Source organism: Methylorubrum aminovorans (assembly GCF_022179725.1).
GTDB lineage: Bacteria > Pseudomonadota > Alphaproteobacteria > Rhizobiales > Beijerinckiaceae > Methylobacterium > Methylobacterium aminovorans.
Genome location: NZ_BPRC01000002.1, coordinates 56,914 through 111,533, shown reverse-complemented (window position 1 = coordinate 111,533; position 54,620 = coordinate 56,914). Strand labels below are relative to the sequence as shown.

The following is a 54,620-nucleotide window of genomic DNA, read 5'->3' as shown; positions in this document are numbered from 1 at the left end:
GGCGGGCAAGACCACCACCTTGCGCATCCTGCTCGGCCTCGACTGCGACTTCGAGGGCAGCGTGACGCCCGAGCCGTCCCGGGCCGGCATGGCCATGGTGTTTCAGGACCCGCGGCTGCTGCCCTGGCGCACCATCGAGCAGAATGTCCGGCTCGGCCTGCCCCGTGAGCGCCGGGCGCGCGACCTCGACGATCTGTTCGAATCGCTCGGGCTCACGCCCTGGCGCGCCCACTATCCCGGCGCGCTGTCGCTCGGAATGCAGCGCCGGGTGGCGCTGGCGCGGGCGCTCGCGCTGGAGCCGCGCATCCTTGTTCTCGACGAGCCCTTCGTCTCGCTCGACGACGCGGCCGCGTCGTCCCTGCGCGCCCTGGTGGTCGCCGCGGTGGGCCGCTCCGGTACGAGCGTCTTGATGGTCACGCACAACGTCGCCGAGGCTATTGAGATCGCGGACCGGCTCCTGCTGGTCTCACCCCGGCCGGCCCATCTCCTGGCGAGCCTGCCCCTCGACCGACCGCGTCCAGAGCGCGACCGCGCCTGGGCTGATGAAACCCGTCGCGGCATGGCCGCCCGCTTTCCCGGCATCGTCGCATCGTAGGAGCAGGTCCAAGGCGGCGGCGCGCCGACGATCCGACTCGCCTCAGGCCCCCGGAGCGGCCCTTGCGCTCTCATTGCGCCGGCTCCGCGCGATCGGGGCCGCTGTCTCTTAAGGATAAGCGGCACGGTCCGGTGCAAAATTTTCCCGGCTGCCGCACGGGTTCTGGGCTGCCGTGGCGCACCGTTCAAACCGCTTTCGTGCGCGCGCCTTTTTGCAGTGCGGCACCGTTCGCCGCCCAGGATCGTGCGGTCAGCAGGAATTAAAGTGCCTTAATCGCATGCCGAATGGGAAAATACCGCTGGTCCATGCGCCTCGCGCATTCCAGCGCCCGATCCGGATCCTTGTAATGTCAAAGCAAAGTTGAGACGTGTGCGCTGCATATCAAATTTTGCACCGCAAAAAACACGCTTTATCGAGAAAATTCCCTGATAAAGGCTGTGTCGTCTGCGACATTCGACGCGCGAAATCGAGTTGACGGCGCCGGAAATTTTCTTAGAGTTCGTTCAAGCTTCGGTTTGAGGGGGCCGCTAAGGGATGCGGAACCAGCCGCGTAAGCTGCCGGGAAAACAGGATTATCCTGAATACCGAGCGGCCATCACGAGCTGCCGGAGCGAATACCATCCCTGTCGCAAACAGCAGGTCAATCCAGGGCGAGCAGCGGGCTGCTGTTCGTCGGCCGATAAGACCTGTCGGAGGAATCCATGAGAGCGGTACATCTTCTCGCCCTCGGTGCGGGTCTCGCTGCTGCGAGCCCGGCCCTGGCCAACGAAAGCGTCATGAAGGGCATCGCCAACCCGGCGGAGCAGGTTCTTCAGACCGTCGATTACGCCAACACCCGCTATTCCAAGCTCGACCAGATCAACGCCAACAACGTCAAGAACCTCCAGGTTGCCTGGACCTTCTCGACCGGCGTGCTGCGCGGCCACGAGGGCTCCCCGCTCGTCGTCGGCAACATCATGTACGTCCACACGCCTTTCCCGAACATCGTCTACGCGCTGGACCTCGACCAGGGCGCCAAGATCGTGTGGAAGTACGAGCCCAAGCAGGATCCGTCCGTGATCCCGGTGATGTGCTGTGACACGGTCAACCGTGGTCTGGCCTATGCCGACGGCACCATCCTCCTGCACCAGGCCGACACCACCCTCGTGTCGCTCGACGCCAAGACCGGCAAGGTCAACTGGTCGGTCAAGAACGGCGACCCGTCCAAGGGTGAGACCAACACCGCCACCGTCCTCCCGGTGAAGGACAAGGTCATCGTCGGCATCTCCGGCGGCGAGTTCGGCGTGAACTGCCACGTCACCGCCTACGACCTGAAGTCGGGCAAGAAGGTGTGGCGCGGCCACTCGCAGGGCCCCGACGCCGACATGATCATGGACCCCGAGAAGACGACCCATCTCGGCAAGCCGGTCGGCAAGGACTCCTCGCTGAAGACCTGGGAAGGCGATCAGTGGAAGACCGGCGGCGGCTGCACCTGGGGCTGGTTCTCCTACGATCCCAAGCTCGACCTCTTCTACTACGGCTCGGGCAACCCCTCGACCTGGAACCCGAAGCAGCGTCCGGGCGACAACAAGTGGTCCATGACGATCTGGGCGCGTAACCCGGACACCGGCATGGCCAAGTGGGTCTACCAGATGACCCCGCACGACGAGTGGGACTACGACGGCATCAACGAGATGATCCTCACGGATCAGAAGTTCGATGGCAAGGATCGCCCGCTCCTGACGCACTTCGACCGTAACGGCTTCGGCTACACGCTCGATCGCGCCACCGGCGAGCTGCTCGTCGCCGAGAAGTTCGATCCGGTCGTGAACTGGGCCACCAAGGTCGACATGGACAAGGGTTCCAAGACCTACGGCCGTCCGCTGGTCGTGTCGAAGTACTCGACCGAGCAGAACGGCGAGGACGTGAACTCGAAGGGCATCTGCCCGGCGGCACTCGGCACCAAGGACCAGCAGCCGGCGGCCTTCTCGCCCAAGACCAACCTGTTCTACGTGCCCACCAACCACGTCTGCATGGACTACGAGCCGTTCCGGGTGACCTACACCCCGGGCCAGCCCTATGTCGGCGCGACGCTGTCGATGTACCCGGCTCCCGGCTCGCACGGCGGCATGGGCAACTTCATCGCCTGGGATGGTATCGCGGGTAAGATCAAGTGGTCCAACCCCGAGCAGTTCTCGGCTTGGGGCGGCGCGCTCGCCACGGCCGGCGACGTGGTCTTCTACGGCACGCTGGAAGGCTACCTGAAGGCCGTGGACTCGAAGACGGGTAAGGAACTCTACAAGTTCAAGACCCCGTCGGGCATCATCGGCAACGTGATGACCTACGAGCACAAGGGCAAGCAGCACATCGCCGTGCTCTCGGGCGTCGGCGGCTGGGCCGGCATCGGCCTTGCGGCCGGCCTGACCGACCCGAACGCCGGCCTCGGCGCGGTGGGCGGCTACGCGGCCCTGTCGAGCTACACCAACCTCGGTGGCCAGCTCACGGTCTTCGCTCTGCCGAACAACTAAGTCGCTTGCGACACTGAGCCTAAGGATGCCGGCGCGGGAAATCGCGCCGGCATCTTTATGATTATATCATTATGCTGTAGGCCCTGCTTGGTAGCCGCACAGTTACGTTGCGGTGCAACATGATGGTCTCGGGAGAAACGTCGTTGTCTTCGATGAAAAGAACCGCTCTTCTTGGTCTCGTCGGTGCAGCCTTGCTCGGAGCGGTTCCGGCCGCCACCGTCGCCCTCGCCCAGGACGCCAAGTCCGACCTCACCAACAAGCTCGATCCGAACGCCAAGGAGCTCGATGAGCCGGTCCTCAAGGCCGCTACGGCGGTGAAGGAAGAGGACGGCAAGTACCTCGACAAGGACGGACACCCGACCTTCCACATCACCAACGATGGCAAGAAGGTCGATTGGTACACCTATTCCGGGTACCGCCGGTATCACGCCGAGTGCCACGTCTGCCACGGTCCGGACGGCATGGGCTCGACCTACGCCCCCGCCCTGAAGGATTCGCTGAAGCGCCTCTCCTACGAGGAGTTCTACGGCATCCTCGCCGGCGGCCGTCAGAACCACACGGCGGGCAACGAGAGCGTCATGCCGGCCTTCGGCGATAACAAGAACGTCATGTGCTACGCCAACGACCTCTACGTGTACCTGCGCGCCCGCGCCTCCGGTGCCTGGGGCCGTGCGCGTCCGGGCGAGAAGGAAGACAAGCCCGAGGCCGCCAAGACGGCCGAGAAGGAGTGCCTCGGCGGTTGATGACCCGCTCGAGCCCCTTCGTTTCGATCGCGGCCGCCGCGCTCCTGCTTTCGGCAGGGGCGCGGCCCGCCCATGCACAGCACCTACCGGATCTGGTCACGCCGGATGTCCTGCGCGTCTGCAGCGACCCCGGCAACATGCCCTTCTCCGAGCGCAAGGGCGGCGGCTTCGAGAACAAGATCGCTCAGATCGTCGCCGACGAACTGAAGGTGAAGCTGCGCTACTACTGGCTCACCCAGGGACCCGGCTTCGTCCGCAATACCCTCGGCACCGGCCTGTGCGACCTGATCATCGGCACGTCGGGCGGCGAGATCGTCCAGCCGACCAATCCTTACTACCGGTCCGCGTATGTCCTGATCGCGCGCCGGGGTGAATTGCCGGACATCAAAAGCCTCGACGATCCCCGGCTGAAGGAGCGGCAGATCGGCATCATCGCCGGCACGCCACCGTCCAATCGTCTGAGCGAGTTGAAGCTCGTCGGCGAGCGGATCCACGCCTACGCGCCCTACGCCTTCGGGGCCGAACGCAAGCATCAAACGGTCGCGGCGGAGGTGATCGCCGATCTCGCCGAGAAGAAGATCGATGTGGCGGTGCTCTGGGGGCCGGCCGCGGGATGGCTGGCCAAGCAGAGCGGAGTGCCGATGGACGTCGTGCCGCTGCTCAATGAGCCGGGACGACCGCCGCTGACCTTCCGCGTCTCGATGGGCGTGCGCCAAGGCGAGAACGACTGGAAGCGCAGCCTCAACACCGTCCTGCGCAAGCGCAAGGCCGATATCGAGAAGGTCCTGCGGGAATACGACGTGCCGCTGCTGGCCGAGGAGGAGAACAAGCCTCTCGGTGCGGCGGAGGAGTAATCCGGCGTTCGGCTCATCGCTTCAAGGGCTCTCGTCATTGCGAGATGAAGCCGAAGCGACGACGGAGTCCGGCGGAATCCGAAGCGATAAACCGGAAACGCGACGAAGGCCCGAACCGCGGTTCGGGCCTTTCTTATTCGGCCCGCTCGATTCCCGTTTGGTCGAGCTTGGACAGCGCCTGCGCCACCGTCTCGCCACCGATGACGAGGTCTGGTGCGATCTCGGCGAGCGGCGCCAGCACGAAGGCCCGCTCGCGCACGAAGCGATGAGGCAGGACCAAGCGCTCGTCCGAGACCTGCGCTCCCTCGTAGGCCAGCACGTCGATATCGATCACCCGCGGACCCCAGCGTCGCTCGCGGACACGCCCGAGCGCCGCCTCGATCGACAGGCAGACTTCCAGCAGCCCGTGCGGGGTCAGATCGGTGTCGATGGCGACCGCCGCGTTGAAGAACCAGTCCTGATCGGTGTCGCCCCAGGGCGGGGTGCGGTAATCGGCGGAGCGTGCCGTGACCCGGATGCCGGGCGCCGCGGCGAGGTGCTCGACGGCCTGGGCCAGCATCGCCGCCTTGTCGCCGATATTGCTGCCGAGCCCGAGATAGGCGCGCGTCATCTTCCCTCCCGTGTCGGGCGGCCCCGCACGATCTCGATCGCTGCGTAGTCGAGCACGGCCGGAATCGGCGCGCTCGGCTTGTCGATCCGCACCGCGATCGTCTCGATCCGGGGGAAGCGCGCGAGGCAGCTCTCGGCGATCGCCTCGGCCAGGGCCTCGATCAGGGCGAAGCGCCGGTTCGTGGCGATGTCGAGGGCGATCTCGGCGAGATCGGCGTAGCTCACGGTGGCCGCGACATCGTCGCTGCGCCCGGCCGGCGCGAGGTCGAGTCGGCATTCGAGCGAGATGTAGAAGCGCTGGCCAAGCCGCTCCTCCTCCGGCAGCACACCGTGGCGGGCGAAGACCGCGAGGCGGTGGACGAGGATGCGGTCAGCCATGAACGGTCCCAGCAGCCGTCGTCGGACGCATCACGGCGTCGAGCACCCGCAGTGCCTCGACATGCGGCGCCACGTCGTGGACGCGCACGATGTCGGCCCCGAGCGAGCCGGCGAGCACATGCGCGGCGAGCGACCCGACGAGGCGGTCGCGCGGGGCCGTGTCGCGGTCGTGCAGGCGCCCGAGCAGGCTCTTGCGCGAGACGCCGACGAGGAGCGGGAAACCCAGCGCCCGGATTTCGGGAAGGCGGCGCAGGGCCTCGAGATGCTGCTCCCAGGTCTTGCCGAAACCGATGCCGGGATCGAGCACGATATCGCTGTCGGGAATGCCGGCGCGGCGGGCGATGGTGAGCGAGCGCTCGAAGAAGCGCAGCATGTCGGCGACGATGTCGAGCGCGCCGTCGATCGTCTCGCGGTTGTGCATAACGATGACCGGTGCGCCGTGCTCGGCAGCGACCCGGGCGATATCCGGCTCGCGCTGCAGGCCCCAGACATCGTTGACGAGGGTGGCGCCCGCCTTCAGGGCGGCTTCCGCGGTGGAGGCCTTGTAGGTGTCGATCGAGATCGGAACGGAGAGGCCGGGCGCCACGGCCTCGATCACCGGCAGGACGCGGGCCTGCTCTTCCGCCGCCGGCACCGGCGTGTGGCCGGGCCGGGTCGACTCGCCGCCGATATCGAGGATGTGTGCGCCGGCTTCCGTCAGCGCCGCAGCCTGGGCACGCGCGGCCTCGACTCCTTCGAAACGGCCGCCGTCCGAGAACGAGTCCGGCGTGACGTTGAGGATGCCCATGACCAGCGTGCGCCGGCCGAGTTCGGGCAGAAGGGTCTGCAGACGCGTCGGAGGGGGTGGGGAGGGCGGCATCGGGTGTCGTGACTCGTCGGGCCAAACCTGCGGAACCAAGCCTTGCGGGCCTAGCCCCTCGCCTCCCGTTTAGCCAGAGACCTGAAGTCTTTTCGAGGGGCCGCCGCGCTGCGGCTCAGGAAGCGCCGCGATAGCAGCGGATCTCGGCCTCGGCCTGGGCCCGGCGCAGATCGGCGACCTTGTCGTCGAACATCTTGGTCGACTTGAAGGCCGTGGTGCGCTGGCCGATGCCCTGGCGCATGGAGAGGATGGTGCTCGCCTGCACGTACTTGTCGTAGGGCAGGATCGAGGCAAGCGCGTCGAGGGAGCAGGAGCACTTCTCCAGCGCCGCGCGGGTCTGGCCGTTGGCCGCCATGCAGCCGAACACGTAATCGGCCCGCGCGTCGGTCGGATAGTCGTTCTCGTCGGCGCGCGCGGGCGCGGCGAGGAGGACGGCCGCAAACGCTGCGGCCAGCGCGACCTCAGGAATCCTTCTGGTCATAATCGAGCCTCTCCTCAAGGAGTTCGCCGCCATCGGGCTTCAGGGTTCGCGCTTCGAGGGAGACGATCTCTCCCGGCACCTCCGGCGCGACCACGAAGGTATAGGTCGTGGCCTCGAATCCGCGCATCCGCTCGGTCAGGGGGTCACCCTCGAAGGGCTTCATCTCGACGCGCCAGCCCTCGACCTTGCGGCCCTTGAAATCGACCTGGACCGGCGTGACCGTCGCCTTCTCGCGCAGACCCTTGCGGATCGCGTTCTTGATGTAACGCGGGTTGGCCTCGAGCAGACCGGCGAGACCTTTCAGGTGGTTTTCCAAGAACAGGCTCAGCACGGGGTTGCCGGCCATATCGACGAAGGGACCGGCCGGGACGCGGTAGCCGCCGGAAAACATCTGCACGCGGATATCTCGGCTCTCGGCGCTTTTGCCGGGCTCGACCGTGAGCTTGATCGCGTCGTTGAGCGGCGGACCGTAGGGACCCTTCACGATCCCGCTGCGGCGCAGGTAATCGTAGGTCAGCGTGCTGCCGGGCGTGGTGTTCTTCATCTGCGGCTGCTCGAAGAGCAGGTCGCCGGCATTCGGCGCCGCGTTCTTGGCAGTTTCCTTGCTTGCCGGCCCGGTGTCGGAGGCCGCCCAGGCGAGGGGCGCGGTTGCGAGAAGCGTCGTCGAGAGAGCCGCCACGACGGCGGCCGCCAGGATAGTCCGTCTCAAAGGGGTGCCTTTTCGCTCAAGGGGTTTTGCACATTCGTCCCGATGCTGCGGTATATATAATCGGGCGGGTTCTCGGCAGCCTCTTCCTTGGCAAGATCCCGCATTTTCGCGTGAAGCGGCGAAAGGGAGCAGGCCGGATCGGTATTGGCGGCATCGCCCGTGAGCGCCAGCGCCTGACAGCGGCAACCGCCCCAATCCTTCTCTCGCCGGTCGCAGGAGCGGCAGGGCTCCTTCATCCAGCTCGTGCCGCGATAGGCGGCAAACGCCGGCGATTGCGTCCAGATGTCGCCGAGCGAGTGGTCGCCAACGTACCAGAATTCGAGGCCGGGGATGGTCTCGGCGGCGTGGCAGGGCAGGACCTTGCCCTGCGGCGTCACGTTCATGAGCTTTCTGCCCCAGCCGCCGGCACAGGCTTTGGGGTACTTGGCGTAGTAGTCCGGCACCACGAGATCGATGACGAGCTGACCCTTGAGGCGCTCACGCGCGGCCTCGACGATGCGGATCGACTCGTCGACCTGGGCCTTGTCGGGCATCAGTGCGGCGCGGTTGACGTAGGCCCAGCCGTAATACTGGGTATGGGCCACCTCCAGCCGCTTGGCCCCGAGCTTGACCGCGAGATCGATAAAGCCCGGCACCTCGTGGATGTTGCCGCGGTGGATCACCGAATTCAGCGTCAGCGGCAGACCGAGCTCGGTGACGCGGGCGGCGAACTGCATCTTTTGGGGCTGCGCGTTCTTGAGGCCGCCGATCTTCTCGGCGTTTGCCGCGTCCACGCCCTGCACTGAAAGCTGCACGTGGTCGAGGCCGGCATCGTAGAGCGCGTCGAGCTTGGCGAGTGCGCCGCCGACGCCGGAGGTGATCAGGTTCGAGTAGAGGCCGAGTTCGGCGCACTTGGCCGTGATCTCGACGATGTCCGGGCGCGCCGTCGGCTCGCCGCCGGAAAGGTGGACGTGCAGCACGCCCAAGCCCGCCGCCTCCGTCAGCACCCGCAGCCACGTTGCCGTATCGAGCTCGGCCGAGCGCCGGTCGAGCTCAAGCGGGTTCGAGCAGTAGGGGCAGCGCAGCGGGCAGCGGTGGGTCAGCTCAGCGAGCAGGCCCACGGGTGCCGGAATCACCTCCGCGGGGGAGGGGGCGGGGGTCGGTGCATTCATCGCTCCAGAACCCTTTTTTGCGCGAGACCGGCCAGCATCGGAAGGATGTCGGCCTCGATGACGGCGGGGTCGGCATCGTAGGTCTGGCCCAGGATCTGGGCGATCTGCGAAACCGAGGTCTTGCCGTCGACGAGCTTGAGAACCGCGACGGCGTTGTCGTCGAGGTCGAAGGTGCGCTCGGGTGCGAGCAGCACGTGCTTGTTGCGGACCTCATCGAAGCGCAGGCGGACGCCGCGGGGCAGGCGGGGCACGTCGCTGCCCGAGAAGGCCGCGGGCTGAGCCGGCGTTGCGGCGGGGCTGGCCTCGGTGGAAATCTCCTCGGTCACGAGGCCCTCGCCCGGCTGCCACGCATCCGGCGGCACCATGCCGGGGGCGACATAGGCGAAGTAGAGCGCGTCGAGCTGCGTCCAGAGTACGTTGCACTTGAAGGTCAGCGCGTCCATCGCGGCCCGCTGCATCTCGGGTGTGGTGGCGTGCCGCTTGACGTAGTCGAGGGCGAAATCGGCATCGCGCGGCGCCTGGGTCAGGCGCTTGTCGAAATAGGCCAGCGTCTCCTTGGTGATGAAGTCGTAGTTCTTCAGCATCCCGGCGACGCGCTCGGAGATGATCGTCGGCGAGAACATCTCGGTGAGCGAGGAGGCGATGGCTTCCAGCAGCGTCCGCTCGGAGACGAAGTGGACATAGGCATCGACCGAGAAGCGGGTCGCCGACAGGATGCCCTGTGTCGAGAGCACGTAGTCGCGCGAGAAGCCAACGCCCTCGGCGAGCTTGAGCCAGCGCTCGATGCCGCCGTCGCCCTCATGGTCGCCGTCGTGATCGACGATGCGCTGGCGCCAGATCCGGCGAAGCTGCGCATCCGGCAGGCGGGCGAGCAGCGCGGCGTCCTTCACCGGGATCATCGCCTGATAATAGTAGCGGTTGAGTGCCCAGGCCCGCACCTGATCCTTCGACAGCTTGCCGTCGTGCAACAGCCGGTGGAACGGATGGAGGTTGTGGTAGCGCCGCGCGCCGATGTCGCGGAGCGCCGCCTCAAGCTCCTCGTGGCTCAGCAGGCGCTGCTCGGATTCCGGGACGGGCGGCGGGAATTGGGCGGTCATGGCGTTCGGTTCCCCGGGCTTCGAGTCGCGTTTCCGATGATGCTCGTTCGAGCTGTTCTAGATGGCGCCCCGCATCGGGAAGGGCAGGGCGACCGCCGCGCGATTGGATCGTGCAAAATATATTCGGTCCGGCACTAAATTTCCAGGCCGGACCCATCGCGCGCTTCTCGTGTCCGATCAGAGATCGAGGGTCAGGCCGTCATGGGCGACGGTCCAGCCGCGCGCCTCGACGCTGGCGCGCTCGGGCGAGTCCTCGACCAGGACCGGATTGGTGTTGTTGATGTGGATCAAAACCCGCCGGCCGATCTCGACATCGGCGAAGGAGGCGATCGAGCCGGTCTCGCCGTTGATCTGGATATGGCCCATGCGCCAGCCGGTCTTGGTGCCGACGCCGGCGCGGATCATGTCGTCGTCCTCCAGCACCGTGCCGTCGAACAGGAGCGCGTCGGCGCCCGCGACGCGGGCTTTCAGCTCCTCCGTCACCCGGGCGCAGCCGGGAATGTAGGCGAGGCGCTTGCCCCCGGCCTCGATCATCGTGCCGACCGTGGTCTCGGTCTCGGCCCCGATCTGCATGGAGGCGTCCTCGAGCCAGAGCGGCACCTTGCCGGGCACGGAGAACAGCGTCACCGAGAGGCCGGGCACCGGCTCGAAGGTCTGGTTGAGGGAAATCGTCTGCCGCTTCACCACATCGGCGGCCATCACGTCGAAGACGCGGTTGTCGGAAACGGAGGCCAGGATGCCGGGCGTGGCGTAGAGCGTGAAGGGCTGGCCCTCGCGCAAGGTCAGCAGGCCGGCGACATGGTCGACATCGCCGTTGGTCAGCAACACCGCGTGGATCGGCGAGTGGCGCAGGCCCTGCCGCGGATGCATCGGCGGGTTGGCCTGGATCTGCTGGCGGATGTCGGGGGAGGCGTTCAGCAGGAGCCAGCGTTCCCCGTCCGGAGAGACCGCGATGCTCGACTGCGTGCGTGGTTTGACTCTGGGATCACCGGCCCAGGCAAGGGAGCAGATGGAGCAGCGGCAGTTCCACTGAGGAACGCCGCCGCCCGCCGCCGAGCCGAGGATCACGACATGCATGGTGAGAACCCGCTGATGCCCGCAACCCTAACCCGGCTAAAATCACCTTAGTTGAAGGTGTCGATCTCGGCCGACTCGTAGCTCGTGACTTCCATGCCGACGCAGATCTCGGAAACGATGGGGGCGGCCCACTTCATGGTGTTTCTCCTCGACTTTATGGAACGCCTGAATCCTCGATCCAACTTGCTTAAGAGGATCGTAAGATACTGGCGACGCACTCGTTTTCGCACGCTGGAGGTATATCGCCAATTCCGGCCCCGCCTGCAAGAGCCAGCTTGCCGTTTCTTCCCATGTTCGCGCCGGAACGGTCCCAACTTCCCGTGACACGGAGGTTAGACTTTGGTGGGGGGAGCGAAATGCCGCGGCGTATCAGTGGCGGAAATCCTGGCCGCGCAGGTCGAGCATGAAGCCCTTGCCCCGCACGGTGACGATGACCGGACCGCCCAGCCGCACGAAATCCGAGAGTTTCGAGCGCAGGTAGCCGACATAGACATCGACCACGTTGAGGGAGAGGCCGCCCTGGCCGGCCCAGAGGCGGTCGAAGATCTCGCCGCGCGAGATCGGCCGGTTCACCTCCTGCATCAGCAGGGCGAGCAGCTCCGCCTCCCGCGGGGTGAGACGGGCCGAGGCCTCGCCGAAGCTGACCTGTCGGATGTTGACGTCGAGCGTCAGGCGGCCGGCGGTGAAGACAGTGCGCGGCGTGTCGGCCTCGCGGCGCCGCAGCAGATGGACTTGGAGCCGGGCCAGCAACTCGTCGAAGACGAACGGCTTGACGATGTAGTCGTCGGCGCCGAGCGCCAGCCCCTCGGCCCGGTCGCGTACCTCGTCGCGGGCGCTCAGGAAGAGGATCGCGCCGGGATAGCCGCCCTCGCGGAGGGAGCGGCAGACATCGTGGCCGGACCCGTCCGGCAGGGTGATGTCGAGAACCACCGCCTCCGGGGCGTCGTCGCGGGCGGCGCTGAGCGCGTCCTCGACCCGGCCGGCGACGCCGACGGAGAAGCCTTCCGCCTCCAAGCCGCGGGCGAGGATGCCGCGGATGTCGATGTCATCCTCAACGATCAATACGCGCGTCGTCATGCGGCGCCGATCCTCTCGTGTCCTGCCCCGTACGATTTTGGTGCGGCGCCCTCGTCAAGCGCGGGCAGGTCGATGACCACCCGGGCGCCGCCGCGTTCGGCTCTGCCGAGGCTGATCGCGCCATCATGGCGTTCAACGACCCATCGCGCCAGAGCTAAACCGATGCCGAATCCCGCTTCTCCCGATCGGGCCTCGCGGCGAAAGCGCTCGAACAAGCCCTCGCCCTGTTCGGGAAAACCGGGCCCATCGTCGTCGATGGTGATGAGAGCCCGGCTTCCCTGCGGACCCTCGCCCCCGTTCAGGGAGACGGTGACGCGGGTCAGGCCGCCGGCATGACGCAGGGCATTGTCGATCAGACTCTCGACAACCTGGCGGAGCCATTCCGGATCGGCGCTGATCTCGATATCGCGGTCGCCCGGCTCCAGCACCAGTTCGACCCGGCGGCGGGCGGCCTCCGAGCCGGCGCTGTCGATGGCGTCGGTCAGCACTTCGACGGCGCTGACGGCGCGCCGGTCGAGTTCGATCTGGCCGGATTCCGAGCGGGCAACGCGCAGGAGATCCTCCACCCGGCGCTTGAGCCGCTGGGCGCGCTTGCGGATGGTGGCGAAGACCGGCCCGTGATCGACCGGCTTGCCGGCGGCGCGCTCGACCGAGCGCTGAGCGAGGTCGCACTCGCCAAGGATCACCGTGAGCGGGGTGCGCAACTCGTGGCTGACATCGGCGAAGAAGCGGCGCCGGGAGCGGTCCACCATCTCCAGCCGCGCGTTGGCCGCACGCAGATCGGCGGTTCGGGCCTCCACCGTGTCCTCCAGGGCGGCCCGGTCGGCGGCGAGCCGACCCTCGCGGCGGGCAAGCCGGGCGGCCATGCGGTTGAAGTTCGCGACGAGCAGACCGAGTTCGTCGCGGGTCTCGACCGAGAGCCGGGTATCGAGCGCGCCGCTGCCGACGGCACCGGCCGCCCGGCGGATCTCCTCGATCCGTGCCAGCGTCGGCCGCGTGACTGAACGATAGAGCACCCCGACGAAGGCGAGGGCCAGCGCCACCGCCGTGAGCGCAGCGATGGTCAGGCGGTTCGACAGGGTGGCAGCGGCCTCCGTCCCCGCATTCATGCTGCGCCGCTCGGCCTCGACCAGCAGCGAGAGCGGCGGTCCGGTCATCGCCCCGAAGGCGTTCAACGTCCCCTGCATCGCAGTCTTGCGCCGGTCGGGATCGCTCTCCCGCCGTACCAGGGTGACCTGCCGGTCGAGCATGGCGCGGGCCGCGCGCACATTGGCGAGCGGCCGGGTCCGCGCGACGTACTGGATCCGGTCCTCCAGGTTGGTGCTCGTCGCCATGCCGTTGCCGAGGGCGTCGTCGACGCGGTTGAGCGCCTCATCGACCCGGTCTCGGGTCACCGACAGGGCCTCGGGCGGCGCCTCCGGGTTGCCGATGCTCTCGATGGCGGCGAAGCCGTACTGCGCCAGCCGCCCGGACAGTTCGGCGAGAAGCTCCAGCCGGTGCTGGGCGGCGAGCGTGCGATCGATGACGTTCTCGGTCAGCCGGATCGACCACAGAACGCCGACCGCCGCCAGCAGGGCGATCAGCGCCATGCCGCCGAGCAAGAGGGCGAACCGGACTTTCAGCGAACGCATGGTCTCCCTCTCTGCCGCGGCGGTGGCGGGCGGACCATGTCACCGCCGTGGCAGGGTCTCAAGCCGGCTCGCATTGCCGGCTTGTCCCGCTCGCCTAGAGGTCGTTCGGCAGGCTGCCCTTGGGCGCGCAGCGCCAGCTCTTCACGTGGTAGTCGGGATGCTCCTCCTGCCACGCCGCCAGGGTGCTCTGCGAGTTGCGCAGGCAGATGAACGTGTTCGGGCTGTCGAAGGAGAGGTTGATCCGCTCCTCGTGGCATTTCGCCGGCTGGGCGATCAGGCAGACGGACAGGAGCAGGAACATGCGCGCGGCCTCGGGCGAGAGGAGGGCGCGGGCGGTATGACGGAATCAGTGCCCCACGCCTTTGGTCCGAGGCAAGGTGGGAGAAACCGGCAGGCCGGCAAGTCATTTTTCTGCGACTTGCCGGCGGCTTTCGGAAAAATCGTGCCGGCCTCAAGCCGTAACCGGCCCGATTGCATCAGGCCGGCGTCTCTCAGTCATTGTTTTACGCGCATTCTTTCGACGATCCGGAGACCACCTCGTCGGAATGCGCTTTAGGCCGTCACGAACAACTCGCCCTTGCCGAGCGTCGCAAGATCGCCCGAGTAGCGGCGCAGCGTTCCGCCAAGCAGCCCGGCCTGGGTCGCGCCGAGGCGCTTGAGGCTCTGGGCCAACAGGCGGACGAAGACCAGATCCGGCGTGCCGGTCTCGACGAAGGTCGGCAGCAAAGCGCCGTGGCTGCCGGCGATCAGCGTGCCGCGGCGCATGCCGTAGCCCGGATGGTCGCCGAGCGCGCCGGAGACGACGATGGTGCCGGCGATCATCCGCGAGCCGGCGAAGGCCCCGGCCGATCCGGCCAGGATCAGGCCCCGGCGCATGCGGTCGCCGAGATGATCGCCCGCTGCACCCTTGATGACGAGCGTCGCGCCGTCGAGCCCGGCCTTGGCGGCGTAGACCGCGCCGCCGGCGTGATCCCCGGCATCGCCTTCGATCGTGATCGTACCGCCGGTGGCACCGGTGGCGGCATAGGGGCCGGACGAGCCCGTGACGGTCAGCGTGCCCGCCGCCATGCCCTCGCCGAGGCACTGGCCGACATCGCCCTCGACGTGGATCGAGCCTTGCGACAGCGCGGCACCCACCCGGTCGAGCCGCGACGAGCCGCCCTCAATCACGAGGCTGTCGGAGCCGTCGAGGCGGATCTCGAACGCGTCGCCGAGCGTCAGGCCACGCCGGCTGGTGCCGATCGCGAGCCGGCCCGCTTCCGCCTCGGACAACCCGCTCAAGGCGAGCGGGGTGATGTTGAGGAGATCGACGCGCTCCGGCAGATCACCGCGCAGTCTCAGCGTGCTCATCGTTGAGTCCTCATGCGGCGGGTTTCTCCAGCAGGTCGCGGAGGTGGTAGTGGTGCCGGCCGAGATTGCCGCCGTAATTGCCGGCGGTGACCGCGACCAAGCCGTACTTGGCGCCGATCTCGGTGGCGGCGTGGAGCGCCGCGCGCATCGACTCGGCGACGCCTTGCGAGGTCAGGGCGTCGATGACGATTTCGAGTACCACGCCGCATTCGGGCGGCAGCGCCGAGCCGGCCCGGCCCTTCAGGGTCGGACAATAGGCGTCGTTGGTGGAGGCCATCATGCCCTTGGTGCGTCCGCCGACCTTCGAGCCCGAGCGGACGATGCCGCCGGGGAAGGGCAGGATCGCGCCGGGGACCGCCTTGGCGGCCTCGACCGCGATCTCGGCGACGATGAGGGTGTCCGCGTGCTTGCGCCCGAGGAACAAGAGGTTGCCGCCGCCGACCGCACCGTCCACGGCGCGGGTCGAATCCTCGCACAGAAACTCGCCGTCCATGACGGGGATGCGCCAGTAGCGGCGCATCTTGCCCTGCGCATCGGGCAGCCGCTTGGCGACGGCGAACCCGTCACCGAAATAGCGGATCGCCCCGCCGAGCTTGATCTTGTGCGGTCCCTCGACGCCGGCAAAGCAGGCGGTGCCGGGGCAGGTGAGGATGCACTGGCCGACGCGCTTGAGGAGTTGCTCCTTCAGCCCGTTCGGCTCGAAGCCGAACAGCAGGATGCGCACGCCGGGGCGCCCGTCCGGCGTCTCGTCGGGCGAGAGCTCGGCGTCGACGCCGGCCTCGGCGCCGCAGCCGATCACCGAGGTGGCGAAGCCCGTCATCACCGTGGCCGCGATCATCGCCCATTTCGGCGTGTCGTTGGTCACGATGATCGCGGTGCCCGCGACGTCGAAGGCCTCGGCGAAGGTGTCCTCGACCTTGATGCCGTTGAGGATGAGGTCGCTCATCGATTTCGTCCCATCACCCTCGCCCATCACGCCCGGCACGCCACGTCTTCGAACGTCCCGGTCTTCTCCGGGAACGCGGCGTCCGGCACCGCGAAGGTGTCGAGCCCGGCGCCGAAGCGGTCCTGCAGGTAGGTCTCGGAGCGCTTCTCCATGCCGGCATCGGCCTCGACGTCGAGCGAGAGTGTTTTTCCGGAGAACCACGCCACGACCTCGCCGTCCTCGACGATGGGCTGGCCGTCCTTCAGCACCAGTTTGGCGCGGGAGAACATCGCCGTGCGGTCCCGGTCGTCGCGGTAGATCGCGACGTCGGCCTTGGCGCCCTCACGCAGATGGCCGCGATCGGTCAGGCCGAGCAGCTTGGCCGGGCCCGAACGGGTGAGCTGGGCGATCTCGCTGAACGTGTACTCGCGCTCGATCTTCGGCAGACCGGAGCGCTCGCCGACCACCGCCGGCAGCGTCGCGATTTCCTTCGCGCGCTCCTCGGCATCCATCAGCAGGTGGATGATGCGCGGGTACTCGGTGAAGACGCCGCCATTGGGATGGTCGGTCGTCAGGATGGTGCGCTCCGGGTTCGAGGAGAGCAGCATCAGCTCCAGTCCGATCGCCCATTGCAGCGAGGAGACGGGTCCGCGTGGCCGGTAGAGGAACGGCACCACGCCGCCGCCCTCGGCATCGCCCGCCGAGAGCGCCCACTTCTTCGGCTTGGCGCCCTTCCGGCCGCCGAACTGGCGCAGGATGTCGAGCGAGATCGTCACCGTCTGGCCGAACACCACCTGACCCACGTCGTAGGTCGCGTTGGGATGGGCCTCCATCGCCGCGTTGATCCGCTCGGCCGCCGAGCGGAAGCCGCCGGTCATCGGATTTTCGGGATCGACCACGCCGTAGGCGTAGAACTGAGCGTGGGCGAAGTGGATGCGCCGGCCTTCCGCCGCCTCCAGCGTGGCGACGAGCGAGTCGTCGGCGCCGGGCAGACCGAGATTGTTGCAGTGGACGTGCAGCGGGTGCGGGACGCCGATCTCTTCCACCGCGTCGAGCAGGGCCGACATGATTGTGCGGGTCGAGAGGCCGTAGCAGGGGATCTCGTCGTCGAGGCTGAGCTTCAAGACGCCGTCCTTGAAGGCCGAGGCGCCGCCCGCATTGATGCACTTGACGCCCAGTCCCCGCGCATGGGCCAGCGTCTGCTGCACGAGGTCGCGGACCGCGTTCTTGCCCTCGCCGTCGCGCAGGATCTGGAGCAGGTGGTCGTCGTTGCCGAGCACCGCCAGCCCGCCGCGGTCGAGCAGCGGAATGTCGGCGAGTTCGAGATGGGTCGCGAGCGCACTTGAAGGCGGCAGGGCCGGCTCGACCGCGGTCGTGTAGCCCATCCGCGCGTAGTTGGCGCCGATCCAGCTTCCCGAGCCGCCGGCATGCGCAAAGGGATGGCCGTTGGGCGCGGATTCGCTGACGTAGAGATCGGGCAGCAGCAGGCGGCTCATCACCACGTTGCCGCCGGCGATGTGCGAGTGGACCTCGACGCCGCCGGCCATCACCACGCAGCCCGTGGCATCGATGATCTGGTCGGGCGCGCGCTCGGAGGGGGCGACGACGCGGCCGTCCTCGATCCAGACGTCGCCGATGGCGTCGCGCCCAGCCGTCGGATCGACCACCCGTCCGCCGTGGATACGGGTCAGCATGAGACACCCTTCTCGATGAGGCGGTCGCGGATGCGGGCGAGCACGTCGGCGGCCGTTTGTGCTTCGGCGGCGGCCTTGGGCTCGGCATAGGCGATGACGCCGCGCCGCTCGTTCCAGAGCGCGCCGCCGACGCTCTGGCCGGGCACGCCCACGGTGATGACGATCTCGGCGGTCTCACCCGCAGCTTCTGGAGAGCCCTCGCCGACGATGGCCACGGTGGGCAGGCTGCCGAGCCAGGCCGGGCGCGGGGCGGGCAGCGAGGCGAGCCACAGAGCGGCGTCGGCCTCGCCGGAAGCGATCTGGCGGGCGCTGTCGAAGCGCCAGGGGTCGTGCTCGGGCCGATGCCGGCCGAAGCCGACGCGGGGCGCCTGCCCCGTGGTCCAGGCGGAGAGCTGCACCGCGGCGCGGCCCTGGAACGGGTCGGCCAGCGTCAGCGCGAAGAAGCGGGTGGATTCGTTGAGGTCACGGATCAGGCCCTGGAGCATCTCCACGCCGAGCTCACCGACCTCTTCCGCGTCGTAGATCACGACGCCGTACTGCGCGGAAAACAGGCGCCGGGCGAGGTCGGCATAGGCCGCTTCCCCGGCGAGATGGCCCTTGGCGAAGGCGCGCAGGTGGCCCAGCGAGAGTGTGAGCCCGCCCGCGTCGGCGGCGTAGGCGACGTGACGGATCGCGCCGTTCTGCGGACCGCCCAGCGACAGCAGGGCGCGCTCGGCGCCCGCCGCGCGCCCGCGGCTCGGGGCTGCGGCGGCGATCTCGCCGATCAGGTCGCCGTCCCAGGGGCGGTTGCCGAGGATCAGGACGACATCCGCCCGGCCGATGGTCTCGGCCCGGGTCGTGGTCATGACGCCGCCGGCGCTGAGCGCGCCGAGTTCGGCGTAGATGCTAGGGCCGGAGACGGGATCGAGCGAGGCGCCCAGCGTCTCGGCCAGCCGGTAGGCGGCGCGCAGCGCCGAGACTTCGGCGCTCAGGCCCGCCAGCACCGGCACGCGCGACGCGGCCAGCAGGTCGGCCGCGGCTTCGACCGCCGCGTCCACATCCGCCGCGCCTCCCTTCACCCAGGCTGCCATGCTTCCTCACCGTCGTTTCTTCGGGCATCCCCGCATCGAGGCGGGGCGAAAGACGGTCATGTCCGAAGGGCGCCCTGGGCGCCCCTGGTGGAGACTCGATGTCCTCGAAATCCCGGCTCGGGTTCAAGGACAGGGGCTCGGACCGGCTCCGCGAATGGGAGCGGGCTGGTTTTGCCTTCCTGAGCCGGAGCCTGCAAGCCCCCGGCGAAGTTTGCATCGGAGATTTCCTGCATCGACCCGCGCCGGGCCAGCGAAGATCCGGCGCGATAACGGGGCTGCCCGCGTCTTCGAGAATGTGTTGAGCGAGGCTGCCTCGAGCGAGGTTGTCGGCGCCGCCGCAGCGTGGGAGAAGCCGCCCGCATCGCCGGGCGCGTGTGTGCCGACCGTGCCGGCAGCTTTAGCGGGAGGGAATGAGAGCGTGGCCGAGGTCCCGGACCAGACGGGTGAGATCCTGAGCGCGCCGCGCTCCGCCGGCCGTGCCGTGAATGCCGTGCGGGTCCGCGCTCCCGCGCGCCTGCATTTCGGCTTCCTCGACCTCAATGGCGGCCTCGGGCGCCGCTTCGGCAGCATCGGCCTCGCCCTCGACGCGCCGGCGGTGCAGCTCGTGGCCCGCCCGGCCAAGCGCGTCTCCGCGATCGGCCCGGAGGCCGAGCGGGTGCGCGCCAACCTGCTCGCGGCCGCCTCCTATCTCGACGTGCCGGAGGCCGTCGCGATCGAGGTCGAGGAAGCCATTCCCGCCCATGCCGGCTTCGGCTCGGGCACTCAGGTCGCGCTCGCGGTGGCCGCCGCTCTGGCGCGCCTCAACGGACGCCCCTTCGTGCCGGCCGACTTCGCCGACGTGCTCGACCGCGGCAACCGTTCCGGCGTCGGGCTCGCCGCCTTCACCGAGGGCGGCCTGATCGTCGATGGCGGGCGCGACGGGTCCGGCGCGCCGCCGCCGGTCATCGCCCGGCTATCCTACCCGGAAGACTGGCGGGTCGTGCTGATCCTCGATGAAGCCATGACCGGTGTGCATGGCTCCCGTGAGACGGAAGCGTTCCGCGATCTGCCGCCGTTCGATCCGGCCCAAGCTGCGGAGATCTGCCGGATCGTGCTGATGCAGGTTCTGCCGGCCGCCGCGACCGCCGAGCCCATGGGCTTCGGCGCCGGCATCACGCAGATCCAGAAGCGGATCGGCGACCATTTCGCCCCCCACCAGGGCGGCCGCTTCGCCAGCCCGGCGGTGGCCGAGGCACTCGCCGCCGTGGCGGCGGCCGGAGTGCCCGGTTACGGTCAGAGTTCCTGGGGGCCGACCGGCTTCGCGCTGATGCCGTCCCAGCGGGAGGCCGAAGCGCTGGTCACGGAGCTGGCGCGGCCCGGCCGTCTCCGCTTCGTCATCGCGCGCGGACGGAATGTCGGCGCCTCGGTGTCCGAAGTTTAGAGCTTTTTCTTTTCCGCGCTTCAAAGAAACCTGCTCTTGACCGGCGCCGGTCGTTCCGGTTTTGCACCTGAAGCGCCTCGCAAAGGCGCGGTCACGAGAGGACGAACACCATGGCCCGCTCGATCCTGCACATGCTGACGCCGCTCAAGCACATGAGCCCGTTCGACGTGAACATGGCGATCGATGCCGGTTTCGAGACGCTGATCCCCTATACGGGCGTCGATCTCACCGATGTCGTCTCGTTGACCCAGGACTCGATCTTCTCCCGCGCACCGCAGGACGGCGTGCGCACCGGCATCTTCATCGGCGGCAAGAACGCCGAGTTAGCGCTCGACATGGTGGACCGGGCGAAGAAGGCCTTCGTGCCCCCCTTCGTCAATCACGTCTTCGCCGACCCGGCCGGCTCCTTCACCACCGGCGCGGCGATGGTCGCCGAGGTGAACCGCGCGCTCAAGGCGAAGTTCTCGACCGACCTCAAGGGCAAGCGCATCGTCATCTTCGGCGGTGCCGGCGTGGTCGCCTACGTCGCGGCGGTGATCGGCGCGCTGGAGGGCGCGCAGACCGTGCTCGTCGGCCATGACGGCGAGGAGCGCGTCTCGAAGATCGCCTTCACCATGAAGTGGCGCTTCGGCATCGAGGTCGGCGCCGTTGACGGCACGGCGCCCGAGGCGCGGCGCGCGGCCATCACCGACGCCGACGTGATCCTCTCGGCAGGCCCCGCCGGCGTCTCGATCCTGACGGCGGAGGATCTCGAATCCGCGCCGAAGCTCCTAGTGGCCTCCGACGTCAACGCGGTCCCGCCCGCCGGCATCGCCGGCATCGACGTCAACGCCGTCGACGTGCCCCTGCCGGTCGGCAAGGGGGTCGGCATCGGCGCGCTCGCGGTCGGCAACGTCAAGTACCAGACCCAGTGCCGGATGTTCCGCAAGATGCTGGAGGCGCAGGAGCCGCTCTGCCTCGATTTCCGCGACGCCTACAAGCTCGCCGTCGAGATCGCCGGCTGAGCGCAGCCCTGATCCCTTCCTCAAACCCGTTTCGTCCTCTTGAGGGCGGCGCAATCCTGATCGCCGCCCAATCCGGCCGGGCGCTGGCGCAGACCGCGCGTCGGGCGGGGCTCCGCCCGTTCGTGCTCGACCTGTTCGGCGACGAGGACACCCTGGCGCTGGCCGAGGCTCACCGCCCGCTGCCCGGCCGCTTCGGTGCCGGAACCCGCGACCGCGCGAGCGTGCTGGCGGGGCTCGATGCGCTTTCGGAGCAGGCGGGCGGTGCCCTCGGTGTCGTCCTCGGCAGCGGCTTCGAGGGCGCGCCGGATCTCATTGCGGAGATCGCCGCGCGCCATCGCCTGCTCGGCGCGGGCGCGGAGACGGTCGCCGCGCTCAAGGACCCGTTCGGCTTCGCCGCGCTGTGCCAGCGCCTTGCGATTCCGCATCCGGCGATCGGCGCCGGCCCGGTAACCGACCGGGGCGCCTGGCTCCTCAAGCGGGCGGGCGGCTGTGGCGGCTCGCATGTCCGCGCGAGTGCGGCCAGCGCCGCCCCGCCTGGCCACTACCTCCAGGCCCGGATGCCCGGCCGCGCCGTCGCCCTGAATTTCTTGGCTGATGGGCACACCATCGAGCCCTTGGCGATCACCGAGCAGTGGCAGGCGCCCTCGCCGCTGCGGCCGTTCCGCTACGCCGGGGCGCTCGCCCGCGGCCGTGACGAGGGGGAACCGGTCCCGGTCCGGATGGCCGCGGAGATCGCCGAGGCCGCGCTTCGGATCGCCCGCGCCACCGGCCTCGCCGGCCTCGCCAGCGCCGACTGCCTCGTCCATGGCGAGAGCTGGTGGCTGCTCGAAATCAATCCGCGCCCCGGCGCCACCCTCGATGTGCTCGACCGCCGCCCGACGCCGCTGCTGATCCAGCATATCGAGGCGGCGCTCGGCCGCATGCCTGCCATCGAGGCAAAGCCGGCGGATGCGACGGGCGCCGAGATCTGTTACGCGGCCCGGACTTGCGCGGCGGTGCCGCCCCTCGACTGGCCGGCTCACGTGCATGACCGGCCGCGGGCCGGCAGCCTCGTGGCGCGCGACGCGCCGCTCTGCACGGTGACGGCCTCCGGGCCGGACGCCGCGGCGGTCAAACAAGAATTGCGGGCGAGGGCCGAGCAGGTCCGCGCGCTGCTGGAGGAAACGGAGAACAGTCATGAGTTCCAACACGAGCGCGCCGAGCCTCAACGCCCTGGCCGGGCCGCTGGTCGAGAGCCTCGTCGCTGACGCGGCCAAGCTCCGTCTCGTCGTCGCCCAGGAGAACGGCGCGCGCACCGTCGATGCCGGCGCCAACGCCCGCGGCTCGATCGAGGCCGGCCGTCGCATCGCCGAGATCTGCCTCGGCGGTCTCGGCACGGTGACGATCGCGCCGACCGGCCCGGTCGCCTCCTGGCCCTACACGGTTGTGGTCCATTCTGCCGATCCGGTTCTGGCCTGCCTCGGCTCGCAATATGCCGGCTGGAGCCTCGCCGACGAGGATGGCGATTCCGGCTTCTTCGCCCTCGGCTCGGGTCCCGGCCGCGCGGTCGCCGTGGTCGAGGAACTCTACAAGGAGCTCGGCTACCGCGACAACGCGACGGCCACCGCCCTGGTGCTCGAATCCGCCAGCGCCCCGCCGGCCTCCGTGGTCGACAAGGTCGCCCGGGCCACCGGCCTCGCCCCCGAGAACGTGACCTTCATCTACGCCCCGACCCAGAGTCTCGCCGGTTCGACCCAGGTCGTCGCCCGCGTGCTGGAGGTGGCCCTGCACAAGGCGCACACCGTCGGCTTCGACCTGCACAAGATCCTCGACGGCATCGGCTCGGCCCCGCTCTCGCCGCCGCATCCGGACTTCATCCAGGCGATGGGCCGCACCAACGACGCCATCATCTACGGCGGCCGGGTCCAACTCTACGTCGATGCCGACGACGCGGACGCCAAGCAGCTCGCCGAGCAGATTCCCTCCACCACCTCGGCCGATCACGGCGCGCCCTTCGCCGAGATCTTTTCGCGGGTGAACGGCGACTTCTACAAGATCGACGGCGCGCTGTTCTCCCCGGCCGAGGCCATTGTCACCTCGGTCAAGACCGGCAAGTCGTTCCGCGGTGGCCGGCTGGAGCCGCAACTCGTGGACGCGTCCTTCGCGTAAGATGCCGACGTGAGACCCTCCCCGCAGCGGGGGAGGGCTGTCGAGAGCCGACTCGACCGGGGTGCTCTGGCGAGCTCCTCGGGGCCTCATGCTGAGGTGCTGCGTCAGCAGCCTCGAAGCACGCCGCGACGCGTACTCCAACGGACCGGTGCCATAGGATCGGTCGTTGAGGCGTGCTTCGAGGCCGAGCTTTCGCTCGGCACCTCAGCATGAGGACCGTCATGAACGCCCGAATGGGTCGGTCAAACTGGCGCTCAGAAGAACGGATAAGTGTGAATGCGCATCGGGCTCGCGGCCGACAACGGCAATTGGCACAAGGCGCGGCTGCGGCAGGCGTTGCGGGATCTCGGTGTCGAGCCGGTGCTGTTCTCGCTCGCTGACGTCGCCGTAATGACGGGCGGGGGCGAGCCGCTGCGCGTCCCTGGCTTTGCGGACGGGCTGCCGGACGGCGTCCTACTGCGCACCATTGCCGGCGGCACCTTCGAGGCCACCACGATGCGGCTCGGCGTGCTCCACGCGCTGGTCGCCTCCGGCGTCGGGGTCTGGAACAGCCCCACCGCCATCGAGCGCTCGGTCGACAAGGCGGCGACCTCGCTGCTGATCGCCCGCGCGGGGCTGCCCACCCCCGACACCTTCGTCGTCTCGAAGCGCGAGGCAGCGGCCGAGATCGTCGCCCGCGAGGCACGGCCCGGAAAGCCGATCGTGCTGAAACCCCTGTTCGGCTCGCAGGGCGAGGGGTTGATGCTCCTCGAAAATCCCGACGATTTGCCGGCGCAAGAAGCCGTCAACGGCGTCTACTACCTCCAGCGCTATGTGCCGCGGGTTGATGGGCTGTGGCGCGACTACCGCGTCTTCGTCTGCGAGGGCCGGGCCATTGCCGGGATGATCCGCGAGGGCGACGGCTGGATCACCAACGTCCACCGCGGCGGACGGCCCTTCGCCTGGGACGTGCCCGCCCGCGCCGCCGAACTCGCCGAGGCGGCGGCGGCGGCGGTCGGTGTCGACTACACCGGGATCGATCTCGTCGAGGACGGGGAGGGCGGTTTCCTCGTCCTGGAGGTGAATTCCATGCCGGCCTGGTCGGGCCTGCAGCAGGTCACCGAGGTCGACATCGCCGGGGCGGTCGCCCGCGGCTTCCTCAACGCGGTGCGCGCCGCTCGCCCGCCGCGTCTCGTCTCGGCGCTCGGATGAGCGGGGCGCCGCAGGACGGTCTGCCCGCTCCGGTGGTGGCCGACCTGTACCGGGCCGCCTGCCTCGCCGAGCTCGACGCGCTGAAACCCGGCAACGTTCACGGCTACGCCCCCGGCCACCGCATGGTCGTGGCCGATTTCGTTACCAGCGCCGATGTCTCGGCGCCGCCGCTCGCCGAGCCGGGCGCGCGGGTGGGCCGCCGGGTGCGCGGCGGGGTCGAGGCCACCTTCGCCGCGGTGGGGCAGAACACCAATCTCGGCATCCTGCTGCTCTGCGCGCCGCTGGCCCGTGCCGCGGAACGGCCCGGCCCCTTGGTCGAGGCCCTGAACGCCGTGCTGGCGACGTTCGACGCGTCGGACGCCCGCGACGTCTTCGCGGCGATCCGCCGGGCCAATCCCGGCGGCCTCGGTCGGGCCGCGCGCCACGACGTCGGCGAAGATCTCGGCGCGGAGGGGACGATCCCGCCGCTCCTCGCGGCGATGGCCGAGGCCGCCCCGCGCGACCGCATCGCCCGCGCCTATACCGACGGTTTTCGCGACCTGTTCGCGATTGGCGTGCCCGCATTGAGCGAGGCGCGGGCGCGGGGCCTTGCACCGCCCTGGACCACCACGGCTGTCCACCTCGCCTATCTAGCAGCGGTGCCGGACAGCCATATCGCCCGCAAGCACGGCCCCGACCGGGCCGAGGCGGTGCGGGCAGATGCGCAAGCACGGCTCGCCGGCATCGACCTCGCCGCCGCGCCGATCGAGCCGCTTCTTGCCTACGACCGGGTGCTGAAGGAGGCCGGCCTCAACCCCGGCACGAGTGCCGACTTCACTGTCGCGACGCTGTTTCTCGATGCGCTTCTCGCCGCCCGCGGCGAGGCCGTCTGACCCCTCGCCCGCGAGGGGATGAATCTTCGCGCGTCAAGGCCCCCAACGACCCAAAAAATCGCCGATTTCAGGGTCTTGCGCGGGTTGTTCGGCGGAAAGGCCCGCTGTAGGGTCCGCCCCGCTATCCGGGCAAACCGGCTCGGCTCTCAGCCGGGCGCCGCAAACAAGGATGGCTTCCAGGCCACGCCTTCTCTCAGGGCGGGCCTTTTTTCAGGAATCCAGGGAGAGACCCCGAATGGCAAAGATCACCAAGGTTCAGGTCGGCGAAGCCCTCGTCGGCGACGGCAACGAGGTCGCCCACATCGACCTCATCATCGGACCGCGCGGTTCGCCGGCCGAGACGGCCTTCTGCAACGGCCTCGTGAACAACAAGCACGGCTTCACCAGCCTGCTCGCCGTGATCGCGCCGAACCTGCCGTGCAAGCCGAACACGCTGATGTTCAACAAGGTCACCATCAACGACGCCCGTCAGGCCGTCCAGATGTTCGGCCCGGCTCAGCACGGCGTCGCCATGGCCGTGCAGGACGCGGTTGCCGAAGGCATCATCCCGGCGGACGAGGCCGACGACCTGTACGTGCTGGTCGGCGTGTTCATCCACTGGGAAGCGGCCGACGACGCCAAGATCCAGAAGTACAACTACGAGGCCACCAAGCTCTCGATCCAGCGCGCCGTCAACGGCGAGCCGAAGGCTTCGGCCGTGACCGAGCAGCGTAAGTCGGCGACCCACCCCTTCGCCGCCAACGCTTAGATCGGAGGCAGTCCTGGGCAGAGCGAGCCTCCGCCCGCACCGCGGGGTCTGCTCCAGCGACTGGCTTCGATCTTCCTTGGACGTTGATGGATTGGGACGGCTTCGGCCGTCCCTTTCTTTTTGGGCGAAGGCCTTTCAGCGCAGCCGCCCGTCATGGATCGCCGAGGCCACGAGCGCCCCCGCGGCGCCGGCCTGCGCGAGAGCCGCCACATCCTCCGGCCCCCGCACGCCGCCGGCCGCGTAGATCCGCCGGTGCTGGCCGAGCGCGACCGCTCGTGAGATCCCGGAGAGATCCGGACCCGTGCCGGTGCCGACCCGCGCGAGCGTCATCACGATCACGTCCTCCGGCCACGACCCCGCCTCCTCGTGCAGGGCCTCCGGCCCGAGCCGCTCCGCGCCGCGCGTGTCGAGTGAGAGCACGGCACGGTTGCCGAGGGCGCGCACGAGCCCGGCATCGCGCTGGCTCTCGCTGCCGATCACCGGACGGCCGAGGCCGAGCTGGGTGAAGCGCTCAACTGCGGACAGATCGGAGAAGCCGGCATCGACCCACAGCCTCACCCCGGGACAGGCGCTTGCCACCGCCTCCAGGCTGGCACCGTCGGGCTCGACGCCGTCCATGATCGCATCGAGATCGGCGACGTAGAGGCAATCGGTTCCGACGGCATCGAGCAGGCCGCGGGCGATGTCGGCGGGCCGCGAGCCTCTGGCCAAGGGGGTGTCGATCGGGGCATAGGCGTCCCGCTCGCCCGCGCGGGCGCGCACCACCTGCCCTCGGCGCAGGTCGATCACCGGGATCAGCCGAAACGGCGGGGCCCCTTCAGAACCGTGAGACATCGTGTGAACCGGACGAACAACAGGGTCATCGGGTGGGATCTCGGCGGGGTGCATGTCAAGGCGGCCCTCGTCGAGGACGGCTGCGTGGTCGAGGCGGTGCAGGCGCCCTGCCGGCTCTGGCGCGGCGTCCCCGCCCTTGATGAGACCTTCGCGCAATTGCCGGATTGGGTGCGCGGCGAGGCTCATCACGCGGTCACCATGACCGGCGAACTGACCGATTGCTTTGCCGACCGGGCGAACGGGGTTCACCAGCTCTCCGCCTGGGCTGCCGCGACGCTGACGGGCGACGTGAGGATCTATGCCGGCCGCGCCGACTTCGTGTCGGTCGAGGAGGCTCGCACGCATGCCGCCGACATCGCCTCGGCCAACTGGCACGCCACCGCCGCGCTGATCGGCCGGCACGCGGGCCACGCGCTTCTGGTCGATATCGGCTCGACCACCGCCGACCTGATCCCGATCGTGCAGGGCGCACCGGCCGCGGAGGGCTATAGCGACGCGGAGCGCCTGGAGACGGGTGAGCTCGTCTATACCGGCGTCGTGCGCACGCCGCTCCTCGCTTTCGCCACCCACGCCCCCTGGCACGGCCGGCGCACGCGGCTGATGGCCGAGACCTTCGCCAGCACCGCCGACATCTACCGCCTCACCGGCGACCTGCCCGAAGGGGCCGACCAGCAATACAGCGCCGACCTCAAGGGCAAGTCGATCCCCGAGACCGAGACCCGGCTCGCCCGCATGGTCGGCCGCGACCGGGGGGAGGGGAGCGAGGCGGAGTGGCGGGCGCTGGCCGCGTGGTTCGCCGAGGCGCAGTTACGCCCCCTGCACGATGCCGCCGCGGTGCTGCTGTCGCGCGCCGATCTGCCGGAGGACGCACCGCTCGTCGTCTGCGGTGCTGGCCGCTTCCTGGCCGAACGGCTCGCCGCACGTCTCGGGCGACGCTCGGTGCCGCTGACCGAGACCATCGCCGCACACCTGCGCGGGGAGGCCGCCTGGGTCTCGACCTGTGGGCCGGCGGTCGCCGTCGGCCTGATCGCGTGAGGAACCGGGCCGGCGCCGCGCGTTGTCGGGGATACGTCACGAGGAGATGCGAATGACCGCAGGAAACAAGCTCGCCCGCATCCTGGCCACCCGCACCGGCGAGGCGATCGAGCTGGCCTTCGTCACCGAGGACGGCCGCACCACACGGGTGCTCGCGAGCGACGACCAGATCGACCGCCTCGTGGACGAGTTGGAAGACATCCTCAATTCGCCCGCCGAGACGGGGTCCGGTGAGCCGCCTGCGGCCGCCTGAGCCGCTATCGCAAAAAGTCTCCGAAGGCGCGCGGCCCGTCGCCGGTCTCGACCGTGCCGGTGACGGCGAGGCTGACCGGATCGATCAGGCTCAAGGCGTTGTCGCCCCAGTTGGCGACGACGATGGTCTTCCCATCCCGCGTGGCGGCGATCCCCTCGGGATGGTCGCCGACATCGATCGCGGTGATCACCTTGAGGGTCTCGGGGTCGAACACCGTCACGGTGTTGGAATACTGGTCGGTCACGAACCCCTTGCCGGCAGCGAGCGCGATCACGTAGGGCCGCTGGCCGGTGGTGATGCGGCCGGTCTCGCGGCCGGCCCCGACATCGATGGCCGAGACGTCGTTCGAGACCACGTTGGCGGTGTAGGCTCGGGTCGCGTCCGCCGAGAGGGTGAGGCCGAACGGGTGCTGGCCGACCGCGACGCGCCGCGTCTCCCGACGGGTGCCCACGTCGATGATCGAGACCGAGTCGGATTCGCGGTTGGCCACCAGCAGCGTGGCGCCGTCCGGCGTGACGGCGATGCCGGACGGGGACTTCCCGGTGGCAATCTCGCCCTCCAGTGTCAGGCCCTCCGCATTCGGGCGCAGGACGAAGACTCGGGTGCCGTACCAGTCGGCGACGTAGACCTCGCCGGATTTCGGATTGACACCGATGCCGAGCGGGCCGCCGGGCAGGTCGAGGCTCGCCGTGACCTTGCGCGCGTCGAGGTCGATCACCGAGACGCCGTGGCCCTCGGGGCGGGTGACGTAGGCGGTTTTCCGGTCGGGCGAGAGGGCAATTCCGGCTGGTGCTCCCGCCACGGGAATCGAGTGCAGGATTTTCTTCGACGCGAGATCGACGATCTCGACGGCGTTGCCGAGTTGCGCCGTGACGAGGGCTTCCTGGGCCAGGGCGGGGACGGAGAGCGAGGCCATCCCGAGGAGGCCCCAGATCCAGGCTCTCCCCCCGCGGCCGGAGGAAGCGTTGGACGGCCGGCGCGCCCGCCGATCGGATCGAAGCACGCCGGCCATCCGCATTATCGAAGCCTTACGAGCCCTTCTCGGCCTTGGCCTTCACGTTCTCCAGGCCCGCCTTGTAGAGGCCGAGCACGGCCTTCTTGGAGGCCTCGTCGTTCAGCTCGGGCGGCGGATCGTTGTTCATGTAGCCGCGGTAGAACGCGCCGCGCCACGTCATCTTGGTCTTGGCGCCGTCGCCCTCTACCTCGATCGTCGAGGAATAGTCGTTCACCGGCAGGGTCTTCACGTCGACCTTGGTGATCCGGTACATCAGGGTCTTCTTCTCGGCGTCGTACTTGGCAAGCTCTTCCTCGACCGTGGCGCCGCCCTTCAGCGTCAGCGTGCGGGTCGCCTTGACCTCGTTGCCGCCCTTGCCCTCGGTCTTCTCGACCACCGGGATCCAGCTTCCGTCCTGGAAGTTGCCGACGATCGCCCAGACCTTGTCGGCGGGGGCGTTGATCTCGATCGACTCCGAAACCTTCTGCCGGGTCGGGCCGTGCGCCTGCGCGGCAAACGTCACCGTGGCGAGCGCCGCCACGGCGGCGAGCGTCCTGAACTTCATGTGTTTTCTCCTCCCATCGAAGCCGCCGAGCATGGCCGCTTCACCCTTGGTTCGAGCGACTTGTGTCAGGAGCCGCTCTTCTCAAGCCTGGCCTTGAGGTTCTCAAGGCTGGCATGAATCCAGGCCCGCACGCGCGTCTCCGAATTCTCGTCGTTGAGTTCGGGCGGCGGGTCGTTGTTCGGATGGCCGCGATAGAACGCGGCCCGCCATTCGACCCGCGCCTGCGCGCCCTCGGGCTGCACCGAGATCGTGGCCGAGTAATCCTTGGCAGGCAGGTCGGCCACCTCGTTCTCGAGGATGTAGTAGGCGAAGCTTTTGCGCTCGGCATCGAGCTTGCGGGCCTCCTCGACGATGACGTGGCCGTTCTTCAGCGTCAGGCGGAAGACCGGTTTGTCGGCGCTCCCCTGCCGTTCGCCGCGGGTCACGTTCTCGATCCAGTTGGCATCCGCCGGGTTGCCGACCACCGACCAGACCTTGTCGGGGGAAGCGTCGATGGTGATGCTCTCGACGATCTTGCGCCGCGTCGGGGCGTGCTGAGCCTCCGCTGCCACGGCGGTGACGGCGAGCGCCGCGGCGGCGAGCAGTGCGATCCGCTTCAAACCGGGAATCTCCTTGGGAATGTCTCGAAGCCCCTGGCGCCTCACAGGGGGCGGCTCGTTCCGTCAAGGACGCGGCCGGTGCGCCCGAGGGCCCCCGCGACCTTGTCCTCGATCCAGTCCCAGGCCTCGCGCTCAGTAGGGCCGGCGGTCTTGGCGATGGCTATGGCATGATAGGCCATCTCCGTCAGGACCTTTTCCGGCTCCAGCATGTGGAGCCGCGTGGACAGGATCGCCGCCTCGATCACCGCCGCTTGCGCCCGGTTGTAGCCGATGAACGGCACGTGGCTCACCGCGTGCACCATCCGCCCGCGATAGCGCGGGCGCTGGGGATCGTCCTCGATCGCCGCCACCTCGAACTCGGCATGGCCGAAGCACTCGGCGAGCCGCTTGCCGGGGACGCGGTCGCAATCCACCACCGGCCAATCGCGCCGCCCCGTTACGACGCCGGCGATCACCCGCACATCGCTGGGTGCCGAGGCCGTAAAGTAGGGGCGCTGCGCGAGGTTCTCGATCGTCGGCGAGGGTCGAAACGGGGCGAGCACGAACTCCTCGCCCTCGCGGATCAGGCCGAACGGCACGAGATGCATCGCGCCCGTCGCCGACAGGGTCGTGACGACGGTTTCCAGGATCAGCGGCATCTCAGCTTCGGCCCTCGTCCGTCACCAGGCGGCCGCAGACGATGCGGCCGCTCTTTGGCTCCGAAAGTCGATCGGGCTCGGCCTCCGAGCCGCGTCCCGTCTCGGTTTCAGGCGGACTCGCACCCTGCTCCGGTCCGGCCGCGGCGGCGCGCTCGGCGGCGGACGCCTTGGGGCCGCTATGCTTGGTGTGGGCGGCTTTTGTCGGCCCGGCCGCCTTGAAGGCGGTGGTGTCTTCCTGGGTCCGGTCGGCGGCGCAGCCCCAGTCGAGCGGTTCGTCCTGCACGTAGCGCTTGCCGAGCCGGAACGCGGTCTCGGCCTTGGTCAACTCGCCTCCGAGATAGAAGGCGTGCGCGCCGTCGCTCTCCACGCTCAGTTCGGGGAAGAAGGCCATCGCGTCGGTGCCGGTGGTGTGACGGTCGCGGTTGTAGACGTGGATGCCGTCTTCGGCCACCGCGATGCGGTAATTGGGATCGCGCACCTCCGCGGCGAGGGCCGCGATCTCGTCGGGGGTCTGCACGAAGGGGCGCTTGTCGTGAAGCGCCAGAAGGTCGCGGCCGTAGCCCTTGGGCAGGGCGGCGTCCTCTCGTGCCGCGTACATCACCCGGCGGGCGGCGTCGTGCTCCTCCACCGTGCGGCGGGTGTGGTTCGAGACCTGCACGATGAGCACGTTGCGGATGGCGAGTTCGGAGCACATGCCGACGAGGAGCGCGGTGACGCCGAGGCTGTCGGCCTCGGTGAGTTCGGTGAGGTTGCCGGTGCCCATCATCATCTCGATGTTCGGCCAACGCGCCCGGATCTCGCGATAGCGGACGATCGAATCGACGAAGCCGAAATGAATCGGCTCCAGGATCGGATCCGCCATGTAGGGACGGCCTGCCTGCTCCATCCGCTCGATGGCCCGATCCAGCGAGGGCAGGTCGTCGGGCCGCATAGGCACGAGGATCGGCACCGCGTCGGTCTCGAAAGCGAGGTCGAGCCTCTCCTCGTTGAGGCTCAGCAGATAGTCGGCGCCGGCGCGCGCGCCGCGGGTCAATTCGTCGAGCGAGAAGGAATCGACGCTGACCTTCAGCCCGGCGCCCTTCAGGGCCCGCACGCTGTCCTCGAGATGCGGAAAGGCCGTGTCGGGCAAGCCACCGAGATCGATCACGTCGGCACCGCGTCGGGCCAGGTCGAGGCCCTTGGCCAGGATCTGGTCCGGCGTCATCTTCGAGGCGTCGACGATCTCGGAGAAGATGCGCAGGTCATGGCGCGAGAGGTCGACCTTGCGCCCGGTGAGGCCGAGGTAAGCCGGCAAATCGACGATCTCGTCAGGGCCCCGCTCCACAGGCAGGCCGAAATGCTGAGCCAGCGCGTCCGGGTTGGCGCGGCAGCGACCGGGCAGGACGATGCGGGTCGCGCCGTCGGGCATCTGCACCCGGCGCTTGATGATCTCCTCGGTCATCAGCGCGGCGACCTTCACCCCGGCATCGGCAATGCTCCAGGTGAAGCGCTCGGCTGGCAGCGTGGCGGCGACCTTCTCGAGGCGGGCATGGGCCAGCTTGCCGGTGATGAAGACGAGGTGTTCGGGCGCGCTCATGCGGCGGGCCTCTCGCAGGAAGCGTCGGGGCCTCGGATCACGATCGCCCCAGGAAAGGCGGCCGCGAAACGGGGGAAGGCGGCATCGACGAGGCCGGCCTGCGCCAGCGAAGCCGGATCGGTTCGCGCCGGGATATTAGCCGACTTAACCAGAATGCAGCGCTCCGCGCCGAGCATGCCGGCAAGCCAGAGGGCGAGGCTGTCGGAGGTGATCGCCCAACTCTCGGCGATGTCGGGATGACCCGCTTTGACCGCAACCGGATCCCAGATCACCGAGCGGCCCTGGGCGAGGGCGTCGGCCACGGCCTCCGGGCTCGCAGCGACGGCCAGCCTCGGTTCTAGCGCGCCAAACACCTCGGCCATGCGGCCCATGGCGTCGAGGGCGAGGCGGTGAGCGAGCCCGTCGTCGAAGCCGAGCGCGGCCTGCGCCGTCCGCACCGCGTCGGCAAAGGGGCCGCCGCCGGGCACGATCGCCACAGAGGCGTTGTCCACGCAATCGGTGAGGGTGGCGCGAAGCCGGGCCCCATCGGAGACGAGGCTGCCGCCGATCTTGATGACGGTGCGGCCTGAATCGCTCCCCCCTCCGCCGGCGAGAGGGGTTGGCGTTGAACTTGTCATGGCTGTCACGCCGCGTCGGCCCGCGGGCTGTCCCGCATCGCCGTCACCGCCCGCGCGACCCGCGCGCCGTCGAGTGCCTGCCGCCGGTCGCCGTCGCGGCAGAGGCCGCCGCGGAAGCCGAGATAATCGGGGTTGAGCCTCGCCAGCGCCGGGATGTCGGCAAGCCCGAGTGAGCCGGCAAGCCCGCTCATCAGGCCGTGCGCGCGGCAACCGGCGACGAAGGCGGCGAGCTGCGGCGCGGACATCAGGGTGGGCAGCGCCGTTCCCGTCTTGCCGCGCGTGTCGATCATGGCTCCGACGAAGCCCGCGGCAGCCAGACGCGCGGGCAACGCATCGCCGGCGAGGCCGTCCTCGGCGAACAGGACGCCGATCACCCGGCCCGGCGCCCGCGCGGCAGCCTCGGCCAGGGCGTCGTCGTCCGCGGTGCCGACCGCGATCTTGATGAAATCCACGCCCGTCGCGGCCATCTCCGCGATGGCGGCGGCGATCTCGGTTCCCGTTCCGTCACCGGCCACCGCGCTGGTGACGGCCCGCCTGCCGATGCCGGCGGCGACGGCGCGGACGGTCTCAGCCGGGAGGGCGCCGAGCGCCCCACGCTCGGGATCCTTGGCGTCGATCAGGTCAGCCCCGGCCCGGAGCGCGGTCAGGGCTTCGTCGGGCCCGCGCACGCTGACGAGCAGGCGGGGACGCACGGAGGAAATCGGTTGGATGTCGGACACGGGGAACGTTCTTGCTCAGCCTTGCGCGCCCGCACAAGCCCCGCCTCAGGAACGACCGGGCAGCGGCTCGGCCAGCAGGCGGTTCTTCACGATCCAGCGCGCGGCGTGGGACCAGTCGTCGTCGGTGTTGGCTCTTATCACGGCTTGGCCCTGGCGCACGACCTTGCCGCTCTCGGCCTCGGCGATGGTGACGACGAGGCTGAACAACTGGTTGGCGCCCTTGTCGGCGAAGGTGGTGACGGCGAGCTCTGCCCCGAGCGCCTTGGCGATCGGCGCGGTGCAGCCGTTGCACTTGTAGAGCGGGCTTTCCTTGCGGATTTCTTCCGCCTGAGGGCCGAGATCGACGCTCTCAAGGCCGCCCTTCTCGGCGAGCTGCTTGCGCAGCACGTCGGTGACGAGGTCGAGGCGCTTCTGATCGGCCGGCAGCGGCTTGCGGCCATAGGCCAGGGTCGGATCGTTCACCTCCGCCGGGAAGATCGCCGCCTTGCGCGCCGGCTCCTCCGCCGAAGCGGTGTTGGTGAGCGCGGACAGGAGGGTGAGGGCGGGCAGGAGGGCGCGAAGTCGCATGGGATCGGAGCCTGGATCGGGCGCGGTACCGCGCGGACAGCCTGTAACTTGGTTTCCCGGATCATTTGGCAACGGTCCGCGCAATCGTCCCGAGCGTATCGGCGAGTCCAGCAATGGATGCGAGCCATGTCGCGATCGCACCGTCCAGGGGGCGCGGGCTCGTAGTCTTATGAAAATCTTATGCTTCCGTCGTTGAGGCCGGTGGCAAGATGTTGCTAGCCTGCCGGGCAATGCGTTCGTCCGTCTCGACTCTCCTCGCCGTCGGCCTCGCGACCAGCCTGGCCGCGGCCCTGACCCTCCCCCTGCACGCCCAGGAGCCGAAGGCCGCCACCGGCGAACCGCCGTCGGGCTCGCCGACCGCCGGGGCGGCCACACCGGTTCCCGGCTCCGAGACGCGCGTCGCCGTGCTCTATCGCCCGGTGCCGGCGCCGTCCTCCTACGATGCGGAGGCCGATCCCGAGGATCTCGGCGTCGCCGGCGCGCGGATGGCGGTGAAGGACAACAACACCACCGGCCGCTTCACCAAGCAGACCTTCGCCCTCGACGAGGTCGCCCTCGAAGCCGAGCAGAATCCGGTCGAGGCCGCCAAGGCGTTGGCGGACAAAGGCGTGAAATTCTTCGTGCTGACCCTGCCGGCCGCCGAGGTGCTGGCGGTGGCCGACGCCCTGAAGGATACGGGGGCCGTCATCCTCAACGCCGGTGCGCCGGACGACCGGCTGCGCGGGGCCGATTGCCGCGCCAACCTGTTCCACGTGCTGCCGAGCCGCGCCATGCAGACGGATGCCCTAGCGCAGTACCTGACGCTGATGCGCTGGCGGAAGATCTTCCTGATCGTCGGTCCGAGCGAGCGCGACAAGGCTTACGCGGAGGCGATGAAGAACTCCGCCCGCAAGTTCGGGCTCAAGATCACCGCGGAAAAGCCCTGGACCTTCGGGCCCCTGGCCAAGGCCCGCGGCGACACGCCGACCCGGGCCGAGGCGATGGTCTTCACCCGCGGGCTCGACTACGACATGGCGGTGGTCGCCGACGAGGAGGGCGATTGGGGCGATTACGTCCCCTTCCGCACCGTCGATCCGCGCCCCGTGGCCGGAACGCAGGGGCTGATCGCCACCACCTGGCACCCGACGCTGGAGACCTGGGGCGCGGCCCAGGCGCAGAACCGCTTCCGCCGGCTCGCCGGGCGCCTGATGCGGCCGCTCGATTATCAGGTCTGGGCGGCGGTGCGCACCGTCGGCGAGGCGGCGACACAGGTGCGAGGCACCGATCCGGCCAAGCTCGCCGCCCACTTCGTCACGCCCGAATTCTCGCTGCCGGCCTACAAGGGCGTCTCGCTGACCTACCGTCCCTGGGACCATCAGTTGCGACAGCCGATCATCGTGGTGCAGCCCAAGGCGATGGTGTCGGTGGCGCCCGAGCCTGGCTTCATCCACCAGCGCACGCCGCTCGACACGCTCGGCACCGACGAGCCGGAAACGGCGTGCAAATTCCGGTGACGAGCGTTCCGGGCCGCTCTGGGGCGAAACAGCGACCGATGCGGCAATCGACCACCCGGCCAGCGACCGCACGCCGCCCGTTTTTCCTTTGAGCACCGGCCGGCGAGGGCCATGTCGCTGCAACAGTTTTCAACGCGGGCGCGCAACGACGCGCCGGAGACGACAGGGAGAACGCCGATGGTCGCTCGCGTGAGGGCGGGGTTGGGTTGCGCGGTGCTCGCGGGGAGTTGGTTCGGCCTCGCGGGGGCGTGGCTCGGCACGATCGGAACGGCGCAGGCCTTCACCGCCTACGTCACCAACGAGAAGGCCAACACCGTCTCGGTGATCGATACCGCGACCATGGCGGTGACCGCGACCTGGAAGGTCGGGCGGCGCCCGCGCGGCGTGACGCTCTCCAAGGACGACAAGGAGCTGTTCGTCTGCGCCAGCGACGACGACCGCATCGACGTGCTCGACACGGCGACCGGCAAGGTGGTCCGCTCGCTGCGCTCGGGACCCGATCCGGAGCAGTTCATCCTCGATCAGAGCGGCAATCCGCTCTACGTCGCCAACGAGGACGACAGCCAAGTCACCATCATCGACATCGAGAAGAACAAGGTGCTGGCCGAGATCCCGGTCGGCGTGGAGCCGGAGGGGATGGGCCTGTCTCCGGACGGCAAGGTTCTCGTGAACACCTCCGAGACCACCAACATGGCCCACTTCATCGACACCAAGACCTTCGAGGTGATCGACAACGTGCTGGTGGATGCGCGCCCCCGCTTCGCCGAGTTCTCCTCGGACGGCAAGCTCCTCTGGGTCTCGGCAGAGGTCGGCGGCACGGTCTCGGTGATCGATGTGGCCACCCGCAAGGTCATCAAGAAGATCACCTTCAAGATCCCGAGCGTCACCGACGAGCAGATCCAGCCCGTGGGTGTACGCCTGACCAAGGACGGGACCAAGGCCTTCGTCGCGCTGGGGCCGGCCAACCGCGTCGCCGTGGTCGATGCCAAGACCTATGAGGTGCAGAAGTACCTGCCGGTCGGCCAGCGCGTCTGGCAGCTCGCCTTCACGCCCGACGAGAAGCAGCTCTACACAACCAACGGCACCTCCAACGACGTCTCGGTGATCGACGTGGACGGGCTGAAGGTGGTCAAGAGCATCCCGGTCGGGCTGCTGCCGTGGGGCGTGGCGATCTCGAAGAAATAACTTCAGTTCGCCGGCTAAGGCATCGTTCCGAAAGTCGCTGGCGGCCCACGGAGAAGACGATGCAAGGCCGGCGAAGGACGGGAGGAAGCGACATGAAATGGATGACGCGCCTCGGCCTCGCCGCCGCGGCCCTGATGCTCGCCGGTGCGCCTGCGGGCGCCCTCGACCTCACCAAGAAGCGCCAGAACCTGCCCGACCTCGTCCTCGGCAACGACGAGGGCAACGACTTCGTGGTCGAGAATAAGGATATCGAGCTGGAGGCCGGCAAAGCCTACCGGCTGCGCATCGTCGCCAAGGGGCGGCAGGAGTACAAGTTCTACGCGCCCGAGTTCTTCCGCTACATCTGGTTCAACCAGATCGTCATCGAGCACAAGGAGATCCACGGCGGCGGTCCGCCCGACCACCTCGAATTCGACGATCCCGGCGAGATCGCCATCGAGTTCGTCGCCATCAAGCCGGGGGCGTACAAGTGGTACGCACAGGGGCTAGAGGAGAAGGGCATGGCCGGCACGATTACGGTGAAGTGAGATGGGGCTCCTCATGAAGCGCTTCGGCACCTCGCTCATCCTGTTCCTCATCGCTGCCCCCGCGCTTGCCGACGACAAGGCTGCCTGTGCCGAGGGCATCGCTGCGGTGAGGGCGCAGGCGGAAAAGCTCGCGCCCGAGGCCGTGCCGCAGAAGCTTCAGCGCGCCCTGAAGATCGCCGAACGCGAGCAGGGCGAAGGTGAGTTCGACGAGTGCCTGGAGGCGCTCGACGACGCGCGGCGGGCGCTGCCGAAATGAGCGCCGCCCTCGAGGTCGCCGGCGTCAGCCACCGCTTCGGCCAGCGCGCCGCGCTCTCCGACGTGTCGCTGACGGTGGAGCGCGGGCATTTCATGGCGCTGCTCGGGCCCAACGGCGCGGGCAAGACCACGCTCTTCTCGGTAATCACTCGGCTCTACAACCATCAGGAGGGCCGGGTCTCGATCCTCGGCCATCCCCTCGACCGCGAGCCGTCGCGGGCGCTGGCCGGCCTCGGCGTGGTGTTCCAGGCCCGGACGCTGGATACCGACCTCACCGTGGCGCAGAACCTGCACTACCACGCCAGCCTGCACGGCATCGGCCGGGCGGCGGCGCGAGTCCGCATCGAGACCCTGCTCGCCCGCGTCGGGCTCGCCGAGCGGCGCAACGACAAGATCCGCACCCTCTCCGGCGGCCAGTCGCGGCGCATCGAGATCGCTCGCTCGCTGATCCACGCGCCGCGCCTGCTGCTCCTCGACGAACCCACCGTGGGGCTCGACCTCGAATCCCGCGCCGACATCGTCGCCATCGTCCGCGCCCTGGTCCGTGAGGAGGGGCTGTCGGTGCTGTGGGCGACCCATATCTTCGAGGAGATCTCGCCCGACGATGATGCGGTCGTTCTTCATAGGGGCCGCATCGTCGCCCGCGGCCGGGCCGGTGAGATCGGCACCCCCGGCGAGACGCTGGAGGCCGCCTTCCGCCGCCTCGTCGCCGAACCCGACACGAGAGCCGTGAAATCCGCCGCATGAGTTCCCCACCGAACCCTGCCGTTGCGGCGCGCGCCGAGATTGGCGCACCGCCCGTCCCCCATGCCGGCCGGCTCGATGCGGTCGGCTATCTCATCGCGCTCGGCGGCATCGTACGCCGCGAGCTGCTGCGCTTCTTCCACCAGAAGGAGCGCTTCTTCTCGGCGATGGTCCGCCCGCTGGTCTGGCTGTTCATCTTCGCCGCCGGTTTCCGCAATACGCTCGGCACCTCGATCGTGCCGCCCTACGAGACCTATGTGCTCTACGAGGCCTACGTGGTGCCGGGGCTGGCCGTCATGATCCAGCTCTTCAACGGCATGCAATCCTCACTCTCGATGGTCTACGACCGCGAGGTCGGCTCGATGAAGGTGTTGCTCACCTCGCCCTATCCGCGCTGGACGCTGCTGCTCGCCAAGCTGATCGCCGGAACCAGCGTCTCCATCGTCCAGGCCTACGCCTTCCTCGCCATCGCCTGGTTCTGGGAGACCGGCATCCCGCCGGTCGGCTACCTCGCCGCCCTGCCGGCCTTCCTGGCCTCGGGGCTGATGCTCGGGGCGATCGGCCTGTTCCTGTCCTCGCTGGTGCGGCAGCTCGAGAACTTCGCGAGCGTCATGAATTTCGTGATCTTCCCGATGTTCTTTGCCTCTTCTGCCCTATATCCGCTCTGGCAGGTCCGGGCATCGAGCGAGTGGCTCTACCTGATCTGCCAGGCCAACCCGTTCACCCACGCGGTCGAGCTGGTGCGGTTCGCCCTCTACGGGCGTTTCGAGCCGGTCGCCTGCGCCGTCGTGGTCGGCACCGGCCTCCTGTTCTTCACCCTCGCCGCAATCGCCTACGATCCGGGCCGCGGCATCATGGCCCGGCGCGGCGGACCGGCCGGCGAAGCCGCCTGAGAGACGCACCATGATTCTTCGCTCCGTTCGTGCCCCGCTCAGCCTCGCCCTTCTTCTGACAGCCGGGCCCGTCCTGGCGCAGCCCAAGGCCGATCCGGATTGGCCCTGCGCCCAGCGTAAGGTGACGACGCTCGGCTACGGCTCGTTATGGACGGGCCCCGACCTTGCCGAGGCCGGGGAATGGGGCAACGATCGCGAGGCGGCCCAACTCGCCCGCAAGCTCGCCTCCCGCCGCACGGAACTGCGCGAGGCCGACATCCTGCTCGACGAGTTCACGGCAAAACTCGATCCGGCCGAGAAGGGCAAGCGGCTCACCCGCGTCTTCGCCGGCGTGTTCGAGGTCATCAACGGCGAGCGCAGCACGGTGATGAGCGGCATCACCCGCTACGCGCAGGGGCAGCGCCGGCTTGCCGAGCGCATCCGCGATGAGGCGGACAAGGTGAGCGAACTCAAGGACAGCCCGGAATCCGACCCCACTAAGGTCGCCTCCAAGGAGGTCGCGGACCTGGAGAGCCAGTTCAATTGGGACCGGCGCATCTTCGACGAGCGCAACCAATCGGTCTCCTATGTCTGCGAGGTGCCGACGATCCTGGAGCAGCGCCTGGGCGAGATCGCCCGCCGCATTCAGGCGCGCCTCTGATCCGGTCTCCGCTTGATCAAAGCGGGGAGCGGACCGTTCAGCCCACGCGGCGCTTGAGCGCCGGCCAAATCCGCCATCCCGAAGGGATCAACCGGATTTGATGTGAGACATGGCGTCAAGGCCAGTCGTGGGTTCCGGGTTCGCCTCTCGCGCCCCGGAATGACGGCGCGCGGTGTCGAACCGAAGCATTCAATCGAGACGGTAGGAGACGCGATCGCGCCGGAGATCCCGATCTCGTATCGGTTCCGCCATGCGGTCGATGAGCGTATCGGTCGAGCCGGTTCCGGAATCCGTCGATGCGAATCGCTCATGGCTCCGAGCGCTTCGCGATCGTCCTTGGAAAGCACGCGCCACTTCCAGTGAAGGGCAGGACCGGCCGGCGGGGAAGACTTCCGGTGACGTGCGTTTGATGGGTGAGTCGATTGCGGTGCACTCATTCCAGATCGAGCGGCTTCGGTTCTGCGTACCGCGAATTCCGTCGGGCTTCGATCGGATGAGCCGCGGGCGGTCGAAGAAGAATTGCCGAATGATCCCGATGTCGTCTTCCTCTTTGTCCGTAAGTCTCTGACGAAGCGTCAGAAATATGTTGCCATAACAGCACGCGTCGTCGGGAAGCTTGAGCGTCTCATCATAATCAATCCTGAAGAAGCCTAGCGGCGATTGTCGTAGCCCCCGTCCTTCAGCAACATCCGGCAACGGCCCCGCTTCAAGGGGCTGCAAGCACGAACGACAAGGGCTGGGGAATGACAATGCGGGTGCTGCGAGGCAGCCTCATCGCATCGGTTGCGCTGCTTCCGGGGCAGGTGATGGCGCAAGGCGCAGGTGGCGGGCAAGCCGTTACGCTGGAGGAGATCAGCGTTGTTTCGAACACGCCGGTTGCGGCTTCGCGCCGGGTCGTGGCGACGCCGACCGCGTCGGGGCTGCGCGAGACTGTCGTGCTCGACGGCATCGATCGCAACAAGCTGCCGCAGAACACGAGCGTGCTGACGGCGAATGACGTTTCGCGGGTCGGTTTCCCGAGCACGGTTCGGGCGCTGGACGAGCGCATCGGCTCGATCAGCATCAACAACGCGCAGGGCAATCCTTTCCAGCCGACGATCACCTATCGTGGCTTCGAAGCCTCGCCGCTCGGCGGCTCGCCCCAGGGCGTGGCGGTCTACCTGAACGGGGCCCGCTTCAACACCTCGTTCGGTGACACGGTGCAGTGGGACCTGATCCCCGACATCGCCGTCGACCGGATCGAGCTCGAAGGCTCCAACCCTGCCTTCGGCCTCAACGCACTGGGTGGCGCGCTCGCGGTGTCTCTCAAGAACGGCTTCACCTACCAGGGCACCGAGATCAACGCGCTGGGCGGCTCGTTCGGCCGCGGCGCGATCGCGTTCCAGCACGGCCAGCGCATCGACAATATCGGTCTGTACGTGGCCGGCACCAAGCTCGGCGAGGAGGGCTGGCGGCGCCACTCGCCGTCGCGCCTCAACCAGATCTACGCCGACCTCGGCGTGCAGGGTGAGAAGGGCGAATTCCACTTCAACGTCATCGGCGCCAGCAACAGCCTGACCGGCAACGGCACCGCCCCGGTCGAACTGCTCAAGGTCGACCGCAGCGACGTCTTCACCTATCCCGACCAGACCAAGAACGACTTCCTCCGCTTCCAGCTCTCCGGCACCTACGACGTCACGCCGACGATCAGCGTGCAGGGCAACGCCTATTACGGCCTGTTCCGGCAGCGCACCGCCAACGGCGACGCGGCCGACGTGGAGAACTGCGAGGCGGACGACGATTTCGTCTGCTCCGAGGGCGCGGACGACAACCAGTTCTTCCTGCGCGATCGCACCGGCAATCCCGTGCGGGCCGACCGGCTGCGCACCTTCAACTTCGGCGCGGTCAACCCGGTCTTCGCCGACCGCTTCGACGAGGGCGGCCCCTACGCCTTCCTGAACCAGACCCGCACCGACACCGACAATTTCGGCGCCACGGTCCAGACCGTCATCCGCGAGCCGCTGTTCGGCCTGCCGAACCGCTTCGTGCTCGGCGGCTCGTATGATGGCGGCCGGACCCGCTTCGGGGCCGACAACTCGATTGGCGGCCTCACCCTCGATCGCGGCTTCTCGCCCCCCGGCATCGTCGTCTCCAGCGACGACGGCATCATCACTCCCGTCTCCGTGCGCACCTCGAACGATTACGGCGGCATCTACTTCACCAACAACACCGACCTGACCGAGCGCCTGACCCTGACGCTGCAGGGCCGGTTCAACATGGCCAAGATCGTCCTGCGCGACCAGATCGGCACGGCACTCAACGGCGACCACTACTATGAGCGCTTCAATCCCGGGATCGGCGCGACCTACAAGATCATCCCCGACTACCTCGTCGCCTACGGCGGCTACACCGAGGCCAACCGCGCCCCGACGCCGGCGGAACTCTCCTGCGCCGACCCGCTGGCGCCCTGCTCGCTCACCAACTTCTTCGTCGGCGACCCGCCGCTGAAGCAGGTTGTGGCGCGTACGGTCGAAGCGGGTGTCCGCGGCCGCATCCCGCAGCCCGACGATATCTTCGGCGGCATCCTGTCGTGGAAGGCCGGCTTCTTCTCGACCCGCAACGACGACGACATCCTGTTCGTGCCGGCTCCCGACACGATCGGCCGCGCCTATTTCCGCAATGTCGGCTCGACCAAGCGGCAGGGCGTCGAAGCGAGCCTGTTCTACAACACGCCGCGCTGGAACGCCTTCATCGACTACGCCTTCGTCGATGCGACCTTCGAATCGCCGGTTGAACTCGCGGCCCCCGGCAACCCGTTCAACAGCGAGGGCGGCGACGAGGGCGGCGTCGTGCTCGTGCGTCCGGGCAACCGTCTGCCCGGTGTCGCGCCGCACCAGCTCAAGGTCGGCGTGCAGTACCAGGTGACGCCGGAATGGCGGATCGGCGCGCTCGCCCGCTTCGCCACGGGCAAGTTCCTCGTCGGCGACCCGACCAATCAGAACAAGACCACGGGCGACTACGCGGTGTTCGGCTTCAACACCAGCTACCGCATCGCGCCGAACATCGAGCTCTACGGCTTCGTCGAGAACGCGTTCAACGCCCGCTACGCCACCTTCGGTACCTTCTCGCCGGTGGACGAGGTTCCGATCGTCCGGGTGCCCAACGCCACCTCGAACCGCAGCCTTGCACCCGGCGCGCCGGTGGCGGCCTTCGGCGGCCTACGCATCCTGTTCGAGCCGCCGCCCCCGGCTCCCATCGTCGAGCCGCTGCCGCTGGTCCGCAAGGGCTGACGGCAGGTCGGATATCGGCCTCACCCGGACCGGTTGCGGTCCGGGACGTCTCGCAAGGGTTGCAAGCGGCGCGGTTCTCTTGAACCGCGCCGTTTCTATATTCAGGCGGTGAGCGCGGAGACTCCAGGCAGGAAAGCGCGCCGCTTCGCGCTCGCCTATTGCCAAATCATCCCGGGCAAGTTACGCAATCTCAGCGAGGCCGACCGGCCGCTTCGCCTCAGGTGAGCGGCCGCCATTGCCTCTGCGATTTTGCCGTCCGCCCGGTGCCGAGCCGGGCTTGTTCGATCAGGAGTTTGCTCCCAATGGCGTTCCGCCTCTCCTCTGCCGTTCTGCTCACCGCGCTCGTCGCGGCCCCGGCCTACGCGGCTCCGACCACCACGACGAAGGTCGACATCGCCGCCTTCGATCCGGACAAGGATGGCACCATCGATCTCAAGGAAGCCCAAGCCGCCGGTTCCGCCGCCTTCGACAAGCTTGATCCGGATAAGGACGGCACCCTCGATGCCAAGGAGCTGAAGGGCCGCGTCAGCGAGGCCGAGCTCAAGAAGCTCGACCCGGACAACGACGGCACCCTCGACAAGAAGGAATACCTCGCGGCCATCGAGGCTCAGTTCAAGGCCGCCGATCCGGACAACGATGGCACCATCGACGCCAAGGAGCTGTCGAGCCCGGCCGGCTCGGCTCTGGTCAATCTGATTCGCTAAGTTTCCGGACATTCGGGATGGAGGAGGGTGCGGATCGTGATCCGCACCCTTTTTCGTGTCCGGTAGTCGGTCGGGCCTCGTCCGGCGTGCCCGGGCGAAGCGTCGCAGACCGGAACCCTGAGGTGGTCTGACGGGCTTTCTTCGGCCGAAGCGGGGGTCACAGAACCTGCCCGCGAAAAGCCATTCGGAGGAGCCCAAATCCCATGCGTATAGCCTTCAGCCTGTCCATCGCCGTCGTCGCCCTCGTTGCGGCGGGTCCCGCCCTGGCGGTGAACTGCAAGGACGACATCGCTGCGGTGGAGCGCCGGCTCAACAGCGTCGGTGCGGAGCAGGTGACCGGCAAGGAGCCGCCGGGCGGCCCCACCGCCTCGGCCTCATCGAAAGCCCTCGACAAGCCGCCGGCTGGCGCTCCGTCCGACCCTGCGACCAAGCCGACAAAGGCCGGCGTCGAGGAGGCACGCACCCTCCTCGCCAAGGCCAAGGAGCAGGACAAGGCCGGTCAGGAGACCGCGTGTCAGGACACGATGACCAAGGTGAAGGAGAAGGCCGGCGCGCTGCCGTAATCCGGCACGACGGCGAAGACGCGTACCTTACTTAACGAAGAAGGCCCGGAACTGCGCTCTGGCGGTTCCGGGCCCCGTCCCGTTCGAAGTCTCAGAAATCCTCAATACGCGTTGTCGGTCTTGAAGAGCGCGAGCGGCGTGGTGAGCAGGATTTTTAGGTCGAACAGGATCGACCAATTCTCGATGTAGTGCAGGTCGTGTTCGACCCGGCGCTGGAGCTTCTCGCTGGTGTCGGTCTCGCCGCGCCAGCCGTTGATCTGCGCCCAGCCGGTAATGCCGGGCTTCACCTTATGGCGGGCGAAGTAGCCGTCCACCACCTGATCGTAGAGCGTGTTCGCCGCCTTGGCCTGGATCGCGTGCGGGCGCGGCCCGACCAGAGAGAGATCGCCGCGGATCACGTTGAAGAGCTGAGGCAACTCGTCGAGCGAGGTCTTGCGGATGAAGCGGCCGACCCGTGTCACGCGGGGGTCGGTCTTGGTAACGAGCTGCGCCGCGCCGGCATCGCAGCGATCGACATACATCGAGCGGAACTTGAAGATCTCGATCAGCTCGTTGTTGAAGCCGTAGCGCTTTTGCCGGAACAGCACCGGTCCGGGAGAGGTGAACTTCACCGCGACCGCAACAGCCAGCATCACGGGCGAGAGAGCCGCCAGCAGCATCAGGCCGACAAGACGGTCGAACGCGCCTTTCAGGATGACATCCCAATCGGCGAGCGGCTTGTCGAACACGTCGAGCAGCGGCACGTCGCCGAGATAGGAGTAGGCGCGCGGGCGCAGGCGCAATTTGGTCGCGTGGGCCGACAGTCGGATATCGACCGGCAGGACCGAGAGCTTGGCGAGCATCTGCAGAATGCGAGTCTCGGCCGAGATCGGCAGCGTGAACACCACGAGATCGAGCGGAGCGTGACGCGCGTAAGTGACGAGGTCGCTCACATTGCCGAGCTTGGGGTGGCCAGCCACTTCGGCGCCGGAGCGGTCGTCACCCCGGTCATCGAACACGCCGATGATGCGGATCCCGCTCTCGCCGCCGGATTCAAGCGCGCGGATCAGTTCTTCGGCAGCTGGGCCACCGCCGACGATGGCGGTGCGGCGGTCGAAGCGGCCCTTGGCCATCTGCCTGCGCACGAAGGCCAACAACACGGTGCGGCCGCCCAGCAAGAGCCCGAGGCCGGCCATGTAGTAGCTGAGCAGCCAGATACGAGAGTAGTGGTCGGCGGTTTTGGCGAGAACCATGGCGGCGGCCACCATGAGGAAGGCCACCGACCAACCGGTGGCGAGCCTCACCGCCGTTCTCGGCAGGTCGCGGAACGCGCCGATCCGGTAGCTGCCCGACGCCTGGAACAACCCCAGTGCCGCGATGGTGACGGCGAAGATGGCGGTGACGTAGCGCGGCGCCAACGGCACGACGCCGCGCAGCAGCGCTTGGTGCAAGGCGAGGCCAAGGAGAATCAAGCCGCAGAATTCGGCGAGCCGGACGCAGCCGGCGAGCACGACCGGCGAAAGCCATGAAGCCTGTCGTGGCGGTTCCGATGCAGAGGTCTGCGAGGCGCCTGGTCGATCATCCCCCATATCGAGCGTCAGCGGCGCCGGAATGGAGGTTAGCACGCCGCCCTGCTCGGCGGCCTTGAGCAGATCTCGAACGTCGATGGCACTCATCGGAATGTTCCACGTGAAAACGTCGAGCCTCTTCGGCCGCGGAGTATGCCGGATCGATCTTCACGAAAGCCTAAGGTGCGGGCGGGCTCGCTTGGCCCGAGACGAGACAGGCAACGGATCATCATCGTCCTCATGCCGCGGCGGCAGAGGCGGCACTCACCCGCTTCGCGCGGAACGCGGCGGCGTAGCCGCACAGCACGTCGGTCGCCATGCGGTTCATGGAGAAGCGGGTGCGCAGCGAGTCGCTGAGCGCGCGCGCTCGGCCATCCCGAGTGGCGGGAGCCTCGTCGAGGATGCGGATGATGGCGGCGCTGAGCGCCTCGTCGTCACCGGGCGGCACCAGATCACCGGACAGCGTGCCGAAGATCTCGGGGATGCCGCCGACATTGGTGGCCACGAGGGGCTGGCCGGCCGCGGCCGCTTCCAGCACGACGTAGGGCAACGACTCGGCAAGCGACGGCACCACCATGACCCGCCCGCGGCCGAGCACAGGGCGGATGGCCTGTGGCGGCTCGAAGGCGATGGCGTCGCGCAGGCCGAGATTCTCGGCCATCGCCGCGAGGCTCTCGGTATCGGGCCCTGAGCCGACCATGAGCAGGCGCAGGTGGCGGCCTCGGCCACGGACCCGCGCGAGGGCCCGCAGCAGCACCGGAAGGCCCTTGGCTTCGCGCAATTCGCCGACATAGACGAGGTCGAACGGGTCCTGCGAGGTTCCGACCGGCGTGAATTCGGCCTCGGCGATGCCGTTGTGAACGATCCGCTCGAGGCGCGGTGACCCGCCGGCATAGGCGGCGTGGCGCGAAGCGACATACTCGCTCTCGAACAGGAACAGGTCGGTCGCGCGGGCCATCACCCGTTCCGCGGCCATGTAGACACGGTGCAGCGGCGTCCCCGGCCGGTAGTTGTAACTTCCGCCGTGCGGGGTATAGGCGCGAATTACACCGCGGCCGGCCCGCCCTAGCGGCGCCAGCCGGGCGAAGACGCCACCCTTGGCGCCGTGACCGTGCACTACGTCTGCACCGACGGCGAGAGCCCGTTCCCGTACGGCACGCAGAGCCGCGAGGTCGCTCGCATGCGGGTTGCGGCGCATGGGGATCCGCTTCACGCCGAGGGCGAGATGCGGAGCCAGTTCGGCGAGCGCCTGCTCGGCGCGTTCCCCACCGGTCGAGGCATCACAGACGAGACCCACCGCATGTCCGGCCTCGGCCTGAAGGCGGGTGAGGTCGACGACATGACGGAACAGGCCGCCGACCGGAGCCCTGAACACGTGGAGGATACGGTGGCGCTCGCCCGAGCCGCCACGAGACCGCAATTCGACGACCGGGCTGCTCGCAAGGTTCTGCGGTGCCAGTGCGCCGTCGAGAGAAGGGGCGATGGGAGCGGTCACGTCCGTCGATCTCCGCAGGGGTGGTCCCGAAGCGGGAGCCCATTTGGCGAAAGGATCGGCGCGATGCCGTCAGCGCGCAGTTAAGAGGCGAGCCCAACAGGCTTGCGAAGGGCCAGCGGCCCGCGTCTACGGGCGCCTTTCACGGATTTCGGTTAGGCGTTGGTGAACGCTGTCGCGCGTCGGCTCAGAAGAAGCGCTCCTTGACGACGATGGTGTCGCCGGGGCGCACCGGATAGGACATCGGCACAATGCCGTTGACGAGGCCGCCCGGACCCTCGCGGGTCAGTACCGCGTAGTCGCGCGCCGCTCGCGGTCCGAAGCCAGCGGCAATCGCCACCGCGGTCTCGACCGTCATGCCGTTGACGTAGGGGTACTGACCCGAGGTCGTGACCTCGCCGAGGATGTAGAAGGGACGGTAGGCATCGACCTCGACGGTGACGTGCGGCTCGCGCACGAAGCCTGCGGCGAGCTTCGATTCGATCAGCCGGGCAGCCTGCGCCGTGGTCTGGCCGCCGACCTGGACGACGCCGATCAGCGGCATCGCGATCCGCCCGCCGCCATCGACCGCGTAGATGTTGGACAGGTTGTCTTGCCCGAACACGATGACCCGCAACTTGTCGCCCGCCGCCAGGGAGTAGCGGGCGCCGATTGAGCCGGTGCCGGTGGCGTCGAGATCGACGGTCCGGAAGTCCGGGCGTAGGCAGCCGCCGAGCGCGAGGACGGATGGGAGAGCCAGGAGGAATGCGCGCCGCTGCATCGCCATCGCCGTTGTAGGAACCTCGGCGGTATTTAAGAGCACATGGTTAACGAATGCTGATCCGCCCGGCGGGACGCGCGAATTCCCGTCTGTCCAAACAGCGCGCTGTCCCGAATGCAGGCTCGAGGCGGGTCGAGACCTTAACGCGACGTCAACCTTAACCGCCTCAATTGACGCAGGACGGGTGAATCAGCCCGATTCCGCGTCCTGACTTCGTAAAGACTGCCCATGCCGCGCCTCAGGCTGTCGACCGATCCGTCTCTTCCGCCATCCGGTGGGCCCGGTGGGCCCGGAGACGGGCTGGCGGTCGCGCAGATTGCCGGTGTCCTGCGCCGCTCCTGGGCCTGGATCGCCGTTCCCACCCTAGTGGCCGTGCTCGGTGCCGGTGTGTTCGTGCAGGTAGTGACCCCGCGCTATACCGGTGAGGCCAAGGTTCTCCTGGAGAGCCGCGATCCCGCCTTCGCCCGAACCGCTGCGGAGCGGACGGACCAGGCCCCGCCGATCGATGAGCAGGCCGTGGCGAGTCAGGTGCAGGTGGCGATGTCGCGCGATCTCGCTCGCGAGGCGATCCGCAGTCTAAAGCTCGTCGGCAACCCAGAATTCGATCCGGAGGCCGAGGGGACCTCGGCGATCCGGCGCACGCTGATGATGCTCGGCCTCGTCTCGGCGCCGATGGAGCGGCCCTCCGAGGACCGCATCCTCGACACCTATCTCGATCACCTGCTGGTCTATCCGGTCGGCAAGTCGCGCATCCTCGCCGTCGAGTTCCGCTCGCGCGATCCCGAACTCGCCGCGCGCGGCGCCAACACGGTAGCCGACCTCTACCTTGCCTCGCTGGAGGCAGCCTCGGTCGATACCGCGCGCTACGCCTCGACCTGGCTCGGCAACAACATCGCGACCCTGCGCGCCCGCGTCGCCGAGGCCGAGGCGAAGGTCGAAGCGTTCCGGGCCAAGCACGGCCTGATCGGCACAGGCAGCAACGCGACCGCGCAACCGCTCTCGACCCAGCAGCTCTCCGAGCTATCAAGCCAGCTCTCGCAGGCTCGCACGATCCAAGCGGACCTGACCGCCCGCGCCAAGCTTCTGAAGGACATGATCAAGGAGGGCCGCGCCTTCGAAATCCCGGACGTGGCCAACAACGAGCTGATCCGGCGCACGGTCGAGAGCCGCATGGCGATGCGCGCGCAACTCGCCCTCGAATCGCGTACGCTCCTTCCGGCCCATCCCCGCATCAAGGAACTGACCGCCCAGGTTCAGGACCTCGAGAACCAGATCAAGGCGGCCGCCGAGCGGGTGGTGCGTACCCTGGAGAACGACGCGAAGATCGCGGGCGCTCGGGTCGAGTCCCTGCGGGCTGCGGTCGAGGGTCAGAAGGACGTGGTCGCCAAGGGCAACAGCAGCGAAGTCGAGCTGCGTGCGCTGGAGCGCGAGGCGAAGTCCCAGCGCGAGCAACTCGAATCCTATCTCGCCCGCTACCGCGAGGCGGCGGCGCGCGACGCCGAGAACGCGAGCCCCGCCAACGCCCGCGTGGTGTCCCGCGCGGTCGTGCCCGATCTGCCGTCCTTCCCGAAGAAGATCCCGGTCATCGCCTTCACGGCGGTGCTCGTCTTCCTGCTCGCCAGCGCGGCCGTCATCGGCCGCCACCTCCTCGTCGCGCCGCCGCGCCCGGACGGGGACCGCACCGGGGATGAGGGCGAGCCGGTCTTCGCCGGCGCGGCGAACGATCGTGGGCGTGACTTCTACCCCGAAGCCGAGCCGCCCTCCCGCCGCCGTCCTACCTACGAGCCGGTCTATGGCGGGGCCTATCCGGCCTCCGCGACGGACCGCTTCGCCCCGGCGCTCGCCTTCGCCAACTCCCTGAGGGCGACGGCGACGGTACAGCACCCGGTCTTCGCCAGCACGGCTCCGATCGGGACCGGCGCCGCGGAACGGGGAACCGCCGCCGAGGGCAAGGACGGGTTCAGCGTGCCCGCGAAATCCTCCGCCTCCTTGACCGATCTGGACGGATTGATCACCCGGCTGGAGAGCGGCGCGGGTAAGATGCGATCCGCGGGTGAAGCGAAGGGCGGCTGCGTGCTCGTGGTCGAAACCCTCCGCGTGGGCGGTACACCCGGCCTCGCCTCCGACCTCGCCCGCGCACTCGGTCCGCGCCGTCAAACCCTCTTGGTCGATGTCAACGGAGGCGTCTCCGATCCGTCTCAGCCGGGGCTCACCGATCTCGTGGCCGGCGAAGCCGACTTCCTCGATGTGATCCAGCCGGTCCGTGGCTCGCGGCTCCACGCGGTCACGCGCGGCGTGGCTCCCCTCGATGTGCTGGTTGAGGAGCCGCAAGGCCTCGCCATCGGTCTCAACGCCCTGTCGCAGAGCTACGACTGGGTGCTCTGCCGTCTTGAGGCGGGTGATGGGCTGGAGGCGGCCGAACTGATTCCCGCGGTCGGACCCTGCATGGACTCGATCGTGATCGCCTCGGATGCGGCGGCCGACGACCCCGCACTCGTCTCGCTTTATCGTCTCGCCCGGGAGACGGGGGTGCGGCAGGTGGTGGTGGCCCACCACCGGAAGGACGGGGCGTTGGAAGCGCGGCTTGAGAGCACCCCGCTGCGCCTCTCCGCCTGAGGCGGTCGGCGGTACTCTCCCGTTCAGTGGCTCGCCTGTCCCTCCTCGTCCGCGGCGGTCATTGCTGCGGCCATCCGCAGGGCCCAGAGGTTCGTGCCCAGAAGGGTCATGAACAGAAGGACCGCGCTGTACACGATCGCGGAGAACAGGCTTGGCACGGTACCTCTCCGGGACGCAGCGGTGGTTCCGCCGGCTCTGATCGGAGAGAGACCGGCGGAACCGCCGAGCCTCGCTAGGGGGGCCGCGTGCGACCCGGCACGTGGAACTTGCCTGCTCCCTGAAAGACCTGCTTTAACATAATTTATGGTTGTGTTCGGCCGCGGCCGGGTCGTTCAAGATGTCGAGACCGGACCGATCGCGTCGGAATGCGGTGTGACCCGACTATGTCTCTGATGTTGCGCGTGATTTCGCGTCGCGTGACGGTGTCGGAGCATGCGCCGCCACCGTCTGTGACAAGGCGACGCAGGCCAGTCTTGGCTCAGTGTCGAGCTGGACTTGTTGCCGGCTCACCTCAAGTCGGAGCGTTTTGCCCTTCTTGTCTCAAGAAGAAGCGGGCGCCCCTATAGTCTAGGGCATCATCACGGAAGGTTGCCGCCGGCGATAGGAGAAACCATGCCCTAGAACGGCAGCTTCATGCCGGGCGGCAGGGGCAGGCCCTTCGTCAGCTCCGCCATCCTCTCCTGGGCCGTGGTCTCGGCCTTGCCGCGGGCATCGTTGCAGGCGGCCACGATGAGATCTTCCAGGATCTCCCGCTCGTCGGCGACCATCAGGCTCGGATCGATCGAGACGCCGAGCACCTGACCCTTGGCCGTCATCCGCACACTCACGGCGCCGCCGCCGGAGGCACCCGACACCTCGACCGAGTCGAGTTCCGACTGGAGCGACGCCATCTTCTCCTGCATGGCCTGGGCCTGCTTCATGATGCCCATCAGGTCGCGCATGGGGTCCACTCCGGTTCGCGTCGAGAAAAAGTTTGCTTCCCGCACTTAGGCGCGCGTGAGCGCGCCTGCCAGGGGCGGCGCCGCTTGCAGGCGTCGTCCTAGTGCGTCTTGCTCAGGCGTCGTCGTCCTCCGCCTCCTCGGGCGGTGGCGCGGCAGGTCCGGTGCCGTCCGCTGCAGTCTCGGCGGCCTCGCCCTCCGGTGCCTTGTCGCGGACATCGACGATTTGGGCGCCGGGAAAGCGCGACAGCACCTCCCGCACGAGCGGGTGCGCGGCGGCGTTCTGGTGGCGGGTCTCCTCGGCGGCCCGCGAATCTTCCGCGAGCGTCGGCGCACCCTTCTCCTTCGAGAGCGCGACGAGCCAGCGCCGTCCAGTCCAGGCATCGAGCGCCCTCGCGAGGTCGGTCGGAAGGCTCTGGCGCCCGCCGGGGGCGAGGCGGAACTCGATCCGGCCCTCCTCGAAGCGCACGAGATGCACGTCGCGCTCCAGCGCCACCTTCAGGGCGATGTCGCGGGCGGCCTCGGCCTGGGCGACCACGTCCTCGAAACGCCCGAGCCGCGGGCCGGCGGGCACCGCCGGGGCCGGGCGCGGCGCCGCCTCGGCGGCGGCGGAGCTGACGGGGACGGACGCCAAGGCCGGTCGAGGCGACGGCTGCGGCGCGGGCGGCGCCATCTGAAGGGCCGCCGAGCCGTGAGACGCCATCGCGCCGCCGCCGTCGCGCCCGAGGCTCGTTCGGCCCCCGCCGCCCTCCGAGGCCGCCACATCGGCGCGGAGCTGGCGCAGGGCTTCGTCGGGAGTCGGCAGGTCGGCGGCGTAGGCGAGCCGCACGATCGCCATTTCGGCCGCCGCGAGCGGGCGGGGGGCGGCCTGCACTTCGGGCAGCGCCTTGAGCAGGATCTGCCACGCCCGCGACAGCGCCCGCACCGGCAGGCGCGCGGCGAACTGGGCGCCGCGCACCCGCTCGGCCTCGCTCAAGGTCGGGTCGGCCTCGGCCCCCGGCACGAGCTTGAGGCGGGTGACGAGATGGGTGAAGCCGGCGAGATCCGACAGCACCACCGCCGGATCGGCCCCCGCATCGTACTGGGCACGTATCTCGGCGAAGGCGGCCGGCACGTCGCCGCGCATCGCCGCTTCGAACAGATCGACGATGCGCGAGCGGTCGGCGAGCCCGAGCATGTCGCGCACGCCCGCCGCCGTCACCGCGCCGGCCCCATGGGCGATGGCCTGATCGAGCAGCGAGAGCGCGTCGCGCACCGAGCCCTCGGCGGCGCGAGTGACGGCGGCGAGCGCCTCCGCCTCGGCCTCGACGCCTTCGGCTGCGCAGATCTTCTTCAGGTGGGCGGAGAGCACGTCGGCCTCGACCCGGCGCAGGTCGAAGCGCTGGCAGCGCGACAGGATCGTCACCGGGACCTTGCGGATCTCGGTGGTCGCGAACACGAACTTGGCGTGGGGCGGCGGCTCCTCCAGCGTCTTCAGGAAGGCGTTGAACGCCTTCTCGGAGAGCATGTGGACCTCGTCGACGATGTAGACCTTGTAGCGGGCCGAGACCGGCGAATAGCGGATGCCGTCGATGATGCCACGCACGTCATCGATGCCGGTATGCGAGGCGGCGTCCATCTCCAGCACGTCCATGTGCCGGGATTCCATGATCGCCTGACAGTGCTGGCCGAGTTCCGGCATCGACACGGTGGGGCCGGTATCCGGCCCGCCGGTGCGCAGATAGTTGAGGCCGCGGGCGAGGATGCGGGCGGTGGTGGTCTTGCCGACGCCGCGCACGCCCGTGAGCATCCAGGCCTGCGGGATGCGGTTGGCAGAAAACGCGTTGGCCAGCGTGCGCACCATGGCGCCCTGGCCGATCAGGTCGTCGAAGGTCTGGGGACGATACTTGCGCGCCAGCACCCGGTAGGGCGTCGCGGCCGTGGCGATGGGCATGCCGGGCAGGCCCGGCTCGTCGGTGAGCGTGCCGTGCGTCTCGTCCATGCCGCCGTTCGAATTTTCGGAAAGAGGCCGGGCCGTCCGGCGTCAAGCCGACGGCGAGGGTGGGAGGCTGGACAAAGACCCGCTCGGTCTCGTTAGGGCTGCTTCCTTCCGGACCTGACCCGGTTGGCGAGTGAAACGTCCCTCGCCAACCTCCCGCGCCGTATATGACGGCCCGCGCGGCGGGATGCAAGCGGGTTGCCCCGCCGGATCGGCGCGGCCATGCTTCCCCGGTAGAATGGGAGGGACCATGCGGACGACCACGATCGTTCTCACCGCGCTCGCCGGCCTGACGATGCCCGCCGCGGCGCAGGAGCCAGCGCAGGAAGGGGCTCCCAAGGATTGGCAGGGCCGCTACCGCTACGAGCACGCCGCCGGGCGGACGGCCGGCGGTACGGGGATGGTCGTAAATTACGACCTCGTGCTGCG

56 protein-coding genes and 1 other RNA gene (2 of these 57 only partly in view) are annotated in these 54,620 nt (G+C 68.6%); 25 read left to right on the top strand and 32 right to left on the bottom strand.

The features are described from left to right. The 4 genes from MFF24_RS05530 to xoxJ all read left to right on the top strand — a co-directional run. Positions 1 to 595, top strand: the 3' portion of a protein-coding gene (locus MFF24_RS05530; protein WP_238223077.1) for an ABC transporter ATP-binding protein. Its footprint begins 179 nt before the window's first position; 595 of the gene's 774 nt are visible here — the last part of the coding sequence; the start codon falls outside the window, past its left edge; the stop codon is at positions 593 to 595. Between the two features lie 701 nt (positions 596 to 1,296). Then, on the top strand, positions 1,297 to 3,102 hold the full coding sequence (xoxF1, locus tag MFF24_RS05525; protein ID WP_133088150.1) for a lanthanide-dependent methanol dehydrogenase XoxF1: 1,806 nt from the start codon (positions 1,297 to 1,299) through the stop codon (positions 3,100 to 3,102). A 191-nt stretch (positions 3,103 to 3,293) separates the two neighbouring features. After that, complete coding sequence (gene xoxG, locus MFF24_RS05520; RefSeq protein WP_207625303.1) at positions 3,294 to 3,845, top strand: methanol metabolism c-type cytochrome XoxG; 552 nt, start codon at positions 3,294 to 3,296, stop codon at positions 3,843 to 3,845. Continuing rightward, a complete protein-coding gene (gene xoxJ, locus MFF24_RS05515) occupies positions 3,845 to 4,699 on the top strand; it encodes a rare earth element methanol dehydrogenase accessory protein XoxJ (RefSeq protein WP_238223075.1) in 855 nt (284 codons plus the stop codon). Before xoxG ends, xoxJ begins: the two co-directional genes overlap by 1 nt. Positions 4,700 to 4,832: 133 nt before the next feature. Here xoxJ and folK read toward each other — a convergent pair whose 3' ends face one another. From folK to MFF24_RS05435, 16 genes are all read right to left on the bottom strand, one after another. Continuing rightward, the gene (gene folK, locus MFF24_RS05510; protein WP_238223074.1) at positions 4,833 to 5,309 is read right to left on the bottom strand and encodes a 2-amino-4-hydroxy-6-hydroxymethyldihydropteridine diphosphokinase; all 477 of its coding nucleotides are present in this window, start codon (positions 5,307 to 5,309) and stop codon (positions 4,833 to 4,835) included. Beyond that, positions 5,306 to 5,686: a dihydroneopterin aldolase gene (folB, locus tag MFF24_RS05505; RefSeq protein WP_133088154.1), complete on the bottom strand. Its 381-nt coding sequence runs from the start codon at positions 5,684 to 5,686 to the stop codon at positions 5,306 to 5,308. The genes folK and folB overlap by 4 nt, the downstream gene beginning before the upstream one ends. After that, positions 5,679 to 6,545 carry a dihydropteroate synthase gene (gene folP / locus MFF24_RS05500; RefSeq protein WP_238223073.1) on the bottom strand — a complete coding sequence of 289 codons (867 nt, stop codon included), beginning with the start codon at positions 6,543 to 6,545 and terminating at the stop codon, positions 5,679 to 5,681. Before folP ends, folB begins: the two co-directional genes overlap by 8 nt. A gap of 115 nt (positions 6,546 to 6,660) precedes the next feature. After that, entirely contained in the window at positions 6,661 to 7,026 is a 366-nt protein-coding gene (locus MFF24_RS05495) for a hypothetical protein (protein ID WP_108939816.1), read from the bottom strand. Then, positions 7,007 to 7,735, bottom strand: coding sequence for a hypothetical protein (locus tag MFF24_RS05490; protein ID WP_238223072.1), 729 nt, complete (start codon positions 7,733 to 7,735; stop codon positions 7,007 to 7,009). Before MFF24_RS05490 ends, MFF24_RS05495 begins: the two co-directional genes overlap by 20 nt. Beyond that, the gene (gene pqqE / locus MFF24_RS05485; RefSeq protein ID WP_133088158.1) at positions 7,732 to 8,886 is read right to left on the bottom strand and encodes a pyrroloquinoline quinone biosynthesis protein PqqE; all 1,155 of its coding nucleotides are present in this window, start codon (positions 8,884 to 8,886) and stop codon (positions 7,732 to 7,734) included. Before pqqE ends, MFF24_RS05490 begins: the two co-directional genes overlap by 4 nt. Continuing rightward, entirely contained in the window at positions 8,883 to 9,983 is a 1,101-nt protein-coding gene (gene pqqC, locus MFF24_RS05480) for a pyrroloquinoline-quinone synthase PqqC (RefSeq protein ID WP_108939819.1), read from the bottom strand. The genes pqqE and pqqC overlap by 4 nt, the downstream gene beginning before the upstream one ends. Positions 9,984 to 10,160: 177 nt before the next feature. Continuing rightward, complete coding sequence (gene pqqB / locus MFF24_RS05475) at positions 10,161 to 11,060, bottom strand: pyrroloquinoline quinone biosynthesis protein PqqB (protein WP_238223071.1); 900 nt, start codon at positions 11,058 to 11,060, stop codon at positions 10,161 to 10,163. Positions 11,061 to 11,107: 47 nt separating this feature from the next. Continuing rightward, positions 11,108 to 11,197, bottom strand: a complete 90-nt coding sequence (gene pqqA / locus MFF24_RS05470; protein WP_012317526.1) for a pyrroloquinoline quinone precursor peptide PqqA — start codon at positions 11,195 to 11,197, stop codon at positions 11,108 to 11,110. 232 nt (positions 11,198 to 11,429) lie between these two features. Then, positions 11,430 to 12,137 carry a response regulator transcription factor gene (locus tag MFF24_RS05465; protein ID WP_017485235.1) on the bottom strand — a complete coding sequence of 236 codons (708 nt, stop codon included), beginning with the start codon at positions 12,135 to 12,137 and terminating at the stop codon, positions 11,430 to 11,432. Continuing rightward, the gene (locus MFF24_RS05460) at positions 12,134 to 13,768 is read right to left on the bottom strand and encodes a sensor histidine kinase (protein ID WP_238223069.1); all 1,635 of its coding nucleotides are present in this window, start codon (positions 13,766 to 13,768) and stop codon (positions 12,134 to 12,136) included. The genes MFF24_RS05465 and MFF24_RS05460 overlap by 4 nt, the downstream gene beginning before the upstream one ends. A 94-nt stretch (positions 13,769 to 13,862) precedes the next feature. After that, a complete protein-coding gene (locus MFF24_RS05455; RefSeq protein ID WP_108939822.1) occupies positions 13,863 to 14,069 on the bottom strand; it encodes a hypothetical protein in 207 nt (68 codons plus the stop codon). Positions 14,070 to 14,320: 251 nt separating this feature from the next. After that, positions 14,321 to 15,118 (bottom strand): formylmethanofuran dehydrogenase subunit C, encoded by a 798-nt coding sequence (locus tag MFF24_RS05450; RefSeq protein WP_238223067.1) that lies wholly within the window; start codon positions 15,116 to 15,118, stop codon positions 14,321 to 14,323. Between the two features lie 10 nt (positions 15,119 to 15,128). Continuing rightward, complete coding sequence (gene fhcD / locus MFF24_RS05445; protein ID WP_108942883.1) at positions 15,129 to 16,064, bottom strand: formylmethanofuran--tetrahydromethanopterin N-formyltransferase; 936 nt, start codon at positions 16,062 to 16,064, stop codon at positions 15,129 to 15,131. Positions 16,065 to 16,090: 26 nt separating this feature from the next. Further along, positions 16,091 to 17,737 (bottom strand): formylmethanofuran dehydrogenase subunit A, encoded by a 1,647-nt coding sequence (locus MFF24_RS05440; RefSeq protein WP_238223060.1) that lies wholly within the window; start codon positions 17,735 to 17,737, stop codon positions 16,091 to 16,093. Further along, positions 17,731 to 18,807 (bottom strand): molybdopterin-binding domain-containing protein, encoded by a 1,077-nt coding sequence (locus MFF24_RS05435; RefSeq protein WP_238223058.1) that lies wholly within the window; start codon positions 18,805 to 18,807, stop codon positions 17,731 to 17,733. Before MFF24_RS05435 ends, MFF24_RS05440 begins: the two co-directional genes overlap by 7 nt. A gap of 418 nt (positions 18,808 to 19,225) precedes the next feature. Here MFF24_RS05435 and MFF24_RS05430 point away from each other — a divergent pair, with 418 nt between their 5' ends. The 7 genes from MFF24_RS05430 to fae all read left to right on the top strand — a co-directional run bounded on the left by MFF24_RS05430 (position 19,226) and on the right by fae (position 26,190). Further along, positions 19,226 to 20,227 (top strand): beta-ribofuranosylaminobenzene 5'-phosphate synthase family protein, encoded by a 1,002-nt coding sequence (locus tag MFF24_RS05430; RefSeq protein WP_238223057.1) that lies wholly within the window; start codon positions 19,226 to 19,228, stop codon positions 20,225 to 20,227. A 110-nt stretch (positions 20,228 to 20,337) separates the two neighbouring features. Next, entirely contained in the window at positions 20,338 to 21,231 is an 894-nt protein-coding gene (mtdB, locus tag MFF24_RS05425) for an NAD(P)-dependent methylenetetrahydromethanopterin dehydrogenase (RefSeq protein WP_108939826.1), read from the top strand. A 122-nt stretch (positions 21,232 to 21,353) separates the two neighbouring features. Next, positions 21,354 to 22,478, top strand: coding sequence for an ATP-grasp domain-containing protein (locus tag MFF24_RS05420; protein ID WP_238223056.1), 1,125 nt, complete (start codon positions 21,354 to 21,356; stop codon positions 22,476 to 22,478). Further along, positions 22,408 to 23,379 carry a methenyltetrahydromethanopterin cyclohydrolase gene (mch, locus tag MFF24_RS05415; RefSeq protein WP_108939828.1) on the top strand — a complete coding sequence of 324 codons (972 nt, stop codon included), beginning with the start codon at positions 22,408 to 22,410 and terminating at the stop codon, positions 23,377 to 23,379. The genes MFF24_RS05420 and mch overlap by 71 nt, the downstream gene beginning before the upstream one ends. Before the next feature lie 276 nt (positions 23,380 to 23,655). After that, positions 23,656 to 24,570 carry an ATP-grasp domain-containing protein gene (locus tag MFF24_RS05410; RefSeq protein ID WP_238223055.1) on the top strand — a complete coding sequence of 305 codons (915 nt, stop codon included), beginning with the start codon at positions 23,656 to 23,658 and terminating at the stop codon, positions 24,568 to 24,570. Then, positions 24,567 to 25,442: a triphosphoribosyl-dephospho-CoA synthase gene (locus tag MFF24_RS05405; RefSeq protein ID WP_238223054.1), complete on the top strand. Its 876-nt coding sequence runs from the start codon at positions 24,567 to 24,569 to the stop codon at positions 25,440 to 25,442. The genes MFF24_RS05410 and MFF24_RS05405 overlap by 4 nt, the downstream gene beginning before the upstream one ends. 235 nt (positions 25,443 to 25,677) lie before the next feature. Beyond that, positions 25,678 to 26,190, top strand: coding sequence for a 5,6,7,8-tetrahydromethanopterin hydro-lyase (fae, locus tag MFF24_RS05400; protein WP_108939831.1), 513 nt, complete (start codon positions 25,678 to 25,680; stop codon positions 26,188 to 26,190). Between the two features lie 135 nt (positions 26,191 to 26,325). Here the strand turns inward: fae and MFF24_RS05395 are convergent, their stop codons facing one another. Beyond that, the gene (locus MFF24_RS05395; protein WP_238223051.1) at positions 26,326 to 27,024 is read right to left on the bottom strand and encodes a HisA/HisF-related TIM barrel protein; all 699 of its coding nucleotides are present in this window, start codon (positions 27,022 to 27,024) and stop codon (positions 26,326 to 26,328) included. A 3-nt stretch (positions 27,025 to 27,027) separates the two neighbouring features. Between MFF24_RS05395 and MFF24_RS05390 the strand changes: the two genes are divergently transcribed. Both MFF24_RS05390 and MFF24_RS05385 read left to right on the top strand, forming a co-directional pair. Beyond that, positions 27,028 to 28,059 (top strand): hydantoinase/oxoprolinase family protein, encoded by a 1,032-nt coding sequence (locus MFF24_RS05390; protein ID WP_238223046.1) that lies wholly within the window; start codon positions 27,028 to 27,030, stop codon positions 28,057 to 28,059. Between the two features lie 52 nt (positions 28,060 to 28,111). Then, positions 28,112 to 28,312 carry a hypothetical protein gene (locus MFF24_RS05385; protein WP_096484828.1) on the top strand — a complete coding sequence of 67 codons (201 nt, stop codon included), beginning with the start codon at positions 28,112 to 28,114 and terminating at the stop codon, positions 28,310 to 28,312. 4 nt (positions 28,313 to 28,316) lie between these two features. Here MFF24_RS05385 and MFF24_RS05380 read toward each other — a convergent pair whose 3' ends face one another. The 8 genes from MFF24_RS05380 to MFF24_RS05345 all read right to left on the bottom strand — a co-directional run bounded on the left by MFF24_RS05380 (position 28,317) and on the right by MFF24_RS05345 (position 34,587). Beyond that, positions 28,317 to 29,324, bottom strand: a complete 1,008-nt coding sequence (locus MFF24_RS05380) for a beta-propeller fold lactonase family protein (protein WP_373322657.1) — start codon at positions 29,322 to 29,324, stop codon at positions 28,317 to 28,319. 16 nt (positions 29,325 to 29,340) lie between these two features. Next, positions 29,341 to 29,871, bottom strand: coding sequence for an SRPBCC family protein (locus MFF24_RS05375; protein ID WP_238223041.1), 531 nt, complete (start codon positions 29,869 to 29,871; stop codon positions 29,341 to 29,343). Positions 29,872 to 29,936: 65 nt separating this feature from the next. Beyond that, positions 29,937 to 30,470, bottom strand: coding sequence for an SRPBCC family protein (locus tag MFF24_RS05370; RefSeq protein ID WP_238223040.1), 534 nt, complete (start codon positions 30,468 to 30,470; stop codon positions 29,937 to 29,939). A 41-nt stretch (positions 30,471 to 30,511) separates the two neighbouring features. Beyond that, complete coding sequence (locus MFF24_RS05365) at positions 30,512 to 31,108, bottom strand: DUF447 domain-containing protein (protein WP_238223038.1); 597 nt, start codon at positions 31,106 to 31,108, stop codon at positions 30,512 to 30,514. A gap of 1 nt (position 31,109) precedes the next feature. Then, complete coding sequence (locus tag MFF24_RS05360; protein ID WP_238223036.1) at positions 31,110 to 32,684, bottom strand: DUF6513 domain-containing protein; 1,575 nt, start codon at positions 32,682 to 32,684, stop codon at positions 31,110 to 31,112. Then, positions 32,681 to 33,301, bottom strand: coding sequence for an amino acid kinase family protein (locus MFF24_RS05355; protein ID WP_238223034.1), 621 nt, complete (start codon positions 33,299 to 33,301; stop codon positions 32,681 to 32,683). Before MFF24_RS05355 ends, MFF24_RS05360 begins: the two co-directional genes overlap by 4 nt. A 5-nt stretch (positions 33,302 to 33,306) precedes the next feature. Continuing rightward, positions 33,307 to 34,020 carry a (5-formylfuran-3-yl)methyl phosphate synthase gene (locus MFF24_RS05350; RefSeq protein ID WP_238223032.1) on the bottom strand — a complete coding sequence of 238 codons (714 nt, stop codon included), beginning with the start codon at positions 34,018 to 34,020 and terminating at the stop codon, positions 33,307 to 33,309. A gap of 45 nt (positions 34,021 to 34,065) precedes the next feature. Further along, a complete protein-coding gene (locus MFF24_RS05345) occupies positions 34,066 to 34,587 on the bottom strand; it encodes a DUF3280 domain-containing protein (protein ID WP_238223030.1) in 522 nt (173 codons plus the stop codon). Between the two features lie 230 nt (positions 34,588 to 34,817). Between MFF24_RS05345 and pedA1 the strand changes: the two genes are divergently transcribed. The 10 genes from pedA1 (at position 34,818) to MFF24_RS05295 (ending at position 44,860) form a co-directional block, all read left to right on the top strand. Next, entirely contained in the window at positions 34,818 to 36,080 is a 1,263-nt protein-coding gene (gene pedA1, locus MFF24_RS05340; RefSeq protein ID WP_238223028.1) for a lanthanide ABC transporter ABC transporter substrate-binding protein PedA1, read from the top strand. A 177-nt stretch (positions 36,081 to 36,257) separates the two neighbouring features. Next, the gene (locus tag MFF24_RS05335; protein ID WP_133088176.1) at positions 36,258 to 37,265 is read left to right on the top strand and encodes a YVTN family beta-propeller repeat protein; all 1,008 of its coding nucleotides are present in this window, start codon (positions 36,258 to 36,260) and stop codon (positions 37,263 to 37,265) included. Positions 37,266 to 37,357: 92 nt separating this feature from the next. Then, positions 37,358 to 37,792, top strand: coding sequence for a cupredoxin domain-containing protein (locus MFF24_RS05330; RefSeq protein WP_238223025.1), 435 nt, complete (start codon positions 37,358 to 37,360; stop codon positions 37,790 to 37,792). 1 nt (position 37,793) lies between these two features. After that, a complete protein-coding gene (locus tag MFF24_RS05325; RefSeq protein WP_238223023.1) occupies positions 37,794 to 38,048 on the top strand; it encodes a hypothetical protein in 255 nt (84 codons plus the stop codon). Next, entirely contained in the window at positions 38,045 to 38,794 is a 750-nt protein-coding gene (gene pedB / locus MFF24_RS05320; protein ID WP_238223016.1) for a lanthanide ABC transporter ATP-binding protein PedB/LutE, read from the top strand. The genes MFF24_RS05325 and pedB overlap by 4 nt, the downstream gene beginning before the upstream one ends. Then, complete coding sequence (pedC, locus tag MFF24_RS05315; protein ID WP_238223014.1) at positions 38,791 to 39,684, top strand: lanthanide ABC transporter permease protein PedC; 894 nt, start codon at positions 38,791 to 38,793, stop codon at positions 39,682 to 39,684. Before pedB ends, pedC begins: the two co-directional genes overlap by 4 nt. A gap of 10 nt (positions 39,685 to 39,694) precedes the next feature. Next, positions 39,695 to 40,324, top strand: coding sequence for a hypothetical protein (locus MFF24_RS05310; protein WP_238223012.1), 630 nt, complete (start codon positions 39,695 to 39,697; stop codon positions 40,322 to 40,324). 749 nt (positions 40,325 to 41,073) lie between these two features. Continuing rightward, positions 41,074 to 43,593, top strand: coding sequence for a TonB-dependent receptor (locus MFF24_RS05305; RefSeq protein WP_108939848.1), 2,520 nt, complete (start codon positions 41,074 to 41,076; stop codon positions 43,591 to 43,593). A 302-nt stretch (positions 43,594 to 43,895) separates the two neighbouring features. After that, entirely contained in the window at positions 43,896 to 44,297 is a 402-nt protein-coding gene (lanM, locus tag MFF24_RS05300; protein ID WP_238223010.1) for a lanmodulin LanM, read from the top strand. A 203-nt stretch (positions 44,298 to 44,500) separates the two neighbouring features. Continuing rightward, positions 44,501 to 44,860 (top strand): hypothetical protein, encoded by a 360-nt coding sequence (locus tag MFF24_RS05295; RefSeq protein WP_108939850.1) that lies wholly within the window; start codon positions 44,501 to 44,503, stop codon positions 44,858 to 44,860. Between the two features lie 101 nt (positions 44,861 to 44,961). On the opposite strand, the gene MFF24_RS05290 is transcribed toward MFF24_RS05295, so the two are convergent. The 3 genes from MFF24_RS05290 to MFF24_RS05280 all read right to left on the bottom strand — a co-directional run bounded on the left by MFF24_RS05290 (position 44,962) and on the right by MFF24_RS05280 (position 48,665). Continuing rightward, complete coding sequence (locus MFF24_RS05290) at positions 44,962 to 46,515, bottom strand: undecaprenyl-phosphate glucose phosphotransferase (RefSeq protein ID WP_238223008.1); 1,554 nt, start codon at positions 46,513 to 46,515, stop codon at positions 44,962 to 44,964. Between the two features lie 130 nt (positions 46,516 to 46,645). Next, positions 46,646 to 47,902, bottom strand: coding sequence for a glycosyltransferase family 4 protein (locus tag MFF24_RS05285; protein ID WP_373322656.1), 1,257 nt, complete (start codon positions 47,900 to 47,902; stop codon positions 46,646 to 46,648). Positions 47,903 to 48,086: 184 nt separating this feature from the next. Beyond that, on the bottom strand, positions 48,087 to 48,665 hold the full coding sequence (locus tag MFF24_RS05280) for a polysaccharide biosynthesis/export family protein (RefSeq protein ID WP_108939852.1): 579 nt from the start codon (positions 48,663 to 48,665) through the stop codon (positions 48,087 to 48,089). A gap of 222 nt (positions 48,666 to 48,887) precedes the next feature. Between MFF24_RS05280 and MFF24_RS05275 the strand changes: the two genes are divergently transcribed. Beyond that, the gene (locus MFF24_RS05275; RefSeq protein ID WP_238223006.1) at positions 48,888 to 51,275 is read left to right on the top strand and encodes a GumC family protein; all 2,388 of its coding nucleotides are present in this window, start codon (positions 48,888 to 48,890) and stop codon (positions 51,273 to 51,275) included. A 23-nt stretch (positions 51,276 to 51,298) separates the two neighbouring features. Here MFF24_RS05275 and MFF24_RS28805 read toward each other — a convergent pair whose 3' ends face one another. The 4 genes from MFF24_RS28805 to ffs form a co-directional block, all read right to left on the bottom strand. Then, positions 51,299 to 51,433 carry a hypothetical protein gene (locus tag MFF24_RS28805; RefSeq protein ID WP_283214478.1) on the bottom strand — a complete coding sequence of 45 codons (135 nt, stop codon included), beginning with the start codon at positions 51,431 to 51,433 and terminating at the stop codon, positions 51,299 to 51,301. A 459-nt stretch (positions 51,434 to 51,892) separates the two neighbouring features. Next, positions 51,893 to 52,216 carry a YbaB/EbfC family nucleoid-associated protein gene (locus tag MFF24_RS05270; protein WP_238223004.1) on the bottom strand — a complete coding sequence of 108 codons (324 nt, stop codon included), beginning with the start codon at positions 52,214 to 52,216 and terminating at the stop codon, positions 51,893 to 51,895. A 112-nt stretch (positions 52,217 to 52,328) separates the two neighbouring features. After that, on the bottom strand, positions 52,329 to 54,194 hold the full coding sequence (locus tag MFF24_RS05265; protein WP_238223002.1) for a DNA polymerase III subunit gamma/tau: 1,866 nt from the start codon (positions 54,192 to 54,194) through the stop codon (positions 52,329 to 52,331). A 58-nt stretch (positions 54,195 to 54,252) separates the two neighbouring features. Further along, an RNA gene (gene ffs / locus MFF24_RS05260) (signal recognition particle sRNA small type) lies at positions 54,253 to 54,349 on the bottom strand. 92 nt (positions 54,350 to 54,441) lie between these two features. Here ffs and MFF24_RS05255 point away from each other — a divergent pair. After that, positions 54,442 to 54,620: the start of a DUF5991 domain-containing protein gene (locus MFF24_RS05255; RefSeq protein WP_238223000.1), read on the top strand. Its footprint extends 289 nt past the window's final position; the window shows 179 of its 468 coding nt (coding positions 1-179); it begins with the start codon at positions 54,442 to 54,444; the stop codon falls past the right edge of the window.

What these genes read in the sequence shown, in the direction of transcription:
- xoxF1 (WP_133088150.1), top strand. Translation starts at nt 1,297, where the DNA reads ATGAGAGCGGTACATCTTCTCGCCCTCGGTGCGGGTCTCGCTGCTGCG.
- xoxJ (WP_238223075.1), top strand. Translation starts at nt 3,845, where the DNA reads ATGACCCGCTCGAGCCCCTTCGTTTCGATCGCGGCCGCCGCGCTCCTG.
- folK (WP_238223074.1), bottom strand. Translation starts at nt 5,309, where the DNA reads ATGACGCGCGCCTATCTCGGGCTCGGCAGCAATATCGGCGACAAGGCG.
- folB (WP_133088154.1), bottom strand. Translation starts at nt 5,686, where the DNA reads ATGGCTGACCGCATCCTCGTCCACCGCCTCGCGGTCTTCGCCCGCCAC.
- folP (WP_238223073.1), bottom strand. Translation starts at nt 6,545, where the DNA reads ATGCCGCCCTCCCCACCCCCTCCGACGCGTCTGCAGACCCTTCTGCCC.
- MFF24_RS05495 (WP_108939816.1), bottom strand. Translation starts at nt 7,026, where the DNA reads ATGACCAGAAGGATTCCTGAGGTCGCGCTGGCCGCAGCGTTTGCGGCC.
- pqqE (WP_133088158.1), bottom strand. Translation starts at nt 8,886, where the DNA reads ATGAATGCACCGACCCCCGCCCCCTCCCCCGCGGAGGTGATTCCGGCA.
- pqqC (WP_108939819.1), bottom strand. Translation starts at nt 9,983, where the DNA reads ATGACCGCCCAATTCCCGCCGCCCGTCCCGGAATCCGAGCAGCGCCTG.
- pqqB (WP_238223071.1), bottom strand. Translation starts at nt 11,060, where the DNA reads ATGCATGTCGTGATCCTCGGCTCGGCGGCGGGCGGCGGCGTTCCTCAG.
- pqqA (WP_012317526.1), bottom strand. Translation starts at nt 11,197, where the DNA reads ATGAAGTGGGCCGCCCCCATCGTTTCCGAGATCTGCGTCGGCATGGAA.
- MFF24_RS05465 (WP_017485235.1), bottom strand. Translation starts at nt 12,137, where the DNA reads ATGACGACGCGCGTATTGATCGTTGAGGATGACATCGACATCCGCGGC.
- MFF24_RS05460 (WP_238223069.1), bottom strand. Translation starts at nt 13,768, where the DNA reads ATGCGTTCGCTGAAAGTCCGGTTCGCCCTCTTGCTCGGCGGCATGGCG.
- MFF24_RS05455 (WP_108939822.1), bottom strand. Translation starts at nt 14,069, where the DNA reads ATGTTCCTGCTCCTGTCCGTCTGCCTGATCGCCCAGCCGGCGAAATGC.
- MFF24_RS05450 (WP_238223067.1), bottom strand. Translation starts at nt 15,118, where the DNA reads ATGAGCACGCTGAGACTGCGCGGTGATCTGCCGGAGCGCGTCGATCTC.
- fhcD (WP_108942883.1), bottom strand. Translation starts at nt 16,064, where the DNA reads ATGAGCGACCTCATCCTCAACGGCATCAAGGTCGAGGACACCTTCGCC.
- MFF24_RS05440 (WP_238223060.1), bottom strand. Translation starts at nt 17,737, where the DNA reads ATGCTGACCCGTATCCACGGCGGACGGGTGGTCGATCCGACGGCTGGG.
- MFF24_RS05435 (WP_238223058.1), bottom strand. Translation starts at nt 18,807, where the DNA reads ATGGCAGCCTGGGTGAAGGGAGGCGCGGCGGATGTGGACGCGGCGGTC.
- mtdB (WP_108939826.1), top strand. Translation starts at nt 20,338, where the DNA reads ATGGCCCGCTCGATCCTGCACATGCTGACGCCGCTCAAGCACATGAGC.
- mch (WP_108939828.1), top strand. Translation starts at nt 22,408, where the DNA reads ATGAGTTCCAACACGAGCGCGCCGAGCCTCAACGCCCTGGCCGGGCCG.
- MFF24_RS05410 (WP_238223055.1), top strand. Translation starts at nt 23,656, where the DNA reads ATGCGCATCGGGCTCGCGGCCGACAACGGCAATTGGCACAAGGCGCGG.
- MFF24_RS05405 (WP_238223054.1), top strand. Translation starts at nt 24,567, where the DNA reads ATGAGCGGGGCGCCGCAGGACGGTCTGCCCGCTCCGGTGGTGGCCGAC.
- fae (WP_108939831.1), top strand. Translation starts at nt 25,678, where the DNA reads ATGGCAAAGATCACCAAGGTTCAGGTCGGCGAAGCCCTCGTCGGCGAC.
- MFF24_RS05395 (WP_238223051.1), bottom strand. Translation starts at nt 27,024, where the DNA reads ATGTCTCACGGTTCTGAAGGGGCCCCGCCGTTTCGGCTGATCCCGGTG.
- MFF24_RS05385 (WP_096484828.1), top strand. Translation starts at nt 28,112, where the DNA reads ATGACCGCAGGAAACAAGCTCGCCCGCATCCTGGCCACCCGCACCGGC.
- MFF24_RS05380 (WP_373322657.1), bottom strand. Translation starts at nt 29,324, where the DNA reads ATGGCCGGCGTGCTTCGATCCGATCGGCGGGCGCGCCGGCCGTCCAAC.
- MFF24_RS05375 (WP_238223041.1), bottom strand. Translation starts at nt 29,871, where the DNA reads ATGAAGTTCAGGACGCTCGCCGCCGTGGCGGCGCTCGCCACGGTGACG.
- MFF24_RS05365 (WP_238223038.1), bottom strand. Translation starts at nt 31,108, where the DNA reads ATGCCGCTGATCCTGGAAACCGTCGTCACGACCCTGTCGGCGACGGGC.
- MFF24_RS05360 (WP_238223036.1), bottom strand. Translation starts at nt 32,684, where the DNA reads ATGAGCGCGCCCGAACACCTCGTCTTCATCACCGGCAAGCTGGCCCAT.
- MFF24_RS05355 (WP_238223034.1), bottom strand. Translation starts at nt 33,301, where the DNA reads ATGACAAGTTCAACGCCAACCCCTCTCGCCGGCGGAGGGGGGAGCGAT.
- MFF24_RS05345 (WP_238223030.1), bottom strand. Translation starts at nt 34,587, where the DNA reads ATGCGACTTCGCGCCCTCCTGCCCGCCCTCACCCTCCTGTCCGCGCTC.
- pedA1 (WP_238223028.1), top strand. Translation starts at nt 34,818, where the DNA reads ATGCGTTCGTCCGTCTCGACTCTCCTCGCCGTCGGCCTCGCGACCAGC.
- MFF24_RS05335 (WP_133088176.1), top strand. Translation starts at nt 36,258, where the DNA reads ATGGTCGCTCGCGTGAGGGCGGGGTTGGGTTGCGCGGTGCTCGCGGGG.
- MFF24_RS05330 (WP_238223025.1), top strand. Translation starts at nt 37,358, where the DNA reads ATGAAATGGATGACGCGCCTCGGCCTCGCCGCCGCGGCCCTGATGCTC.
- MFF24_RS05325 (WP_238223023.1), top strand. Translation starts at nt 37,794, where the DNA reads ATGGGGCTCCTCATGAAGCGCTTCGGCACCTCGCTCATCCTGTTCCTC.
- pedB (WP_238223016.1), top strand. Translation starts at nt 38,045, where the DNA reads ATGAGCGCCGCCCTCGAGGTCGCCGGCGTCAGCCACCGCTTCGGCCAG.
- pedC (WP_238223014.1), top strand. Translation starts at nt 38,791, where the DNA reads ATGAGTTCCCCACCGAACCCTGCCGTTGCGGCGCGCGCCGAGATTGGC.
- MFF24_RS05310 (WP_238223012.1), top strand. Translation starts at nt 39,695, where the DNA reads ATGATTCTTCGCTCCGTTCGTGCCCCGCTCAGCCTCGCCCTTCTTCTG.
- MFF24_RS05305 (WP_108939848.1), top strand. Translation starts at nt 41,074, where the DNA reads ATGCGGGTGCTGCGAGGCAGCCTCATCGCATCGGTTGCGCTGCTTCCG.
- lanM (WP_238223010.1), top strand. Translation starts at nt 43,896, where the DNA reads ATGGCGTTCCGCCTCTCCTCTGCCGTTCTGCTCACCGCGCTCGTCGCG.
- MFF24_RS05295 (WP_108939850.1), top strand. Translation starts at nt 44,501, where the DNA reads ATGCGTATAGCCTTCAGCCTGTCCATCGCCGTCGTCGCCCTCGTTGCG.
- MFF24_RS05290 (WP_238223008.1), bottom strand. Translation starts at nt 46,515, where the DNA reads ATGAGTGCCATCGACGTTCGAGATCTGCTCAAGGCCGCCGAGCAGGGC.
- MFF24_RS05280 (WP_108939852.1), bottom strand. Translation starts at nt 48,665, where the DNA reads ATGGCGATGCAGCGGCGCGCATTCCTCCTGGCTCTCCCATCCGTCCTC.
- MFF24_RS05275 (WP_238223006.1), top strand. Translation starts at nt 48,888, where the DNA reads ATGCCGCGCCTCAGGCTGTCGACCGATCCGTCTCTTCCGCCATCCGGT.
- MFF24_RS05270 (WP_238223004.1), bottom strand. Translation starts at nt 52,216, where the DNA reads ATGCGCGACCTGATGGGCATCATGAAGCAGGCCCAGGCCATGCAGGAG.
- MFF24_RS05265 (WP_238223002.1), bottom strand. Translation starts at nt 54,194, where the DNA reads ATGGACGAGACGCACGGCACGCTCACCGACGAGCCGGGCCTGCCCGGC.